General features: G+C 44.2%; 53 protein-coding genes and 2 tRNA genes (2 of these 55 running past the window's edge). 28 read left to right on the top strand and 27 right to left on the bottom strand.

Features of this window, described 5'->3' with window-relative positions; all coding sequences use genetic code 11:
• Positions 1–563, bottom strand: partial view of a CHAD domain-containing protein gene (locus KJB35_RS20085; RefSeq protein WP_285356485.1) — the 5' portion only. Its footprint begins 367 nt before the window's first position; the window shows 563 of its 930 coding nt (coding positions 1–563); the start codon lies at positions 561–563; its stop codon lies off the left edge, out of view.
• Between the two features lie 301 nt (positions 564–864).
• Between KJB35_RS20085 and KJB35_RS20080 the strand changes: the two genes are divergently transcribed.
• Positions 865–951 (top strand) — tRNA-Leu (locus KJB35_RS20080).
• Between the two features lie 36 nt (positions 952–987).
• Positions 988–1,061: transfer RNA gene (locus KJB35_RS20075), tRNA-Cys, on the top strand.
• A 5-nt stretch (positions 1,062–1,066) separates the two neighbouring features.
• Here the strand turns inward: KJB35_RS20075 and KJB35_RS20070 are convergent.
• The 5 genes from KJB35_RS20070 to rnk form a co-directional block, all read right to left on the bottom strand.
• On the bottom strand, positions 1,067–2,059 hold the full coding sequence (locus tag KJB35_RS20070; protein ID WP_005376038.1) for an LLM class flavin-dependent oxidoreductase: 993 nt from the start codon (positions 2,057–2,059) through the stop codon (positions 1,067–1,069).
• A gap of 235 nt (positions 2,060–2,294) precedes the next feature.
• Positions 2,295–3,500: a diguanylate cyclase domain-containing protein gene (locus KJB35_RS20065; protein WP_235213041.1), complete on the bottom strand. Its 1,206-nt coding sequence runs from the start codon at positions 3,498–3,500 to the stop codon at positions 2,295–2,297.
• A gap of 133 nt (positions 3,501–3,633) precedes the next feature.
• Positions 3,634–4,620 carry an ABC transporter substrate-binding protein gene (locus KJB35_RS20060; RefSeq protein WP_170890080.1) on the bottom strand — a complete coding sequence of 329 codons (987 nt, stop codon included), beginning with the start codon at positions 4,618–4,620 and terminating at the stop codon, positions 3,634–3,636.
• A gap of 227 nt (positions 4,621–4,847) precedes the next feature.
• Entirely contained in the window at positions 4,848–5,807 is a 960-nt protein-coding gene (locus KJB35_RS20055; protein WP_025767735.1) for a GGDEF domain-containing protein, read from the bottom strand.
• Between the two features lie 238 nt (positions 5,808–6,045).
• Positions 6,046–6,453 carry a nucleoside diphosphate kinase regulator gene (gene rnk / locus KJB35_RS20050; RefSeq protein WP_005376048.1) on the bottom strand — a complete coding sequence of 136 codons (408 nt, stop codon included), beginning with the start codon at positions 6,451–6,453 and terminating at the stop codon, positions 6,046–6,048.
• A 528-nt stretch (positions 6,454–6,981) separates the two neighbouring features.
• On the opposite strand from rnk, the gene nirB reads away from it, so the two are divergent.
• The 4 genes from nirB to cobA all read left to right on the top strand — a co-directional run bounded on the left by nirB (position 6,982) and on the right by cobA (position 11,874).
• A complete protein-coding gene (gene nirB, locus KJB35_RS20045) occupies positions 6,982–9,546 on the top strand; it encodes a nitrite reductase large subunit NirB (protein WP_285356492.1) in 2,565 nt (854 codons plus the stop codon).
• Positions 9,547–9,559: 13 nt separating this feature from the next.
• Positions 9,560–9,883, top strand: a complete 324-nt coding sequence (gene nirD, locus KJB35_RS20040) for a nitrite reductase small subunit NirD (protein WP_005387969.1) — start codon at positions 9,560–9,562, stop codon at positions 9,881–9,883.
• Between the two features lie 177 nt (positions 9,884–10,060).
• Positions 10,061–10,909: a formate/nitrite transporter family protein gene (locus KJB35_RS20035; RefSeq protein WP_005427050.1), complete on the top strand. Its 849-nt coding sequence runs from the start codon at positions 10,061–10,063 to the stop codon at positions 10,907–10,909.
• 206 nt (positions 10,910–11,115) lie between these two features.
• On the top strand, positions 11,116–11,874 hold the full coding sequence (gene cobA, locus KJB35_RS20030) for a uroporphyrinogen-III C-methyltransferase (RefSeq protein ID WP_213987611.1): 759 nt from the start codon (positions 11,116–11,118) through the stop codon (positions 11,872–11,874).
• Between the two features lie 16 nt (positions 11,875–11,890).
• On the opposite strand, the gene KJB35_RS20025 is transcribed toward cobA, so the two are convergent.
• Positions 11,891–12,331: a DUF4174 domain-containing protein gene (locus tag KJB35_RS20025; protein WP_017820187.1), complete on the bottom strand. Its 441-nt coding sequence runs from the start codon at positions 12,329–12,331 to the stop codon at positions 11,891–11,893.
• 119 nt (positions 12,332–12,450) lie between these two features.
• On the opposite strand from KJB35_RS20025, the gene KJB35_RS20020 reads away from it, so the two are divergent.
• The gene (locus KJB35_RS20020; RefSeq protein ID WP_005387978.1) at positions 12,451–12,939 is read left to right on the top strand and encodes an NYN domain-containing protein; all 489 of its coding nucleotides are present in this window, start codon (positions 12,451–12,453) and stop codon (positions 12,937–12,939) included.
• A gap of 86 nt (positions 12,940–13,025) precedes the next feature.
• Here KJB35_RS20020 and KJB35_RS20015 read toward each other — a convergent pair whose 3' ends face one another.
• Entirely contained in the window at positions 13,026–14,357 is a 1,332-nt protein-coding gene (locus KJB35_RS20015) for an anaerobic C4-dicarboxylate transporter (RefSeq protein ID WP_285356498.1), read from the bottom strand.
• A 419-nt stretch (positions 14,358–14,776) separates the two neighbouring features.
• Here KJB35_RS20015 and KJB35_RS20010 point away from each other — a divergent pair, with 419 nt between their 5' ends.
• Both KJB35_RS20010 and KJB35_RS20005 read left to right on the top strand, forming a co-directional pair.
• A complete protein-coding gene (locus KJB35_RS20010) occupies positions 14,777–15,514 on the top strand; it encodes a siderophore ferric iron reductase (protein ID WP_042520969.1) in 738 nt (245 codons plus the stop codon).
• Positions 15,515–15,603: 89 nt separating this feature from the next.
• Positions 15,604–17,775, top strand: a complete 2,172-nt coding sequence (locus KJB35_RS20005) for a TonB-dependent receptor (protein ID WP_285356502.1) — start codon at positions 15,604–15,606, stop codon at positions 17,773–17,775.
• Between the two features lie 49 nt (positions 17,776–17,824).
• Here the strand turns inward: KJB35_RS20005 and KJB35_RS20000 are convergent, their stop codons facing one another.
• Positions 17,825–18,016 carry a DUF2986 domain-containing protein gene (locus KJB35_RS20000; RefSeq protein WP_005376066.1) on the bottom strand — a complete coding sequence of 64 codons (192 nt, stop codon included), beginning with the start codon at positions 18,014–18,016 and terminating at the stop codon, positions 17,825–17,827.
• A gap of 136 nt (positions 18,017–18,152) precedes the next feature.
• On the opposite strand from KJB35_RS20000, the gene KJB35_RS19995 reads away from it, so the two are divergent.
• Together KJB35_RS19995 and KJB35_RS19990 are read left to right on the top strand one after the other, a co-directional pair.
• Positions 18,153–18,662, top strand: coding sequence for a GNAT family N-acetyltransferase (locus tag KJB35_RS19995; protein WP_005376068.1), 510 nt, complete (start codon positions 18,153–18,155; stop codon positions 18,660–18,662).
• A gap of 14 nt (positions 18,663–18,676) precedes the next feature.
• Positions 18,677–19,066 (top strand): nitrous oxide-stimulated promoter family protein, encoded by a 390-nt coding sequence (locus tag KJB35_RS19990; RefSeq protein ID WP_025767744.1) that lies wholly within the window; start codon positions 18,677–18,679, stop codon positions 19,064–19,066.
• Between the two features lie 49 nt (positions 19,067–19,115).
• Here the strand turns inward: KJB35_RS19990 and KJB35_RS19985 are convergent, their stop codons facing one another.
• Both KJB35_RS19985 and trxC read right to left on the bottom strand, forming a co-directional pair.
• Entirely contained in the window at positions 19,116–20,276 is a 1,161-nt protein-coding gene (locus KJB35_RS19985) for an MFS transporter (protein ID WP_017634647.1), read from the bottom strand.
• Positions 20,277–20,452: 176 nt separating this feature from the next.
• Positions 20,453–20,887 carry a thioredoxin TrxC gene (gene trxC / locus KJB35_RS19980; RefSeq protein WP_005387991.1) on the bottom strand — a complete coding sequence of 145 codons (435 nt, stop codon included), beginning with the start codon at positions 20,885–20,887 and terminating at the stop codon, positions 20,453–20,455.
• A gap of 162 nt (positions 20,888–21,049) precedes the next feature.
• Between trxC and KJB35_RS19975 the strand changes: the two genes are divergently transcribed.
• A complete protein-coding gene (locus tag KJB35_RS19975) occupies positions 21,050–22,144 on the top strand; it encodes a ketoacyl-ACP synthase III (protein WP_053349917.1) in 1,095 nt (364 codons plus the stop codon).
• Positions 22,145–22,230: 86 nt separating this feature from the next.
• On the opposite strand, the gene KJB35_RS19970 is transcribed toward KJB35_RS19975, so the two are convergent.
• The 10 genes from KJB35_RS19970 to KJB35_RS19925 all read right to left on the bottom strand — a co-directional run bounded on the left by KJB35_RS19970 (position 22,231) and on the right by KJB35_RS19925 (position 35,663).
• Positions 22,231–23,556, bottom strand: coding sequence for a DUF1501 domain-containing protein (locus tag KJB35_RS19970; RefSeq protein WP_025767746.1), 1,326 nt, complete (start codon positions 23,554–23,556; stop codon positions 22,231–22,233).
• Between the two features lie 9 nt (positions 23,557–23,565).
• A complete protein-coding gene (locus tag KJB35_RS19965) occupies positions 23,566–25,134 on the bottom strand; it encodes a DUF1800 family protein (RefSeq protein WP_176311571.1) in 1,569 nt (522 codons plus the stop codon).
• Positions 25,135–25,541: 407 nt separating this feature from the next.
• On the bottom strand, positions 25,542–26,804 hold the full coding sequence (locus KJB35_RS19960; protein WP_047101062.1) for a hydroxymethylglutaryl-CoA reductase: 1,263 nt from the start codon (positions 26,802–26,804) through the stop codon (positions 25,542–25,544).
• Between the two features lie 352 nt (positions 26,805–27,156).
• Positions 27,157–28,374, bottom strand: a complete 1,218-nt coding sequence (gene manA / locus KJB35_RS19955) for a mannose-6-phosphate isomerase, class I (RefSeq protein ID WP_176311570.1) — start codon at positions 28,372–28,374, stop codon at positions 27,157–27,159.
• A 124-nt stretch (positions 28,375–28,498) separates the two neighbouring features.
• Entirely contained in the window at positions 28,499–29,839 is a 1,341-nt protein-coding gene (locus tag KJB35_RS19950) for an MFS transporter (protein ID WP_005376086.1), read from the bottom strand.
• Positions 29,840–29,845: 6 nt separating this feature from the next.
• Entirely contained in the window at positions 29,846–31,348 is a 1,503-nt protein-coding gene (gene uhpB, locus KJB35_RS19945; RefSeq protein ID WP_213907653.1) for a signal transduction histidine-protein kinase/phosphatase UhpB, read from the bottom strand.
• Positions 31,348–31,956: a transcriptional regulator UhpA gene (gene uhpA, locus KJB35_RS19940; protein ID WP_213907654.1), complete on the bottom strand. Its 609-nt coding sequence runs from the start codon at positions 31,954–31,956 to the stop codon at positions 31,348–31,350. Before uhpA ends, uhpB begins: the two co-directional genes overlap by 1 nt.
• Before the next feature lie 138 nt (positions 31,957–32,094).
• Positions 32,095–33,489: a hexose-6-phosphate:phosphate antiporter gene (gene uhpT / locus KJB35_RS19935; protein ID WP_021707729.1), complete on the bottom strand. Its 1,395-nt coding sequence runs from the start codon at positions 33,487–33,489 to the stop codon at positions 32,095–32,097.
• A 405-nt stretch (positions 33,490–33,894) separates the two neighbouring features.
• Positions 33,895–34,725 carry a formate dehydrogenase accessory sulfurtransferase FdhD gene (gene fdhD, locus KJB35_RS19930; RefSeq protein ID WP_213907655.1) on the bottom strand — a complete coding sequence of 277 codons (831 nt, stop codon included), beginning with the start codon at positions 34,723–34,725 and terminating at the stop codon, positions 33,895–33,897.
• Positions 34,726–34,778: 53 nt separating this feature from the next.
• The gene (locus KJB35_RS19925; protein ID WP_005376096.1) at positions 34,779–35,663 is read right to left on the bottom strand and encodes a LysR family transcriptional regulator; all 885 of its coding nucleotides are present in this window, start codon (positions 35,661–35,663) and stop codon (positions 34,779–34,781) included.
• A 666-nt stretch (positions 35,664–36,329) separates the two neighbouring features.
• On the opposite strand from KJB35_RS19925, the gene KJB35_RS19920 reads away from it, so the two are divergent.
• Positions 36,330–38,654, top strand: coding sequence for an FdhF/YdeP family oxidoreductase (locus tag KJB35_RS19920; RefSeq protein WP_213907656.1), 2,325 nt, complete (start codon positions 36,330–36,332; stop codon positions 38,652–38,654).
• 195 nt (positions 38,655–38,849) lie between these two features.
• Positions 38,850–39,326 (top strand): DM13 domain-containing protein, encoded by a 477-nt coding sequence (locus KJB35_RS19915; RefSeq protein WP_005376099.1) that lies wholly within the window; start codon positions 38,850–38,852, stop codon positions 39,324–39,326.
• A gap of 198 nt (positions 39,327–39,524) precedes the next feature.
• Here KJB35_RS19915 and KJB35_RS19910 read toward each other — a convergent pair whose 3' ends face one another.
• Entirely contained in the window at positions 39,525–39,974 is a 450-nt protein-coding gene (locus tag KJB35_RS19910) for a YkgB family protein (protein WP_005376100.1), read from the bottom strand.
• Between the two features lie 146 nt (positions 39,975–40,120).
• On the opposite strand from KJB35_RS19910, the gene KJB35_RS19905 reads away from it, so the two are divergent.
• On the top strand, positions 40,121–40,921 hold the full coding sequence (locus KJB35_RS19905) for a PhzF family phenazine biosynthesis protein (RefSeq protein ID WP_176311567.1): 801 nt from the start codon (positions 40,121–40,123) through the stop codon (positions 40,919–40,921).
• A gap of 136 nt (positions 40,922–41,057) precedes the next feature.
• Entirely contained in the window at positions 41,058–41,756 is a 699-nt protein-coding gene (locus KJB35_RS19900; RefSeq protein WP_176311566.1) for an aspartate/glutamate racemase family protein, read from the top strand.
• Between the two features lie 67 nt (positions 41,757–41,823).
• Here the strand turns inward: KJB35_RS19900 and KJB35_RS19895 are convergent, their stop codons facing one another.
• Positions 41,824–43,527, bottom strand: a complete 1,704-nt coding sequence (locus KJB35_RS19895) for an FAD-dependent oxidoreductase (protein ID WP_104976080.1) — start codon at positions 43,525–43,527, stop codon at positions 41,824–41,826.
• Between the two features lie 151 nt (positions 43,528–43,678).
• On the opposite strand from KJB35_RS19895, the gene KJB35_RS19890 reads away from it, so the two are divergent.
• The 3 genes from KJB35_RS19890 to KJB35_RS19880 are packed head-to-tail and all read left to right on the top strand — an operon-like array spanning position 43,679 to position 44,843.
• Positions 43,679–43,969: a metalloregulator ArsR/SmtB family transcription factor gene (locus tag KJB35_RS19890; protein WP_005376206.1), complete on the top strand. Its 291-nt coding sequence runs from the start codon at positions 43,679–43,681 to the stop codon at positions 43,967–43,969.
• A gap of 5 nt (positions 43,970–43,974) precedes the next feature.
• Positions 43,975–44,388 (top strand): YeeE/YedE family protein, encoded by a 414-nt coding sequence (locus tag KJB35_RS19885; protein ID WP_254901900.1) that lies wholly within the window; start codon positions 43,975–43,977, stop codon positions 44,386–44,388.
• A gap of 14 nt (positions 44,389–44,402) precedes the next feature.
• Positions 44,403–44,843: a YeeE/YedE family protein gene (locus tag KJB35_RS19880; RefSeq protein WP_154204408.1), complete on the top strand. Its 441-nt coding sequence runs from the start codon at positions 44,403–44,405 to the stop codon at positions 44,841–44,843.
• Between the two features lie 36 nt (positions 44,844–44,879).
• Here the strand turns inward: KJB35_RS19880 and KJB35_RS19875 are convergent, their stop codons facing one another.
• Positions 44,880–45,743, bottom strand: a complete 864-nt coding sequence (locus KJB35_RS19875) for an endonuclease/exonuclease/phosphatase family protein (protein ID WP_025767757.1) — start codon at positions 45,741–45,743, stop codon at positions 44,880–44,882.
• Positions 45,744–46,052: 309 nt separating this feature from the next.
• On the opposite strand from KJB35_RS19875, the gene nrdD reads away from it, so the two are divergent.
• Positions 46,053–48,173 carry an anaerobic ribonucleoside-triphosphate reductase gene (gene nrdD / locus KJB35_RS19870; RefSeq protein ID WP_005388026.1) on the top strand — a complete coding sequence of 707 codons (2,121 nt, stop codon included), beginning with the start codon at positions 46,053–46,055 and terminating at the stop codon, positions 48,171–48,173.
• A gap of 83 nt (positions 48,174–48,256) precedes the next feature.
• Entirely contained in the window at positions 48,257–48,727 is a 471-nt protein-coding gene (gene nrdG / locus KJB35_RS19865; protein WP_213907657.1) for an anaerobic ribonucleoside-triphosphate reductase-activating protein, read from the top strand.
• Between the two features lie 84 nt (positions 48,728–48,811).
• Here nrdG and KJB35_RS19860 read toward each other — a convergent pair whose 3' ends face one another.
• The gene (locus KJB35_RS19860; RefSeq protein WP_054700902.1) at positions 48,812–50,197 is read right to left on the bottom strand and encodes an MATE family efflux transporter; all 1,386 of its coding nucleotides are present in this window, start codon (positions 50,195–50,197) and stop codon (positions 48,812–48,814) included.
• A 120-nt stretch (positions 50,198–50,317) separates the two neighbouring features.
• On the opposite strand from KJB35_RS19860, the gene KJB35_RS19855 reads away from it, so the two are divergent.
• The 3 genes from KJB35_RS19855 to KJB35_RS19845 all read left to right on the top strand — a co-directional run bounded on the left by KJB35_RS19855 (position 50,318) and on the right by KJB35_RS19845 (position 53,213).
• Entirely contained in the window at positions 50,318–51,175 is an 858-nt protein-coding gene (locus KJB35_RS19855; RefSeq protein ID WP_213907658.1) for an AraC family transcriptional regulator, read from the top strand.
• Positions 51,176–51,330: 155 nt separating this feature from the next.
• On the top strand, positions 51,331–52,518 hold the full coding sequence (locus KJB35_RS19850; protein WP_064376843.1) for an amino acid aminotransferase: 1,188 nt from the start codon (positions 51,331–51,333) through the stop codon (positions 52,516–52,518).
• 11 nt (positions 52,519–52,529) lie between these two features.
• Positions 52,530–53,213, top strand: a complete 684-nt coding sequence (locus KJB35_RS19845; RefSeq protein ID WP_005388032.1) for an ATP-dependent zinc protease — start codon at positions 52,530–52,532, stop codon at positions 53,211–53,213.
• A gap of 129 nt (positions 53,214–53,342) precedes the next feature.
• On the opposite strand, the gene KJB35_RS19840 is transcribed toward KJB35_RS19845, so the two are convergent.
• Both KJB35_RS19840 and KJB35_RS19835 read right to left on the bottom strand, forming a co-directional pair.
• Positions 53,343–53,879, bottom strand: coding sequence for a hypothetical protein (locus KJB35_RS19840; protein ID WP_017634623.1), 537 nt, complete (start codon positions 53,877–53,879; stop codon positions 53,343–53,345).
• 155 nt (positions 53,880–54,034) lie between these two features.
• Entirely contained in the window at positions 54,035–54,409 is a 375-nt protein-coding gene (locus tag KJB35_RS19835) for a YgiW/YdeI family stress tolerance OB fold protein (protein WP_005376220.1), read from the bottom strand.
• Between the two features lie 155 nt (positions 54,410–54,564).
• Here KJB35_RS19835 and KJB35_RS19830 point away from each other — a divergent pair, with 155 nt between their 5' ends.
• The 4 genes from KJB35_RS19830 to modC all read left to right on the top strand — a co-directional run.
• Positions 54,565–56,016: a cobyric acid synthase gene (locus KJB35_RS19830; protein ID WP_213907659.1), complete on the top strand. Its 1,452-nt coding sequence runs from the start codon at positions 54,565–54,567 to the stop codon at positions 56,014–56,016.
• Positions 56,017–56,085: 69 nt separating this feature from the next.
• Entirely contained in the window at positions 56,086–56,841 is a 756-nt protein-coding gene (modA, locus tag KJB35_RS19825; protein ID WP_064376842.1) for a molybdate ABC transporter substrate-binding protein, read from the top strand.
• A gap of 27 nt (positions 56,842–56,868) precedes the next feature.
• Positions 56,869–57,558 carry a molybdate ABC transporter permease subunit gene (gene modB / locus KJB35_RS19820; RefSeq protein ID WP_064376841.1) on the top strand — a complete coding sequence of 230 codons (690 nt, stop codon included), beginning with the start codon at positions 56,869–56,871 and terminating at the stop codon, positions 57,556–57,558.
• On the top strand, positions 57,555–57,671 hold the beginning of the coding sequence (modC, locus tag KJB35_RS19815) for a molybdenum ABC transporter ATP-binding protein ModC (protein WP_005388041.1). 990 nt of this gene lie beyond the right edge of the window; the window shows 117 of its 1,107 coding nt (coding positions 1–117); the start codon lies at positions 57,555–57,557; the stop codon falls past the right edge of the window. The genes modB and modC overlap by 4 nt, the downstream gene beginning before the upstream one ends.

The raw sequence follows: 57,671 nt of genomic DNA, 5'->3' as shown, positions 1-57,671 counted from the left end.
CGCCGTGCTTTATCAACTTCTTTAAATTGATCGTAGATTTTTTGGCTTGCGAAGAGTAACGCAGGTACGTTGCTATCCACTGGTTCGTGTTGCGTACTTCGCAGCAGACTATTCCTGACCAAAGTGCAGTGCGTTGTGTATTCTTCTGTAGCTAGCCAACGCGTAACTTTTGCCTGTTCGTAAGCACGTTCGGCTTCGATAAAGCCAAAAAGCTGCTCAAGAGACGATTTGTGGTTTGGGAGCATTTCAATGTATTGTTTTTTGCCCAAGATAAATACGTCCAAATCACGCAGCTTATTTGTTTTCTTCATCATTATTTTTAAATGAGGTTTCAAAATACGCTGTTCAAAAGGAGGGAGCAGTTCGCGAAGTAGTAAGCATAGTGAGCGTATGCGCCTCAGTGTGACGCGATATTGATGTGTAAATTCAGGATCTAAGTCTTCGATGACTCCCTGCTCCAGAGAGCGTGCATAATCAAATTCACTAAGGAAGAAGTGGGGCACTACGAAGTCGAGTTCGGAGTCGGCATGTAAGGGTAAGTGAAATGATGGTTTTCGAAACATGATGAGCGCTATTTTGTTCTCTGAAATACACGTTAAGTTTATACCCATACTGTTAACTTGCGCGATTTGTTGGCTCTTCATTGATATAAAATGAGAAGGTTAAAAGGCACGAAAGCAAAGCGTATTGATGATCAAATAAGCAAAATGATCGCCCTTTGTTCGTTAGAGTCGTCTTTTTAACCATTTGAATAAAAAAGACTAATTTTTTGTTGACCAGATAAATTAATCCGTTAAAGTACGCCTCGTTCTCACGGCAAAGGTCGCGAGATAGATGGTGTCTAACCCATCGCATGATTGCGTTGCCCTGGTGGTGGAATTGGTAGACACAAGGGATTTAAAATCCCTCGGCGTTCGCGCTGTGCCGGTTCAAGTCCGGCCCGGGGCACCATCAAAATCTTTGGTGACAGAGATACAAAATCAGAAAGGCGCCTTGGCAGAGTGGCTATGCAGCGGATTGCAAATCCGTGGACCTCGGTTCGACTCCGGGAGGCGCCTCCATTCTTTTACTTGTCCATGAGTTCCGATAGTAACCTGTAGGATCTCAACTTCTCAGATTGTTCAAACACCATCGTGTTTACCATAATTTCATCTGCCCCAGTGCGTTCCAAAAGTTTCTCAATTTTCTGTCTTACATATGTTTGATCACCATGGATAGATTCACGTAATTGAGTTTCAACGTGAAGCTTTTCCTGTGCTGACCATAGTGGTGCCATACTTTTCACTGGTGCGCGAAGTTTTTCGCGATTGCCGCGAATCATTTTTAAGAATTTTTGCTTCTCTGTTGTCGCGAGAAAATCTGCATGTGACTGAGTATCCGCTACGATAACGTTGGCACAAATCATCACATAGGGTTGAGCTAAATGCTCGGATGGGACAAACTCATCTCGATAAAAGTTTAGAGCACGAGACATTGCATCTGGAGCAAAGTGTGCAGCAAATGCGAAAGGTAAGCCTCTCTTAGCTGCTAAACGTGCGCTGTATGTACTCGACCCCAGAAGCCAAATCGGCAGAGATGTGTTGTTACCTGGATAAGCCGCGACTGGTTGATTTCGAGATACGGGACCAAGAAAGAAATTAAGTTCCTCCAACAGCTCTTCAAAGTCAGGATCCATATGCTCTGGTTCCCGCCTTAATGCATGCATTGTTTGGTAGTCGGTGCCTGGTGCGCGTCCTAATCCGAGGTCAATACGACCAGGGTATAATGCCTCTAACGTTCCGAATTGCTCTGCAATAACTAGTGGTGCATGGTTAGGTAACATGATTCCACCTGATCCTAAACGGATCGAGTTCGTGTGCGCTCCAATATGACTGAGTAATACACTGGTTGCGGCACTGGCGATGTCGGGCATGTTATGGTGTTCAGCCATCCAAAACCGATGATAGCCCCAGGACTCGATTGATTGAGCTAATTCAACGGAGCGTTCGAACGTTTCGGTGAAGTTTGTTCCGTCGGACACGGGTGCCAAATCCAGAACAGATAAACGAGGAAAAGACATAGGATAGTTATAGCCTGTTAATGAATCTTAACTATCATATGGTGGTGAAAGTTGACGTTTAAAAGGGGAGGATTAACCATTCACAATGGATTATTTTTCTTCAATGCCTGGAGAGCGTTTAGCTTACGAGTTTAGCTTTTGCTATGTGATAAAAGCGGCTTTATTACTGTAAGTGGCCACAGTGGTCGATGTCGTTGAATATTCGCATGTAGAACGTTTCCACAGCTACTTTAGATTAAAACATAGGCCTCTTTAACAGCGAACTGCTGTTGTCGACAATAGTGAACGAGCTAGCTTTAGAACGTTTTGACTGATACATAGACTTGTCTGCCGCTGTTAATAATTCATGTACATTCGACCCATGCTCAGGATAGAGTGCAATACCAATGCTAGCTCCGACGCATAACTCTTTACCTTTAAAATGAATTACTTTTTCTATTTCTTGGATATAGCGTAGTGCACATGCAGACAGAGACGTACCTGTTGTGTGTGAACGATGAATAATAATAAATTCATCTCCACCAAAGCGGCCTACCATGTCTGATTCGTCGATAATACTTGATAATCTACTAGCTACAGATTTTAACACTGCATCACCTGCCTCATGGCCATGGCTATCGTTAATATCCTTAAATAAATTTAAATCTATAAAAAACAAACTAAAACTATTCTCACTGCCTCTGAAATTACGCGTAAGCTGGATCAAATGTTTTTCTATTGCTCGACGATTGTAGATATTAGTTAAGGAGTCGTGCTCAGACAAAAATACCAAACTTTCTTTTTGACGATTTAGAACTGAAGTTTGATTCTCTACTTCTTCTTTAAGTTTTGATTTTGATATTGTTGTGTGGTTTAACAATGCCGCCATTTTATTGAAGTAACAAGACAGATTTTCAAATTCCGTGAATTGATTTTCTGAAGGGATTTTATAGTCAAAATTTGACCTGCTTAATTGTTTTATTCCATTTATAAACCTTTGAAAGCTTCTTTTGAACTTTATTTTTATATAAAAGCACAATAGCATAACAGCCAGAGAGATAAAAATAATACCTGCTTGAGTGTAATAATTTAAATTTTGTAGTTTTGTAGACTTATTATTAAGTATTTTTTTATAAATATATATTATTTCATTATTCATATCCTGGGATACAATGTTTATTCTGGATTGTATGGCAGGATTTGATTTATTATAATTTACGACTGAATCATAATGGCGATCTTTGTCTAGTAAATGATTATTTTCGTATTGAACTAAAAAATACAGTTCGAGATTCATTTTTTTTAGGTCTTTAGTAAGGAATGAAACATCTTCATTTTGAGATAATAATTCGTTTAATTTGTTATGAGAAATCATGAATTGTGTGAAATTGTTTTTTCCCCTATTTTGAGTGTAAGCCCAAAGATAACTACTTAATGACTCTAATGATATTTGTATGTCCATTATTTGGTTTAATTGTTTCTTAGCTTTATAATCTTCTATTTTTATGAAGCTTATGTATACTATAACGCTGATACATAGTATTACGCTTAGACTGAATAGTGATGCTAAATAGTGGTTTAACGAACGATGCATTTTAATCTAGACCATCAAAATATGAATTGATATAGTTTTCTTTAAATATTTTTCTGTAATTTGGAATCTGTCCTTCTACATAGTTTTGTTTTAATGCCCAATTAGCTTCTGATTGTAATGTAAATAATAAAGAATTCGTTAAATTTAATCGAAAATTATAATCATCCCAGCTCCAAGATATTTCTTCAACTGTTGTGTTAAGTTTTTGTGATAGTATTTTCATTGTTAAATGAGGGTTTTTATCCATCCAGTTAATTGAGTGATGAAGTGACTTTATTATTTTCATTACTTCTTGATCTGATTTTTCAATGTGTATTTCTTTTGATACAAGCAAAAAGTAAAGTTTATACACGCCAATAATTCCTATGTTCTTTACTTCTTCATTTATTCTATTCTTGGCCATAAATCCGTATGGCTCCCAAGTAGATATTGCATCGACGTTTCCTTGCATTAAATGATTTATAATAACCTGCGTTGTTGATGATATTTTTTCTACTTTTTCTAAATCAATGTCACTTACCTGTAGCAACAAGTCTAAGTAATATTCGCTAGCGCTCTTTTTTATTACACCAACCTTTTTTCCTGGTAATTTATCTATACTTTCTATGCCAGACCGCTTTTTAGTTAGCAGCTTAATATCATTCGTAGAAGATGCAAAAGAAGTGATTAATGCTAAATCTTTGTATTCAAAGCTTTTAAACATCAGTACGCTTTCAGAAAAAGTGGCGTAATTAACATGGTTTTCTAGAAGTAGGTTTGAACATTCGACCCCTCCAAAGCACATGATAAGTTCGACGTTTAAATCGTTTTCTTCAAACGCACCTATGTGCTCTGCAATGATAAAAGGGGCTGACAGAGGCGTCTTAGATATACCGATTGTTGTAGGTTTGTGGATAGCATTTGATACCGTTGTTAATTTTAAATAAGCAACTACTAATGCAGAAAGAACTAAAATTATGATAACTGTAGAAATCTGTTTTGTATCCATCAAAAACAACTCCCTTCATAATAGTAGTAATTAATCTATCAGTTAAATGAGTGTAGTTGCTTATTGGGTTGATGCTAGGAGAGGAGGGGATTTATTTGTATCGTGCCAAATTTATGAGTACCTAGGGGTAATTTCGGTAACTGGCTTAGATATAAAGAATTTATCTTGAGTTAGTTCAAGTTGTAGCAAATGACTGATTTCATAACATGATGATTTATGGAGAGATATCAACTTTTTAAGTTGAAAAATTGTACTCCATTTTTGCCATTTTTCTTTATCTCATACATCGCGTGATCGGCTTTTTGATACACTTCATTAAACGGTTGCTTTCCTTTGTTAAAGAGACAAACACCGATACTCATTCCTATCGTTACTTTATGTAAGTCTTGATTTATCGCTGGAATGATTGAATCTAAGAGTTGATTGCAAAGTTGGGATATTTCCTCTCGACTTGAATGCCAGTTTAAGATAACAAATTCATCGCCTCCTATGCGTCCAACTTGAGACTTGCTTGACGCAAGCTCTGTTAAGCTATTGGCGATATTGATGAGGAGGGTGTCGCCAGTATGATGGCCTAGCTGGTCGTTAACTGCTTTAAAATTATCTATATCAACAAACACTAAAGCAGACTGCTGAGACGGTTCGGTTTGAGGTTGATGATTAAAGTTTTCCTCAATTGCTTTTCTATTTAACAATCCAGTCAATGGATCACTCGAAGCCAACTTGGCCAGTTGCTGCTCATAACGCTTTTCTTTTGTAATATCGATATGAGTACCCATCATCCGTAGTGGTTCGCCATCAGAACCATACTCGACGATGCGCCCTCGATCGTAGACCCAGCTATCACTGCCGTCTTTATGAATCATGCGATGCACTACCTCATAAAGGTCGGTCTTGCCTGCTAGGTGATCTTCAAATGCACCCACCGCAAGATCATAATCTTCAGGGTGGAGATTGTTTTTCCACGTTTCAACCGTCGCGGTTAACTCATGGGGCTGATAACCTAGCATTTTTCCCCACTGCATATTGAATATCGTCAAAGTACCTGAAGGAATATGCTGCTCCCACAAACACAGTCCATTACTGTCGAGTGCAGCATTCAACTTTTCTTGTAGTCGCGCATTCTTCCGCTTCAGCTCTTCATTTTCTTTTTCTAAGCAGGCAATTCGAGTTAGATATTCTTCCATTTTGCGCATAATTTACGTCGTTTTCGGAGCGACAATATACGAAAAATACTTTGCAATTTCTATGATTGAGCTTGGAGATATAAATATTGAATATGCGGTAAATAATAAAGAATCGGTGATGTTACTTAAGAGCAGTAAAGTAAATGCTTGGAAAACAAAGAAGGAAATAGGGGGTAAGCGAGGGGCTCTCCTGGTGCAAAGTCTTAAATGGAGGTCTTTGCACCGGGACTACTGAGGGTTAGCGGTTTAGTGCACCACAACGCTCAGGTTGGTATGTGATATCGACAATTTCAATTGTCTTCACTTGATTATTTGGCATTGGCCATTCAAGTTTTTGGCCGACAGACAAACCGATCAGTGCGCTGCCTACGGGCGCAAAAATAGAGATATCATCACTGCTTTTCAGTTCAGAAGGGTAAACCAGTGTCTTTGTCATGGTTCTATCTTCACCTGAAAATTTAAACTCTACAGTCGAGTTCATCGTGACCACGTTATCTGGCATTTGTTCTGGCTCAAGAACTGTTGCTCGGTCGAGCTCTGCTTCTAATTCCACAAGCTCCGCTGCGATGTTTGGCATTTTATCCAACAAGGCTGTGATTCGGTTCATATCTAAGCTTGAGATGTAGATAGAATTGTTTTCTGACATTTTATGACTCCCAAATAAAAGGCCGCCTCACAAAAATGGGACGGCACTCTATATGTCAATTACGGTATCAATCATATGGACGCTATTCCATATGAACTAAACCTGATTTTAGTCTTTATAGTGCGACTTAGCTAGTAAAAAATTTTTGTTGTGAAGCTTGATTTTTCTAAATCTTTCAATCACTTCAGATATTGTTCTCTGATCACCTTGAAACGGTGAAGTCAAGTGAGTGCGTCGTTTAGAAGCAAAACAGGATTTATCGTAGGTGTGCTCGGTTTCGATGGTCAGCCTAACTTCATAAAAGCAAAACGGTATAGTCCGTTGCTAGCATGGCTTCGGTTATCTCAGTTTGTTAAAACTACCAATATCCGTTAATAAATTACTTTATTATTTCGCAATGGTCAGATAAATACGTTCATCTACCCCTTTAGGGTAGTTTGAAATTGTAATTGATTTACATCATGTATTAATTTTCTTTCACAATTAACAATGAGCTCAGTGATAAGAACCTAACCCTTAGGAATTATAATGAGCAAGTTGAAGCTAGTAGTCATCGGTAACGGTATGGTAGGGCACCGTTATATTGAAGACTTAGTCGAGAAAGCTGATATGTCTAATATAGACATTACGGTTTTCTGTGAAGAACCTCGTGTCGCATACGACCGTGTGCACCTTTCCTCTTACTTTTCTCACCATACTGCAGATGAACTTTCTTTAGTAAAAGAAGGCTTCTACGAGAAACACGGTATTAACATGCTGATCGGCGAACGCGCGATTAACATCAACCGTGAAAACCGCATTGTTTACTCAAGCACTGGCCGTGAAGTTCAATACGACAAGCTGATTCTTGCTACAGGCTCATTCCCATTTGTTCCACCTATCAAAGGTCACGAAAGCAAAGACTGTTTTGTTTACCGTACTATCGAAGATCTTAAAGCGATCGAAGCGTGTGCGAAGAAGAGCAAATCAGGCGTTGTTGTCGGTGGTGGTCTGCTAGGTCTTGAGGCAGCAGGCGCACTGAAAGCACTGGGTGTAGAAACGCACGTTGTTGAGTTCGCGCCTAAACTAATGGCAGAGCAACTTGACCTTGCTGGTGGTAACCAACTTCGTCAAAAGATCGAGCGTATGGGCGTGAACGTTCACACCAGCAAAAACACGCTTGAGATTGCGGCAGAAGGCACAAACGCACGCAACGTTATGCGTTTTGCTGACGGTTCAGAGCTAGAAACAGACTTCATCGTATTCTCTGCAGGTATTCGTCCACAAGACAAACTAGCACGCCAAATGGAGCTAGAAGTGGCACCTCGTGGCGGTGTTGCTATTAACGACCACTGTCAGACTTCTGATGAGAACATCTACGCTATCGGTGAATGTGCGTCTTGGAACGAAATGTTCTACGGCCTTGTTGCTCCTGGCTACAAGATGGCGACAGTTGCCGTTGATCACCTACTAGGTAACACAGAAAGCAAATTCGAAGGCGCTGATATGTCTGCGAAGCTGAAACTTCTGGGTGTAAAAGTAGGTTCAATCGGTGACGCGAACGGTCGTACTGAAGGCTGTAAGAGTTACGTTTACCAGAACGAAGAACAAGAAGTTTACAAACGTCTTATCGTTTCTAAAGACAACAAGAAACTGCTTGGCGCGGTTATGGTTGGCGATACGTCTGACTACGGCGACCTGCTTCAACTTATGTTGAACGAAATCGACCTACCAGAACACCCAGATGCGTTGATCCTTCCTGCACACGCAGGCGCTGAGAAACCAGCACTAGGTGCAGACGCTCTACCAGAAAGCGCAGTGATCTGTTCATGTTTCGACGTGACAAAAGGCAAGATCGCACAGGCGGTTGCTGATGGTCACCTCACATTGGGTGACATCAAAGCAGTGACTGGCGCAGGTACTGGTTGTGGTGGTTGTATTCCTCTAGTGACGTCTGTTCTAAATGCTGAGCTTGCTAAATCTGGTATCGAAGTGAAGAACGACGTGTGTGAGCACTTTGCATACTCACGCCAAGAGTTGTTCCACCTAATCCGTATCGAAGAGATCAAAACGTTTGATGAGCTGCTAGAGAAATACGGTAAAGGTTACGGTTGTGAAGTTTGTAAACCACTGGCTGGTTCTATCTTGGCTTCTTGCTGGGGTGAGCACATTCTTAAGCCACAACTGGTTAAGCTGCACGACACGAACGACAACTTCCTAGGTAACATCCAAAAAGACGGTACTTACTCTGTTATCCCACGTATGGCGGGTGGTGAAGTAACACCTCAAGCATTGGGTGCGCTAGCGAACGTTGCTGCAGAATACAACCTATACACCAAAGTAACCGGTGCTCAACGTATTGGTCTGTTCGGTGCTCAAAAAGACGATCTTCCAGAGATCTGGCGCAAGCTTATCGATGCAGGCTTCGAAACAGGTCAAGCGTACGCAAAAGCACTTCGTATGGCGAAGACATGTGTGGGCTCTACTTGGTGTCGTTACGGTGTTCAAGACTCTGTTGGTCTGGGTTCTTACATCGAGAACCGTTACAAAGGCATTCGTACACCTCATAAGATGAAGTTCGGTGTTTCTGGCTGTACTCGTGAGTGTGCGGAAGCACAAGGTAAAGACCTTGGCATTATCGCGACTGACGCAGGTTGGAACATGTACGTATGTGGTAACGGCGGTATGAAACCTCGTCACGCAGACCTACTTGCAAGTGACCTAGATAAAGAAACGCTAATCAAGTACATCGACCGCTTCATGATGTTCTACATCCGTACTGCTGCGCCACTACAACGCACATCAGTTTGGATGGAAAACATGGAAGGTGGCGTTGACTACCTACGCGAAGTGATTGTTAACGACAAACTTGGCATCAACGCTCAACTAGAAGCCGACGTAGCGAAGCTTGTAGACGAGTACGAGTGTGAATGGACTGCGACCATCAACGACGAATCACAACTGACTCGTTTCGCGCACTTCATCAACTCTGATAAGCGCGATGACAACGTTGTGTTTGTACAAGAGCGTGAGCAGCACCGCCCAGCAACCTTCACGGAAAAACACCCTGAAGCGAAAGGCGACATCCTACACGTAGCGATCACTGAAGCATAAGGGAAGGTTGATTATGTCATTTGAAAAGATTTGCCAAATCAGCGACATCGTACCGGGCACGGGTGTTTGTGCACTGGTTGATGGTCAGCAAGTTGCGGTATTCCGCCCAACGCAAGCAGAAGAAGTGCTAGCGATCAGCAACACTGACCCGTTCTTCCAATCAAACGTGCTTTCTCGCGGTTTGATTTGTGAGCACCAAGGCGAGCTTTGGGTGGCAAGCCCACTTAAGAAGCAACGCTTTAACCTGACAACAGGTGCGTGCATGGAAGACGAGCGTTTTAGCGTGAAAGCGTACAAAACGCGCGTAACCAACGGCGAAGTAGAAATTTCTGCATAAGCTTGGTTTCCATTCCCTCCTCTAAGGGGGAGGGAATGAACCGAAATCTAGATTTAATAGGTAAAGGCTTTCCGTGGTTCATCTGCGGGGACAGGGAAGCTAGGTGTTACTCAGCGGCAAGCCTTTCTCTATTCAATCTTTAATTTTTAACTTTCACTTTTGAATAAGGACACATTCATGTCTACTGATTATAAGCCTGCAGAATTCGTTCAAACCATGATCAACGTGGGTGAAGCGAAAACCAACACTAGCACTCGCGATTTGCTACTTCGCGGTACTATGGCGGGTATCATCCTATCGCTAGCCGTTGTCGTTGCTATTACCACTATGGTTCAAACCGGTATTGGCATCGTAGGTGCGCTTGTCTTCCCAGTTGGTTTCGTGATTCTAAGTGTGATGGGTTACGACCTAGTAACCGGTGTTTTTGGTCTAGCGCCTCTGGCTAAGTTTGCAAACCGTCCTGGTATCACTTGGGGTCGTATCTTCCGTTGTTGGGGTCTTGTAGGCTTGGGTAACCTTATCGGTTCTCTAATCGTTGCTTACCTAGTGGCTATCTCTCTGACAGGTAACTTCTCTCTAGAACTGAACGCAGTAGCGAAGAAATTTGTGGCTGTTTCTACCGCGCGTAGCCTTGGTTTTGAAAACATGGGTATGGACGGATGGATCACGTGTTTCGTGCGCGGCATCTTCTGTAACCTAATGGTATGTCTAGGCGTTATCGGTAACATGACAGCACGTTCAGTATCTGGTCGCGTAGCAATGATGTGGTTCCCAATCTTCATCTTCTTCGCTCTAGTATTCGAGCACACAGTAGTAAACATGTTCCTATTCCCACTAGGTATGATTCTAGGTGCGGATTTTGGTATCGCTACTTGGTTGAACTTCAACCTTATCCCAACCATCCTAGGTAACATTGTTGGTGGTCTAGTGATGACTTGTATTCCACTGTACCTAACTCACGCGAAAACTGCGCCTTCTATCAATGCTGAAGAAGAAGTAAAAGCACAACCTGCAATGGCTAAATAACCATTAACGGGTAATTCGCTTAATATGGTCCCGCTTCTGGATGGGCGGGACTATTCTCTAACTAGATTTCAATTTTTAACTTTCACTTTCGCGACATATTTTATTGATTTAGCTATAAAAAGTAATAACTCCTTAGAGTGGTTTTAGCCCTAAGTGCATAACGCGAGTGTTACTCTTTATATCTAAATTTTTCGATAGGCGTTGATATGACTACTGCTCACTCATCTTTAAACAGCGGCTTTGTTTCTCTTGTTGGTGCAGGTCCTGGTGATCCTGATTTGCTCACAGTAAAAGGCTTAAAAGCCATTCAAGCGGCTGAAGTTGTTGTATACGACCGTTTGGTGTCGAAAGACATTCTTGAATTGGCTCACGCATCAGCAGAGATGATTTACGTAGGAAAAAAATTGGACTTTCACTGCGTGCCTCAAGATCAAATCAACCAAATCTTGGTGCAGAAAGCGCAAGAAGGTAAGCGTGTTGTGCGTCTGAAGGGCGGTGATTCATTTATCTTTGGCCGTGGTGGTGAAGAGCTAGAAGAACTAGCGGAATTTGGTATCAAGTACGAAGTGGTTCCGGGCATCACCGCAGCAGCGGGTGCAACGGCTTACGCTGGTATTCCATTGACACACCGCGACCATGCGCAAAGCGTTCAATTTATCACTGGTCACGTACAAAAAGATGGTCGTGAGATTGAATGGCATTCACTAGCGCAATCCAACAACACACTTGTGTTCTATATGGGTTTGAAGCAAAGCGGCCATATTATGGATAAGCTGGTCACTCACGGGTTAGATCCTGAGATATCATGCGCCATTATTGAAAACGGTACGCGCCCAGAGCAGCGCGTGTTCCAAGGAAAGTTGAACGAGCTATCGATCATGGCAGAGCAAGCCGTGAGCCCAGCATTGATTGTGGTTGGCAGCGTGACTCAACTTCACAACAAATTGGATTGGTTCGCAAAGTAATACTGCTCAGAAGTGACTATATTTTACAGGGGCTTTGTTGCCTCTGCATTTCTTGCTTACGCATAGGCATTTGATCAATGAGGTTGTTGATAAACGGCCAGTCTGTTTCTGCGCCCCAGCGGTGCTTTTCTAGACCATCTTTACCAAGCAAAATAGCGGTATGAGAACCTTTTTCGACCGCATAAAGACGAGCTAGCATTTTTAGGTCGAACTCTTCTTTAAGCCAAGCAGGAAAAGTATAACCTTGTTCTGTAATGACCAGTGTGACGACATCTCTGTCTTCCAACTCACACTCATTCATAAGTGTTTCTAGCAAGAATTGTTTGACGTATTCATCATTTTCCGGCGCAAAGTAGAGCACACTTCTATGTGGCCAGTATTTGGAGTGCGCTGGATAACCAAATGCTGTCGATGACAAGATACAAGAAAGCAGTATCACTAGTAACTTTCCGCCCATGACAGTTCCCCTAGAAACCCAAATAACTTTTTATACGTTAAGTTTAGTGGAATTGGCTCATTGTGCTTTTTCCAAAACTGGCATAGGGTAGGCAGCAAATAAATTGAGCGTAGAAATAGATGAGTTCGGAAAGCAAACAAAAAATCGCCATTTTGGTTGATGTACAGAATGTGTATTACACCTGTCGCGAAGCGTATCGAAGCAATTTTGATTACAACCAGTTTTGGTATGTTGCCACACAAGGGAAAGAGGTGGTAAGTGCTCGTGCTTATGCCATCGCGAGTAACGATCCAAAACAACGTCAGTTTCATCACATTTTACGCGGTGTTGGGTTTGAGGTGATGCTTAAACCCTACATCCAGCGTCGTGATGGCAGCTCGAAAGGTGATTGGGATGTGGGTATTACTCTCGATGCAATTGAAATTGCTCCCGAAGTTGAGGAAGTGATTCTAGTTTCGGGAGATGGAGACTTTAGTCTGCTAGTAGAGAGAATTCAGCAGCGCTTCAATAAAACGGTGACCGTTTATGGTGTACCTAAACTTACATCTCAAACTCTGATTGATTGTGCCGACAATTTTGTCGCGATTGATGACGATTTCTTGCTGTAGTTAATAGTGCAATAAAGAAAGGCGAGTCACTCAGGCTGTACGAAACGTACAATGACTCGCCTCTAATTTATCGTTGATTTGGCTAGTTACAAAGGAATGATCATTTGCCCTAGCAAGTAACCCAAGCAACACGCACCAATCACGCCGATTAAGCCCACAGACATGAATGAGTGGTTGAAGTACCACTTACCAATCTTAGTTGTGCCCGAGGTATCGAAGTTCACAGTCGCGATATCTGAAGGGTAGTTGGGAATAAAGAAGTAGCCGTATACCGCTGGCATCAAGCCGATAAGCAGCGCAGGTTCCAAACCTAAGCCGAGACCAACAGGCAACATCATGCGAGCCGTTGCAGCTTGAGAGTTCACCACAACCGACACAATGAATAACGCAAGCGCGAATGTCCAAGGGTAGTTGGTTACCATCTCTACGATGCCGGATTTAAATTGAGGCATAGCGTACTGGAAGTAGGTATCTGACATCCATGCAATACCGAAGATAGCAATCGCCGCCACCATACCAGATTTAAATACCACCCCATTTGGTACGTCACGCGGGTCAGTTTTGGTCGCAAGCAAAATGATACCGCCGAAGCAGAGCATCATCATTTGAATCACAACTGCCATGCTGATTGGCTTCGAGCCATCTACGATGGTACGAATGTCTGGCCACATTGCGATAACGACGATAACCAAGATAGAAGCAATGAACAGCAATACAGAGTTATGAGCACTTGTTGGTAGTACTTCATCAAGAGACGTTGCAGTTGTGTTGAGGATTTTTTCTCTCCACACAGGATCTTTCAAACGCTCTTGGTATTCTTCATCGTCGTCTAGTTCTTTACCACGCTTTAGGCTGTAAAGTGACATCAACAACGTACCGAATAAGGTTGCAGGTACAGTAACGAGCAGAATTGAGAGCAGAGTGATCTCGTGTTGAATATCAGAGAGTTGCGCCAAGTAGTAAACTACGGCCGCTGAAATTGGTGATGCCGTGATTGCGATTTGAGAGGCGACAGAAGCGGCAGCCATGGGACGCTCAGGACGAATGCCGTTTTTAAGTGCAACGTCGCCAATGATTGGCATGATAGAGTAAACCGCGTGACCTGTACCAAGTAGGAAGGTCATAAAGTAAGTCACGAACGGAGCAATAAGGGTGACGCGTTTTGGGTTCTTACGAAGCACACGCTCGGCAACTTGCAGCATGTATTTCAAACCGCCAGCGGCTTCAAGAATGGAAGCACATGTTACCACCGCTAAAATGATCAACATGACGGTGACAGGAGGAGAGGTTGGCGGCATCTTAAAGATGAATACTTCAATCACCAAGCCAATTCCGGATACGACCCCAAGGCCTATACCACCATAACGTGAGCCGATATACAGCATCACGAGCAAAAATAGAAACTCAAGATACAACATGTGGATTTCCTTATTCAAAACAGAGGGCTACATAGCCAAATTACCTCTTTGTATTGTCTCGATATTCAGAAAGAAAATACTTCATGTTGTTCACAATCCGCTGGATAAGAAACAGCAATATTCAATTATTGGCAATAACTCACGCTACACAGGGAAACTGTTAACACAGTTTTATTAGGGTGTTTTTATGCTGTGTATTTTTGCGGTCATGTCAGCGCTAAATGCGAAGAGGTTTAAGAGTTTGTTGCTATTCATCGCATACTTAACCAGACCTTACAGCTTCACAGAGCTCGGAAATACAGTCATGACTAACCCTAAGAGTGTTTCTTTGTTATGAAAACGCAAAGGATAATAGTTTGCATTGCGATTGGTGCTTGGGTATAAAGGTGTCAGAATGACTACACCAACAATAAGCCATCATGTCTGAGCAATTTTTCCCGCAACTGTTTCAAACTTCGAGTGAGATTACACCTTACCTACACGGTGATATCGGCGAGATAGGGCAAGAAGCTATCCATATCGAGAATGATATCAACCCGATCATCCAAGGCCTTTACCAGCAAATCTCGGAGGCTCATCCGGAAGCGGGAAAAGCATATTGGTTGACAAGAACGTGGGATTTACTTTGTTGGCAGCCAGTTTATGTCGCATTCATCTCTATTTACGGTTACCACACGTTGCCAAACATTCGCGAGATAGCGCAGCACCTCAAACCTTGTTTTGTTTCTGGGTACCGATTCGCCGACGAAGCGCATATACATGGCGAGCCAGAAGCGTTGATAAAAGAGGCGGGGCGTCAAATCCGAGAACTGTTCGACTTCTATCAACAAGAGATGAGTCAATGGACACGCATTCGTCCTGGCTTCACTCATCAATTGATGTCGGACGGAATCATGGCTTGTTTAATTCGTCTCCAACAGCGCTTTCCGCAAATGACTAACTCGACACTTCAGGAGCATGCGGTCTTGTGGCTAAGCGCAATGGGTTTGGATGTTGATAATAGCCGCTCACTTCATGAGACGGAATCTGATCAGCCGCTAAAGTTAGTAAGAAAAAGTTGTTGTTTAGTCTATAAGTGTGAAGGCAGAAAGCTTTGTGCAGATTGTCCTCGTTTAGAGGAAAATCGACAGCTTATGAGCAAGAAGGTTCTTAATTAACATTTATTTAACTTGTGTAACAGTGCTCGATTTGAGAGTGAGAATAAGTATCATTGCATGCTCTTGTTGACAACAAAAAGATAAATACAATGATGAAAAGGACGTTTTCTTTCAATCTCATCGTACTTGCGATGAGCAGTGGATACGCAGTTAGCTCAATAGCAGCAGAAGATCTTCAACAAACATCGACTCCAAGCGATGAGCAATTGGTTGTTGTAGGCAGTGTGATGCCGAAATCGATCCCCGATATTCCAGGAACGGTTTGGTTTGTTGGCCAAGAAGAGATTGCTCAGCAATATCGTGCGGGCAAGACACTGGGTGATATTCTTTCTGCAACCATCCCTTCTTTAGACGTCGGCACCGGTGGTCGAACTAACTATGGTCAGAACCTTCGCGGTAGAGCAATGTTGGTAATGATTGATGGTGTCTCGTTACAGTCTTCTCGCCCGATTAGTCGTCAGTTAGACGCAATAGACCCATTCAACATCGAGCGAATTGAAGTACTATCTGGTGCAACCTCCATTTATGGTGCAGGCGCTACTGGTGGTGTTATTAACATTATCACCAAGAAAGCGTACTCGGATGACTTGTCGTTTGAATCCTACGTGAGTGGCACTACAGGCTTTAATAGCAGCGATGACTTTGATTACAAACTCGCTCAGTCTATCTCGGGTGGTAATGAGCGAATTACCGCTAGAGGTTCGGTTGTGTACACCGAGACACAAGGTGCATTTGACGCAAATGGCGACATTGTCACCCCAGACATTTCACAGGGCTCTTTGCAGTATAATTCAACGCTCGATGTTATGGGATCGACCGAGATTCAAATCTCCGATGCCAGCAAGTTAAACCTTGTCGCACAATACTATGACAGCCAGCAAGACTCGCCATACGGTTTGTACATTGTTAACAATAAATTTGTTGATGTACGAGAGGGGTTCGATTCCGACCGTGAACATGGTACAGAGCGAGTTCTCTTAAGTGCGAACTACGCTCACGACAGCGTATTCGGTCATCAACTGATAGGCGAGTTATCTTACCGTAGTGAAGACCAAACCTTTACTCCTTATTACCAAAGTGCCTCTCAACAAAAAACAGAAGTTTTTGCTGGGCGCTTAGCATTAGCTAAAAGCTGGGAGTCATTCAAACTTGTTTATGGTGTCGATGCGTACTTAGACCGTTTTGAAAGTAACCAGGCTCTGTTCGATTCAACCATTGCGAACAGCTCTGGGAACTTAATTAATCGAACCTATGCCGAAGTGGGGCGTTACCCAGATGTTGATGTGGCGTCTTACGCAATGTTTGTCCAAGGGGATTACCAAATCAATCAAGATTGGTCAGTACAAGCAGGCTACCGCTACCAATACATGGACAATAAGATTGATGATTTTGTTGCCTATAGTATACAAAAGAAGATCGCATCGGGTAATGGTGTATCAGCGGATGCGGTACCAGGTGGCAGCACTGACTACTCTGTGAGCTTATTTAATTTGGGCACCATTTATCAGCTTAACGATGAATCTCAGCTTTGGGCGAACTTCTCTCAAGGTTTCGAACTCGCTGATCCTGCAAAGTACTACGGCCAAGGTAGCTACGATGCCGCGGATGCAAATGGTCACTACGCGTTGAACAATAGCATTAATGTATCTGACTCAAAAATGTCGGGCATCAAAACGGACAGCTATGAAATTGGTTACCGATTAGATACGGATACTGTCGCACTGCAAGCGGCGGGTTACTATTCGGTTTCGGATAACTCAATCAAGTATGACAAGAAGACGCTCCTAATCACCAATGTTGATGACGAGCAACGTGTATACGGTGCCGAAGCAAACATTAACTACTGGGTAAACCGTGATATTTTGTTAGGTGCATCAGGTCACTATGTGGTTTCTGAGCTTAAAACCAACGGTAAGTGGGAAGATCTAAGCGCGGGTAAAGCAAGTACATCAAAAGCGAACGCGTGGGCGGCTTACTATCAGGATAGCTATTCAGTACGTTTACAAAGCCAGACGATGTTTGATTACGAAGATGACGCAAACAATAAACTAGATGGATACACTACGTTTGATCTTCTTGGTAACGTAACACTACCTATCGGGCAGTTAGGTTTTGGTATTCAAAACCTATTTGACGAAGACTACACAACCGCTTGGGGACAACGTGCGCAGATTCTTTATGCAGCACACTACGATGCTGCAGCGTACGACTACAAAGGAAGAGGTCGCACATTCACACTGAACTACAGTGTCGAATACTAAAGCTAACTATCTCCGAATATCAAAAAAGCCGCTTGAAGCGGCTTTTCTTTTAGGCTTGATCTGTCTGCGCTGTGTCTACAACGTTTTCCGTGTGTTCTGAAGCTTGGTTTTGTTCTTCAGCTTCCATTTTCGCGCGTTCAGCTTTGGAGATATAACGCGGCTTATTGCTCTTATGTAGCTTAGCGTTATGCTTCTTCTGCTTCGCTTTCAAGATCTGATTGATTTTCTTCTTGCGGTTCATGGTGGTGGTCCTTTAATTTAGCGAGGCAGGATAGTTACTTTTTTATCAAGTTACAACTAAATAAGCGCCGGTATCGGTCGCAAAATTCAAGTACGTTCCTATGTCCAATCATCTATCGCGTTTTAATGGAGCCCAAATGAAAACACTGTACACCGAACGTTTGATACTGCGTCTTGTGAGTGTAGATGATGCACCATTTATACTAAAACTTTATAACCACCCAGACTTCTACCGTTTTGTCGGAGACAAACAAATTCGTACCGAATATGAAGCGGCGCGTTACATAAAAGAAAACATGCTACGCATGCAACAAATTAAAGGCGTGAGTTTACTCGTTGTAGAGAAGAAAGAAGATGGACAACCCATCGGGATTTGTGGGTTGGTTAAACGTGACACATTACAACACTATGATCTCGGATATGGATTTTTACCTTCCGCTTATGGCTTCGGCTACGGAACGGAGTCTGCAACCGCAGTGCTGGAATACGCTAGAGAGGAAATGAAACTCGATAATTTGGTTGCCATCACCAACAATGACAATATTCGTAGTATAAGTTTGCTCAAAAAACTGGGCTTTGAGTTTGAACGAGTTGAGCAGCAATATGATAATGGCCGCACGTTAGAACTTTACACAATGATGTTGTGATTTTTGGATAGCGCATGAGCGATATTTTACTTGGCAAACTCGCCACTGAATTTAAGACAGTAAAAGCCATGGTAGAGGTTTACTGTCATGACCATCATGGAACAAAACGTGACTTATGCTCAGAATGTCATGAGCTGCTTGAATACGCAGAAGTGCGCCTCGACCGCTGTCCTTATGGAGAGAATAAACCGACGTGTAATAAATGTCCGATTCACTGCTACAAACCAGAGCCGAAAGAACAAATGCGTTTGGTCATGCGTTACTCTGGCCCCAGAATGTTACTGAAACATCCCATCTTGGCGGTTCGTCATTTGCTTCATGAAAAGCGAATGGTACCGGAAAAGCCTGCAGCGAACGCGTCAAACCGTCACAAGCGTTTATCTAAACAAAAATGCGAAGAATAAAAAAACGAGGGCGACATGCCCTCGTTTTCGTTGAGTAGAAGCGGCGTGGTTAGAGGCCAGCGGCCATACGCTGCTTGGTTTTGCTCGCAGCAAGTAGCATGTATACGCCAGTCGCAACCAAAGCGGCAAACAAGTAGCCTAGCAAGCCGTGTTCTTGGCCCATAAATTTATCAGCGACAACAGGACCAGCAACAGAGCCGATGCTGTAGCTAAACAGCATGACTTGTGTCGCAGAGACAATAAAGCGTTCATCAAGTCCTTCGCAACCTAAGTTGATTGCAATCGGGTACAAGGCAAAAGTAGCTGCACCTAAAAAGAATAATGCAGCAGCCAATACCACGGCTGACGAGGAAATAAACGTCATACCGATCGAAAAAATACCCAAAATACAGAAAAACGCCATTAGCACTGTGCGGCTCATGTATTTGTTTAACGCGGTCACCATTGGTTGGACTAGCATGCCACCTAGAATCACTAGCGCCATCAATGTACCAATGTCTTGATGGCTAATTTTACGGTTAGTTAACTCAACTGGCATTAATCCGTAGATCGCGCCTAAGGTCAAACCTGAAACAACACAACCAATAATTGCTGCATGGTTTAGTTTGGCAATTTGCTTAAATGATAAAGCGGTTGATTCATGGCTGTTTGGCTGCTCACACTCAATGAACATTAGCACCAGCATCGCCATTAAGATCAACGTCGTGATCGCAATAAACGGAACGCCGCCACTTACGCCAAGCACGCCAATACCAAACTGGCCTAATGCTGAACCACCATAAAGCGATAGCATGTACAAGCTCAAACGTCTCGCACGCGATGCTTCGTCTCCAGACATTAGCCAAGATTCAACAATGACAAAAACACCAGCAACCGCGATACCCGCAATAAAGCGAGCGGCAAGCCACATCAATCCGTTAGCAAACACGGGTAGTGTGACGATAGTTAGCGAAAATACGGCCAAGCAACCAATAAACGCGTTACGGTGACCAACTTGACGTACGATACGTTCAATAAAAATAGCACCGGTTAATAAGCCGCCATAAAACACACTCGCCAACCAACTCGCGTAATCTGCTGAGATGTTGTATTCACCGAGCATGAGAGGGATCAAGCTCATTAAATAGCCCGAAGCCACCGCATAAAGAGACAGTGCGACGACTGGAACTGTAACTCGTGGTGATGCTGCAGGAACGACTGTGTTTTCCACTGTTTTGCGCCTATAAGTTAAATGAAATCTAAGGGTTATTCGGCGCGAATATGAGGCTAATAGTTAGGCAAGTAAAATGATAAATTTAAGTCGTTTCGATAAATAATATTTGTTAACTAGATAGGTTGATAAGTTGCATAAAAACGCCAACCTACAAACAAGGTTGGCGTGGAAGATTATTTAGTAAGTGCTTGATTTAACCATTGATCGAATTGAGTTTTAGGTAACGCACCATTGATCATATCAACGCGTTGACCATTCTTGAAAACCATAATGGTAGGAATACTGCGAATACCAAATTGCGTCGCAAGTTGTTGTTGAGCTTCGGTATCAATCTTAACAAAACGAGCCGTTCCGGCTTGCTCATGAGCAACATCAGAGAAAACAGGAGCAAAACCAACGCACGGGTTGCACCATGGGGCCCAAAAATCTACTACAACAGGCATATCACTTTGTAATAGAGCAGAAAAGTTATCTTGTGTACCTTCGATAGGCGAGCCGTCTAAAAGTGCACTTTTACATTTACCGCAAGTTGCAGATTCGGCAACGCGCTCATTAGGGACACGATTTAGACCGCCGCACGAAGGGCAGCGAGTTTTAAACGATGACATGACTTCTTCCTTTATTACGTATTGATGAAAACATGACTTACCAGTCAGCCTCATTATTTGTATACTTATTTTTTAACCTGCCGAAATAACGCAGCGCAGGTTTGTATTTGAGCCTAAGGTTCTAAGAAATTTTATTAAAATACAACAATAAATAGGTCTGCGATGACAAATTACTACGCTGAAATTACAGGTTGGGGGAAATGTGTTCCGCCAGCCGTGCTCTCTAACGATGATCTTAGCACTTTCCTCGATACTTCCGATGAGTGGATTCGTACCCGCACTGGTATCGAAAACCGCCGTATTAGTCATGTAAACACGTCAGACATGGCGACCGTTGCTGCTAAACATGCATTAGCTCGAGCAGGCGTCGATGCAACAGACGTGGATTTAATCATTGTGGCGACTTGTTCACCAGATTCATTGATTCCAAATATCGCGTCTAAGGTACAGCAGAACCTAGGTATTCGTGCAGCCGCTGCCTTTGACTTAAATGCCGCATGTACGGGATTTGTCTATGGCTTAGAAACGGGCACACGTTTGATTCAATCAGGTAACTATCGTAACGCGATCATTATTGGTGCGGAAAGATTGTCTTTCTACATCGATTGGGCAATGCGAGATACCGCTGTTCTATTTGGTGATGGTGCGGGCGCCGTTGTGTTATCAAGAACGGAAAAAGAAACGGGTTTACTACAGTCTCAAATCGGTTGTGACGCAAAAGGCCGCGATATTCTGTCCGTACCAAAGTTTGGTACTTGTATGGATCGCTTTGCGGAAGACAACGGTTACTGGGATTTCAACTTTGTAGGACAAGAAATTTTCAAACGTGCAGTAAAAGGCATGGGGCTAGCTGCGAAAACCGTACTGAAAGCATCACAGTTAACGACGGAACAAATCGATGTTGTGATTCCGCATCAAGCGAATATTCGTATTATTCAAACCTTGTGTGACCTGTCTGGAATTCCACACGACAAAGCGTTTGTTAACATTCAAAACTATGGCAATACTTCAGCTGCGACGGTGCCAATTGCATTGTGTGAAGCGGTAGAGCAAGGTCGAGTTAACCCAGGTGATAATATGCTTCTTGCTGCATTTGGTGCAGGTTTGACATGGGGTGCGGCAGTATTGAAATGGGGTGACCGCGTAACGCCAGTTTCTGAAAGTGATGCGGTTCTGCCTGAATGTGAGCAATCCGCGTTAGAATTACTTGAGCGTGCCATTAAGCTGTGTAACGAACGCCGTCGCGACGAGGTGTAACGGACACTCTGCAAACATAAGATGAGTAAGGGAGCGCGAGGCTCCCTTATTTGATGATGCGTTCTACAGCTAACCTGAAAAATATCTTAAGCCATAAAACCCAGGTTTGAATGAGTAAAATTACGGATGTTCGGGAAGACGTATTCCAGTGCAGCGTTATCACTCACGCCCATCCACTGCGCTAGTGTTGAACCAACTTGATCAGCGGCAATTTTGGGTATGAGTCGGCCTTGAGAGTAATCATCGTTTCCGCCCAGTATTAGTTCCGGCCATGTACCGATAGGTTGTTTCCCATTTACCGCGCCTCCAATTAATAGTTGATGGCCACCCCAGCCATGATCGGTACCATTTCCGTTGCTCATCATCCGTCGACCGAAGTCAGACATAGTGAAAGAGGTGACTTGCTTGTTTAGCCCTAACCGTTCGACAGCACGATACATTGCTAAAAGGTTTGTCGCGAGATCCTCAAGTAACACTGGATGACGTGTCAGTTGCGAATCGTGCAGGTCATACCCAGAGTGTTTAACGAAAAAGACTTGTCGTTGCTGCTTCAGGACATCTTGGCTTGCTATCAATTTGTACACGGTTTGCATCTGCTTGCCGAGCGTCGATGACGTAAACAGCGGCTCGTCAGCAATGTGGTTGAGTTGCTCGCTCAGTACACTACTCATTACCATCGACTCATCAACCATCAAATTAAAATGACCATTAAATGGATTGTCAGTTTGATGAGAGAGAAGGCGATCATAGATCCCCTTGTATAGCGGGTTATCAATCGCGGTAAGCTGAACTGCGCGATCTTTTTTCAGGACGGTTTGGCGGTGTTCCATTGCCCGTAACCAAAGCGAGTTGCCATGCACACTGTATAGCGGTGTTATTTCTGATTCAGAGTTTAATACATCCAACATTCTGCCAGCCCAACCAAGATTTTTAGACTCGCTCATTCCACCAAGTAACCAAGCGTCTGTTTGAGAATTATGAGAAAACAGTTGCTCGGGAAGTGATGCTTCACCTTGCTCAATAGCTTGTTTGGTGACGGGATGGTTGAGAATGCCACTATTGAGCACGATGCTGGCATCGCCTTGTTCGAAAACGGAAGTTAACGCATTTAACTTTGGGTGTAAGCCGAGCTTCACTGGGTGATTTGAGCTATCGACAGCACTTAAATTGATAGGGAGTATGTCTTCTTTGGCGACAGAGAGTGGCCCTCTGACTTTGGAATATTGACGATAGTGCGCCTCCGATAATGGCAGTATGGTGTTGAATGCATCGTTTCCGCCTGCTAAATACACACATATTAATGCTCGAAAGTCATTGGATGGCGCTGCGAGAGAGTAACCTGGCAGACTAAGAGAGGCTAGTGCGCCCATCGATAGCGTGCTTTGTATAAAATGTCGTCGTGAAATATCCATAATTCACTCCTAATCCTGAATATAGAATTCGTCGCCAGAAATGGCGGTAAATATCACTAGAGCGAGTTTTGTTGTTGGCACATAGTCCCCACGATAATCATTCAGGGCGGTGAGCATGAGCTCTTTCAATTCAGCAGAAGCCGTTCCAGCAAAGAAACGCTCGTTAACCAATTCGACTAAGGCACGGTGATCGTCCAGAAGAAGATAAAACTCGTTAAGATCGAAGTGGTAGGAATCACCACCTCCTCTACGAGTGCTGGTTAACATATAGTTGACCAAATCGGTATAAACAGACCAATTGAGAAGTTCATACTCTGGAGAGTTAATACCAGACTCCGTAAACTCGTTAGACGGCTGATAGTCTGGAGAGTAAAAATTAAACACGGAAGGAGAACGAAGCGGCCCTTGATTAGCGATGTTCATCATCGTTGTTGCGTCTTCGTAACGTGATCCTTTAATCGTAAAACCTGATGCTCGATGAAAATTAGTCAGGACCAGTATCGGTTCTTTCACTTTTATAGGCGGGGTATCCGTCATCCCTAATGCTTCAGGGTCGAGCAATATGGCTCGAACAATGGCGGTTAGATCGCCTTTTTCTCCTTCCCCATTGTTGTTAAATATCGTAGCAACACGCGCGACGTACTCTGGGCTTGGATTTGAACTGACCAAACGTTGGATAAGTAACTTTGAAACAAATGGAGCAACATTTGGGTGAGACATCAACATATCAATCACTTTTGAAAGCTCTTCTTGTGCGGTTAGACCCGATGGGATCACGTTCCCTAGAAATCGCTTCTCGCCGGTGTCGTGTCTTTGACTGATAACTCGCATCGGTTTCACGAATGCGATGTCGGAATTTTTCCATCCAGTTAATGCTCGCGCGAGCTCTTGAATATCAGTTTGATTGTACGTGGGGATAGGTTTGCCTGTTGCGTGGTTTAGCTTTTTACTGCCATCTAAATTGAGTTCATACAAACCGATAGTGAATAACTGCATTAACTCTCGAGCAAAGTTCTCATCGGGAAGCGTTCCTGTCGCACTATTTTCTTTTGCACTACCGAGCATAGACAAATAGCTCCCCATGACTGGATGGATGGAAACGTCATACAACAGGTCTCGGTAGTTGCCAAACGCATGCTCAACCAACAGATCGTAGTAATTCACTAACCCTGTAGGTTTGCTGGAAAGAACGCCGCCATAACGAGAAACGACTACGATCTGACTCAATGCATAAGCCGTTCGCTGTCTGAGCTGATCTTCAGCAGTAACAACAATCTGATACCAAGCATTTTCTCGGTTTGACTGTAGGCCTTTAGAAAAAGGCGTTTGATAAAGTGGTTGATGGTAGGTTGCTGGCAGGTTGATTTGTTTCTGTATCCAGTCCTCTAACCCGTTTTCCCTAACCTCATTAATTAACGCAGGAGTTGGTCCAAAAGAGGTTTGATAGAGAAAACGCGCAACGGTTTGATCGGATGGGGATTGCTGTATTTGTGCTGATACATTAGGCACATGGCTCAGCAATAAGATAGCCAATCCTAGTACCCAAGCAGAGATTTTATTTAGCTTCTGACGTCTCATAGTTAACTCGCTTACCCGAAGTAACGATTTAAGTCCATTTAACGGGAGTTATTAAGCTCTTTTGAGCTGTTTAGTAAATTTATGAAAATCAAGCAGCTGCATAGGCGAGTATAGTAGCTATAAGTGGTGAACAAAAAACTCAAACGATGAATTTGGTACTATAGTGCTAGAAGTTTTTGATGCTATTTTTTCTAAGATGCTGATATTAAATATGGCCAATGAAGAGTAACAAGCAGAGATATCGCAATGGATATAGAAGGGGGACAGCTAAAGTACTGTTAACAAGAGATTGGTATGTTTGTTAAGGCTTAAGTTAGTTTCAAGAAATTATTGAGCCAATAAATAAAGTCCATTGGTTTGCACAAGAGAAAACCACACGGATGTTCTCTTGTACAAAGCAACAAAGGTTATTTTCGGGCAAGCTTATGGTGAGCACGAGAAAAGTGATCGGCACAAAATGCGCCCACGATCGAGAGTTCGCCAGCCAGACAAAGCGCAGCTGCGACTTCGGCTAACGCTTTCGCATTGCCGTTGCCGTGCAAACCCAAAATATCCAAACATGCTTTTTGTGTTGGAAGGCCAGTACCACCACCAACCGTCCCCACCATGATGTTTGGCAAGGTCACGCACGCGTACAAGTTGCCTTGAGCGTCCACATCCATACGAGTGATTCCAATGGCAGACTCTGCAACGCAAGCGGCATCTTGACCACAAGCAATGTACAGCGCGGCAAGCGCGTTTGCGTAATGCGCGTTGACGCCAATTGTCCCGCTAAGTAAACCGCCCACTGTAGTCATTTTGCCAAATTGAACCATAGACTCCGGCGTCGTATGCAGATATTTTTCCACCAACTCAGCAGGAATGGTCACTTCGGCGGATACTTTCTTACCGCGTACCGAGCGCAGTGTGTGCGCGTTTGGTTTTTTGTCGCCTGATAAGTTGCCATCCAAGAATGCTTGAGTTGGTTTGATTGGGCTGGTCGCCAAAATATGATGGAACACTTCGTTTGTTGCGATGGTCACCATGTTTTGTCCGGAAGCGTCACCAGTCACGTATTCAAAGACCAAATAAACGTGGTTTCCTTCGATATTTACATTGATGTCTTTGAGTTTGCCATGTGAGGTGGTGGATTCCGCAATTTGACGAAATGCGTCAAACTGGGTCACAACCCAACTGACGAACTGGCCAGCGTCGGCAAGGTTATTAAAGGCGAACACTGGCGTTCGGCTCACCCCTTCACTCAGCAACAATGCGCTCGCGCCACCAGCGGCGGTAATAAGATTTGCGCCACGGTTGTAGGAAGCGACTAACGCGGCTTCTGTCGTTGCGAGCGGAACCAAAAAGTCATCGTTCGCATACAAGCCGTTGACGCGCAAAGGGCCTGCAATGCCGACCGGCACATTAACAGTACCAATGAAGTGCTCGATGTTGTTGGAGTAAGCATCGCAATGTGACTGCGTGAAAGGATCAAGGAGATGATCTTTATTGGTCACGTGTTCCAATACTTGCCAACGGCGCGCCAAATGCTTATCCGACAGGCCAGGGCTTAAGCAGAGACGTTTCTCTGGCTTGTGAAACTTCGGTTCTAATGCCGATTGAATCTTACTGCTGGTTTCGATATCGGAAAGGGCGGAGCTTTGAACAGGGTTATCTTGGTTTAACTTCGGCATACAAACGTTAACTGAAAAATCGAACCAGAGATTGTAGTGATTGAGGTTTTGATTACAACGTTGATTATACGTTTTGCAACAAATACCACTGTGCAAGCGCCTTTATTATCCAAGTGATTTGATATTGGAGCGACGAATTTACCGGACATAAATGGGTTTTGACAATGAATGTTGCAGTAAATGGCAGATCCGGGAGGTTATGGCTTTTAGAGAAACTGGCCTGTAGGTGTTTGGATTCGGCAAGGTGTAAGCATGAGCGCCTTAAAAGCGGAATGGTTCAATCTATGAAAGGAATAAATTGTCTAACCCAGTCCCTTGGGTCAGACGTTAGTTTGAATCGGTTGTTCAAAAACTAGTTGAAGGCGCGAGCCACACGTCCCGCACTTTGAATACGGTAATGGCCAACGTAAGCAGGAACAAATACAGATTGCCCCTTCGCGGCGGTTAACGTCTCACCGTTATCACTGATGAGTGTCAGGTCGGCATCAATCGCCATCAAAATCTCTGCGCTATTGGCATCAACCACTTCATTGTTCGGTTGGTTAAGAATGCTGAAACTAAAGTCTGCCACTGGGACCGGATAAAGGCTTTGGCAACCATTGGCATTGGGTTTAAGAACAAGGCTGTTAAACGGCTTAGGCACAAAATCTGTGCATTTAACCAGTTCTTCAACATCCATATGTTTCGGCGTGAGTCCTGCACGCAAAACGTTATCTGAGTTCGCCATGATCTCTAATCCCGTACCTTTAATGTAAGCGTGTGGCGTTCTTGCGCTCAGGAACATCGCTTCGCCAGGTTGCAGCGTGATGACATTCAACAGTAATGGCGAAAACAAGCCGACATCGCCAGGGTATTGAGTGGATAGATCCAAGATGAGCTGGTAAACGTCGCTGTCAGTGCCTTGTTCCGATTGACGTGAAGCGTGGGCAAGAAGCTGTTTCAGTGCTCGCTCTTTTGTTTCTCCTTCCATGGTAAGAATGTGCACAAAGAAATCGCGTAAACCTTGTGAGTTGATTTCGCGTTTGAATGTGTCAAGAGGCGCGCGTAGCTCATCGATATCGCAAAGGCTAAATGCCTCAATAATCTCGGCATACGAGCGAAAACCGTTCATGGCTTGGTAACTTGTCAGCGCGTACACCAACTCAGGTTTGTGGTTTGGATCCTTGTAGTTACGATGGCTTGCGTTTAGTGGGATCCCGGCACTTTGTTCTTTTTCGAAGCCTATTTCGGCATCTTGTTTGCTTGGGTGAACTTGAATCGACAGTGCATGTTCGGCCGCTAAGATCTTAAACAGAAAGGGCAGGTCGCCAAATTTCGCTGCGGTTTCTGCTGATAAGTAAGCGGGTTGGTTTTGTTTGATCAGTTCAGACAAAGGCAGCGTGTTTTGCTCAATCTGAACTTCAGAGCAGCCGTTTGGGTGAGTACCCATCCATACTTCTGCTTGAGGCTCATTCGTTTCGTTAGAAAAGCCAAACAAATCGTGAATAGAAGAGGTGCTTCCCCAAGCGTAGTTTTGGATTTTGTTGTTCATTTGAAAGAAGCTATGCGATGAAATAGTGTTCAAATTCATGAATTTTTCCCATAGTTAACCCTCCGAACTGAATCGGAAGAAAAATTGAGCAGAGATACGTTAAATAAGGTGGGCGAGCGCGGTTAGGTCACTCGCCAATTTGCCCGAAGGGCGATAAGTCGATTTACAACCGAGGTTTTGGTTCGAGTGGTTTTCGTGATGGTTGCGCTTGCAAAAATGGCAGCAACAAAAGGCCAATGACGGCTGCACAAACTGAAATGGTGATGAAGAAACCCGTCCAATGATATTCTTCAAGAATTAACGCCAGTGGATAACCAGACAATGCTGCGCCCATGTAGGCGAACAAGCCCACGAATCCTGTTGCCGCGCCGGCAGAGTCTTTGTGAGAGCACTCCGCCGCCGCCATACCGATCAGCATTTGTGGTCCAAAGACAAAGAAGCCGATGGAGAACAATCCCGCTGCTTGGAATGCAAAGTTGGTCAGAGGCATTAGCCAAAGCGCGGAGACAGATAAGAAAATCCCAATCGCGAACAGCAAGTTCATTGGCCCACGGTTACCGCCAAAGAGTTTGTCTGAGCCCCAACCCGCAACCAATGAACCAACAAAACCGCCGATTTCAAACATAGACAGAGCAGCGTTGGCATTAATCAGGCTATAGTGATGCTGCTCGGTCAAGTACAGGTTTCCCCAGTCATTGATTGCGGTTCGGACGATGTAAACCAACACATAACTGAACGCGAGCAGCCAGATGTATTTGTTGTTAAATACGTACGATTTCAGAATTTCTCGGTAGGTGAGGCCACGTCCGTAATTTTCCTGCGCAAGTTCTAGTGCGTCGTTGCGCCATTGGCCGACACTTGGTAAACCCATTGTTGTGGGTTTGTCGCGCAATCGCCAACAAACGAATAGACCGAGTAATACGCCGATGATGCCGGGTAGAATAAAGCCTTCACGCCAGCTGTAGTGCAACGTTAAATAGCCCACCAAAATAGGGATCAGCGCGCCACCAACGTTGTGTGCGGTGTTCCAAATGGCCCATAAGAAGCCACGCTCGGAGCGTGAATACCAAGTGGTTAACAGCTTGGAGCATGAAGGCCAGCCCCAGCCTTGGAACCAGGCGTTTAAGATCCACAGAGTAATGAAAGCCGCGAGTGAGCTAGAAAAACCGAACGCGATATTGACCAGACCTGTCGCAATCAATCCTAATCCCATGAAATAACGAGGGTTAGAGCGATCCGAAATCGTGCCAGAAATAAACTTCGAACAGCCGTAAGTAATGTAGAAAAGTGTACCGATAAGACCCAAATCGCCTTTATCTAAGCCAAGATCGGTAATCATCGCTGGTGCGGCGTAGTTAAAGGTCTTACGGGTAAAGTAGAAACCTGCGTAGCCGATGTACATCCCCAACATAATGTGCAAACGCCAATGGTGGTAACGCTGGTCGATTTGCTCGTTGCTCAGGCTCGGTTGAGTAAATTTAGGTGAACGTAAAAATCCAAACATCTTGAGTTACACCTTAGGTAAAGTAATGCTGATTTGTGTGCCGATCACTTGATCGCTGGTGGAGTAGATAACCATTTTTCCACCTAACGCGTGCACACGTTCTTGCATGCCGCGAACGCCCATGCCTTTCATGCTGTCCTGAACTTTGAATCCGACACCATCATCGTGAATCATCAGTGACACCGCAGCTTCTCCAATTGTCAGTTCAATATTGATCAACTGCGCTTCTGCGTACTTGGCAGCGTTATTTAATGACTCTTGGCATAAACGGAATAGGGTTACTTTGAGTGTGTCACTCAGGCTGGTGTAATCGCCTTGCCAGTTCAGTTGAACAGTTGTTCCGTGATTGGCGAATTCCATCTCTCGCGTCAGTTGCTCGACGGATTCTTTTAAGTCCAAATCATCCAGCATTTTTGGTCTTAGCTTGCTTAACAGTCGCTTAGTGGTGTCGTACACGTTGAGGGAAAGCCCTTCGATCATGTCGGCGCAACCCACGCTTGTTTCGGCGTTATTTACCCGCTTAATGATGTTGGCTTGTGTGCGGATCGCCGTGATGTTCTGTCCAATTTCGTCATGTAGCTCGCGCGCAATATCGCGTCTTACCGATTCTTCCGCTTTGATAAGCTGGCGAGACAAATTCTGATTGCGTGCAAGTTCGCCGCGCAGTTTGTGATTGAGGTCTTTTTGTTTCTGAACCCCTAAGCCGAGCATAATGCCGGTGATGGTTTGCGCCGAGAGAGATAATAACAAATCGGTGATTTCTAGATTTGATACGCCGCTGCGAGCCGCAATCAGCGCAATGCTGTTGAGCATGGTGGCGAGTAGGGCACCTTGCCAGCCGTAACGCAGAGCAAGCACGATGATTGGAATCGCCATACAAAACGGCGCAAATCGTTTTAGCTCTTCAGGCAAACTGGTTTGCACCAAAATACTGCCGATCAAAAGCAGTGCATAAAGCACGATATGACGCACCTGAAATACAACGGCATTGCTAAGTAGGAGAGAGCTAAGCGGAGACCAACGACTTTGGAACAAATAACTCCATAACAAGTAGCACATAGGAACCACGAGCAAGCCTCCAGAAATGCTAGCCAGCCATACCATGTAAACCGAAGGAACGTGAAAACCAACGGCGATCACATTAATAAACGCGCTAATGATAATGACTGCGCTCATCACGGCTAAATGGCGGTTTTGGTCTCCGTAGTAGTATTTTTTCGCAATCAGAGTGACCGGGATACTGGCAATGCTCGCAATCAGCACGGTAAGCCACTGCGGTTGACCCAGTAAGATCGCAAGTGCGATGGAAAGTCCCCACTCCGAAAGGTAAATCGTCGGCCAATAAGCGGTGCGAGTGTGAAGGGCGACACCTAATCGTAAAGCGAAAGGAAACAATAAGATCGCCAGCTCGGGATCATTGACAAAGTAATAGGCAATCACCCATAAGCAGAACCAGGCGCAAGCCATAACAAAAAGTCCGCAAATGGTGGTAACAGCATAAGCTCGCATTAAAAGGACTCTTGAGAAAATAGTTTGGCGAGCTCAACGTTGTTTTTCACGCCGAGTTTGTCGATGGCATTCGCACGATGAACATGCACAGTCTTGTGGCTCAAGCCAAGCTCTGCCGCGACAGACTTTACATCCAACCCAGTGGCAAGTAGCTGACATACCTCGTTTTCACGTTTTGTCAGTTGGCATAGAGAGGTGGTGTTGTCGCTAGGCGTTGCAAGTTTAAGTGCAATATCTGATGTGAGGTAACAGCCGCCAGAAGCACTGGTTCTCACGGCTTGAATAAGTTCGTCTGGGCTACAGCGTTTACTAAGATAGCCTTTTGCACCTAACTTTAGTGATTTTTCCACCATCGCAGGGGAGTCATGCACGCTAAGCATCACGCAGGCAATGCCAGTTGGTATTTCGCTGAGAAAGTTTAAGCCGCTTTCATCTGGCATGGAAATATCTAGGATGACGACGTGTGGGTGTACCGCAGGCAACCCTTTTCGCGCTTCGGCGACAGAGCCGAACTCACCAACAACGGTAACATCACTTTCTAAATTTAATAATTGTGCGAAACCTGAACGCACGATGACGTGATCATCAACTAGAGCAACATGAATCATTATTACAACCAAATAGAGCAGACGACTAACAACAATAAGCTCCAACAGGAGCCAATAGAAAAACCTTTAATGATACTGAATTGAGCCATGCTTTTTAATGATCTTGCGCGCTTTACCGAAGTAAAGCGCGCAGAGAAGTTAGGCTTGGTTTTGTGCAAGTTGAAGCTTCTTCGCGTGTCGAATCTTCTTCTCTTCCGCGATAGCGACGAAAGCAAGCAAAACAATACAAATCATGGCGGAGGTATCTAGAGCTGCGAAGGTACCTTTCCAACCTGTTAAGCCGAAGATAGGTGTACCGTCTGCAATCATACCGAGACCAAGTTTCGCGAAGCTGTCACCGATTAGGTAAGCGAATGTACCTTTTACGCCGTCAGCCACACTGATTGCTTTTTTAGGGACAAAACCAACCGCGGCAACACCGATAAGAAGTTGCGGACCAAACACCAAGAAGCCCAATACAAATAGTGAGGCCAAGTACATGAACTCGCTAGTGGCGTGTTGGTAGAACTCAAGCGATACGATGATCAAACCAAGAGACACACAAGCAACCAATGCGCGGCGACCGTTTGCTAAGTCAGATAAGTAACCCCACATCAAAGTACCCACAAGCGCACCGACTTCGAATAGAGTAAAGCCAGAGATTGCCGTTTCTTTTGACAGACCAAGTTCTTGGTACGCGTATACCGTTGACCATTGGTCGATACCGATACGAACGATGTAAAGGAAGATGTTGGCAAAGCAAAGTAGCCAGATAACTTTGTTTTTAAGAACGTATTCAACAAAGATTTCTTTTTTGGTCATCTGGTTTTCTTCAGCGGCGGTGTCTTCTTCACTCACTGCTTCATCGAAAAGTTCTTCTACTTTACCTAGACCGTAAGCTTCTGGAGAGTCGCTACCAAAGCGCATACCGATGAAGCCAACGATGATCGCGATGATAGAAGGGAACACGAACATGCCGATTACGTGGCCGTCGAATAGGTAGTTGGCACCGAAAAGAGCAACACCCGCTGCGCCCGCACCACCAACGTTGTGTGACATGTTCCACAAGCCTAAGTAAGAGCCGCGTTTGTTACGAGGTGTCCATTTTGTAATGGTTGAGTAACTAGAAGGGCCACCAGTACTTTGGAAGAAACCACTTAGAGCGTAGAAAGCCACCATCAAGAACAGGCTTGCGCTACCGCCGCCCATGCTGAAGCTGAAACCAAGCATTGCAAGACCTGAAAGGATCAGCATAAAAGGGAGGAATTGCTTGGTGTTCTTACCGTCAGCGTAGTAAGACACAACGGTTTTACCGATGCCGTATGTGATGGAGAAGCCAAGGCCAATAAGACCTAGGTCTGTCATGCTCAAACCGTAAGTTGAGATCATGTCGTTTTGCGCGACATTGAAGTTCTTACGAATCAAGTACATGGTTAGGTAGCCGATAAATACGACCAAGTAAGATTGGATGAACGGTTTAAACCACATCTTTCTTCTAACTTCGACAGGAAGATCGAGGGTCGGCTTCCGCACCTGTTCGAGGAATTTTAACATGATGAACTCTCTTGTAATTGTTTTAGAAACACAACGGAGACCGTTATGCGCTCTTGTTACCTTTGACTGAGCGGAATTCTAGAGAGTGGTTTTGTGAGGCACATGAGATGGTTGCCTAGATCGGCTAGGAAAAATTCCTAGAAATGCCTAGGAAGGCGGAAAAGCGTGAAAAGAGTCACACAAAATCCTTACTAATTTATGGGTTTTTGACTGGTTTCTTATCGGATTGGAAAGCGTTCAAATGCAAGCAGGTTAATATGCGTAAGCTTAGTGCTGACAAGGGGTGAGTACGTTTGGTTGGAAGAATAGTGTCTCGTTGCTAGCTATCAATCGCGAATGAGAAACAAACAACAGAGACCCAGAGGTCTCTGTTAGAAATATTAGGAATTCGGCTAGGTTGACGTGTTAAGGCGCAGGGCTGTATAGACGCGGCGAGCCGTGTTTTGGTAAGTGAATTAGGTTCAAATGGTTTCTTCTTGCCCATTCGACGGTTAACGCTGTAGGTGCAGATAAGCAAACCAGAGTGGGGATACGCGCGCGAACGGCTTTGTGGATCAACTCCAAGCTGCAACGGCTTGTCATGATAGCGAAGCCACTTTGAGGTTCGATGTGATTGTTGGCAAATGCGCCAATCAACTTATCTAGCGCGTTGTGGCGGCCGATATCCTCTCGGCACAACTTGATGTTGCCTTGTAAATCTGCAAATAAGGCGGCGTGTAACGCGCCAGATTCACGTGCGGCTTCTTGATGCAGTGCGACTTTGTCTCGCAGCCCTTCAAATACATCGGAGCGCGGAGGAAGAGACGGTGTTAGCGGTGCTAAATCAGGCAAAGCTTGTTCCAGAGCCTCGACACCACAAATGCCGCATCCGGTTGTGCCGGCAAGATTCCGGCGTTGTGTTTTTAAAGCCCAGAAAGCGCGGTTGCTGATTTCCACTTCCGCATAGTGAGATTCGTGATCGCCACCAACTTCAATGTCTTTGATCTCTTTGAAGTCGTGGACGATGCCTGTGCTTAGGCTAAATCCTTTCACGAAGTCTTCCAGATGGCCTGGCGTCACCATCATGACCGCTTGGCTAATGCCGTTGTAGCTGATAGCTAAGGCGGATTCACTCGCCAGCGACATTTGTTGCACTGGGCGGCCATCAATCAATTCTCGGTAATTGAACGCACTTGGTTGAGGTGGTGCTTGATTGAAATCGGACAGTTCAAAATAAGATTGAGTAGTACATCTCATGAAATCACCTCATAAGCCGTTATGTATGCCAAAAATTGACGTGTGGGTTGTTGTTATCGATTGAATATGTTTTTCGCTTCTGCGAAGCACTGATCGGTTAGCGCGGAGAAGGGTTCTTGTTTTCGCTTTAACAAACCTAGCGGGGCGTGAACGGCGGCTTCTTCGATAGGGATAATGCGAAGCGTATCGTTCAACTCTTCCAATCCACAGTTTAGCGGCATAATAGCGCAACAAAGGCCACTGGTTACTGCTTGGATCAAGTGAAAGGTGGAGTTACTTTCAATGACGGTTTGCGGAACCAGCCCTTTACTCACAAAGCTAAGATCAATTGAGTGGCGATAGTGCATACCCTTCGAAAGCAGCCCTAGCGGAATGTTATTGAGTGACTCCCACAACACTTCAGATTCGGCAAAATCGAAATGACGCTCATCGAATAATACGCCAAGTTTTGTCGAGTCGAGCTCGATAACATCGAAGTAAGCGGTGTTAACTTGATCGACATAACACATCCCCAAATCTAGTTGATTGCGATTGAGTTGGTCTATGATCTGTTCGGTCGTCATGGAGAGTATTTGAAAGCGTAACTCAGGGAACTGGTGAGCTAATGGTTTGAGCAATTGCATCGGGTTTTGGCTGGCGAGTGGCACCATTCCAAGCCGAAGAGAGCCGACCAACTGACCACGGCAGTTGGCGGCTTCAGCTTGCAATCCATCATGAGCTGCTAAGACGGTTTTTGCCCAAGCTAAAATGCGTTCTCCTGCTTCAGTAAACCCTTCAAATCGTTGACTTCTTTGGATTAATTCGAGATCGAGTTCTTCCTCTAAGCTTCGGATTCTCATGGACAAGGTAGGCTGCGTAATGTGGCACAATGCGGCGGCTTGACCAAAGTGTTTGGTCTGTTCAAGTGCGATGAGATATTTAAGTTGTTTGATATCCATAATGGCTTGTTAACCTTGCGTTGTGAGTCACATGTACGGGAGAACTCCCTAAAAAGGGCACAGCACTACCGTACTTTTTAAGCGCTGGAGCGTTTTAACTGGGGAATGGAAAACCAAAACCAAGTCAAGAATAAAACCACACTCAAAATTGATCTGAATCAAGGCTATTCCTGATATTAATTAGGGTCAAATTTAAAGTATCTATAGTGTGATAGATATTATCTATTATCAAGAGTGCCGATTTTATTGAGTTTGTTAAGCGAGCTAGGTGGAATCGGATGGGAAAACGATTAACCTCATAAATTGTATTGATTAAAAATGTGATGACCGTCAGTGGAAAAATTCGTCATAGATTTTGTTTATCACTCGGTCAGGATTATCAATTGGACGCATATTGAATAACGACTTAATCTTTGATTTAGATCAAGACGCAACAATGCGAATTGAATCTACCAGTCTTAGAAACAGTAGGCGGGTATCCGATATCAAGAATCTAGATAAGTAAACGCTCGGACAAGCGAGAGCATGTTGAGTGGTTACTTATTTGGATTAAAAAATACATGGATTAGAAACTAAGCCCTTCAATACTTCCGCATTATCTCAATAAATAACGCGCTTGTTTTCACGGGCACCCTGCTTGCTGGTATATCTGCGAGGAGTAAAGTCGTGAGCCAAAAAGAACAAATAAAAACATACAAAGGTCCAGCTGGTGGTTGGGGTGCACTGAAAGCCGTAACCAGAAGTTGGTGGGGCAGTGAAAATGCAGTTAAAAACATTCGCACTATGCTCAAAACCAACCAAAATGGCGGTTTCGACTGCCCGGGATGTGCATGGGGTGAGTCGCCAGATAGCGGTAAAGTCAATTTCTGTGAGAATGGCGCGAAAGCGGTAAACTGGGAGGCGACCAATCGTCTGGTTGATCCTGAGTTTTTTGCCAATCACAGCGTTTCTTCTCTCTCAACGCAAACCGATTACTGGTTGGAATACCAAGGCCGTATCACGCACCCAATGCGATACGATGCCGAGTCCGACCACTATGTGCCTGTCTCTTGGGATGAGGCTTTTGCACTTGTCGCGAAACATCTCAATCAATTGGATTCACCACACCAAGCTGAGTTTTATACCTCTGGTCGTGCAAGCAACGAAGCGGCGTTTTTGTATCAGCTATTTGTGCGCGCATTCGGTACCAATAACTTTCCAGATTGTTCCAACATGTGTCACGAAGCCAGTGCAATAGGGATGAAAGACACCATTGGCGTTGGTAAAGGCACAGTGATCTTTGATGATTTTGAAGAAGCTGATGCGATTTTCGTGATTGGTCAAAACCCGGGTACGAACCACCCACGAATGCTTGAACCTCTGCGTGAAGCGGTAAAACGTGGTGCACAGGTTATCTGTCTAAACCCGCTCAAAGAGCGCGGATTAGAGCGTTTCCAAAACCCACAAATGCCGATTGAGATGTTGAGTAACGGCTCAGAGCCTACAAACACGGCGTACCTGCGTCCTGCTTTGGGCGGAGACATGGCTGTATTTCGTGGCATCGCGAAATTCTTGTTGCAATGGGAACGCGAGGCATTGCAAAACGGTGGCAAAGCGGTATTTGATCGTGAATTCATCAAGCAACACACAACAGGTATTGATGAGTATTTGGCTGAAGTGGACGCAACCTCTTGGGAACACATCGCGGAACAATCGGGTCTTGATTTAAGTGAAATCGAGATGGTGGCGAGCATGTATCGACGTGCAGAACGTGTGATCATGTGTTGGGCGATGGGGTTGACTCAGCATCGTCACTCTGTGCCAACCATTAAAGAAGTCGCAAACGTGCAAATGTTACGAGGTAACGTTGGTAAGTCGGGAGCGGGGCTTTCACCAGTGCGTGGTCACAGTAACGTTCAGGGCGACCGTACGATGGGCATTGATGAAAAACCTTCAGATCTGTTGTTGGATCGCATTGAAAGTCGATTTAACTTTGCCGTCCCGCGTGGTGAAGGCCACAACACTGTGCAAGCCATTAAAGCGATGGAAGAAGGGCAAGCGAAAGTATTTATCGGTTTGGGCGGTAACTTTGCACAAGCAACGCCAGACACAGAACGTACGCACAACGCGATGCGAAACTGTAATTTAACCGTACACATTTCGACGAAGTTAAATCGTTCTCACCTTGTCACAGGTAAAGATGCGCTTATTCTTCCATGCTTAGGCCGTACTGAGATTGATCAGCAAGCGACTGGCCCACAAGGCGTGACGGTTGAAGATACCTTCAGCATGGTACATATCTCATTTGGTCAGCTAAAACCGCGTTCGGAGCATTTGCGTTCAGAACCAGCGATTATTGCCGGTATTGCCAATGCTACACTCGGGGCAAAACCAATTGATTGGTTGTGGGCGATTGAAGATTACGACCGTATTCGCGATTTGATTGCCGACACGATTCCGGGCTTTACCGACTTTAACCATAAGCTTAAACACCCGGGTGGATTCCACTTGGTAAACCCAGCTGCCGAGCGTCGATGGAATACACCAAGCGGCAAAGCACAGTTCAGCTCTAGCGAGTTGCCGAAGCAGTTGATCAGCGAAGCGATACTCGAAAAAGGCCAAAAGCCAGATTTGATCTTGCAAACCATGCGCTCACACGACCAATACAATACGACACTTTACGGCTTGAATGACCGTTATCGTGGAGTATTTGGTATGCGCGAAGTGCTGTTTATCAATGAAGAGGATATTCGTAAACTCGGTTTTGAACCGGGAGACAAAGTGGACATGGTGTCATTGTGGGAAGATGGCGTTGAGCGCCGTGTGAGCGGATTTACGCTTGTTGCCTATGATGTACCAGCAGGTCAGGCGGCGGCTTACTATCCAGAAACAAACCCATTAGTTCCTTTGGACAGTTATGGGGATAGAACGTTTACGCCAACCTCTAAGTTTATTGCGATAAAATTGGAAAAATCGATATCCGATAAGATCGCTTTGGTGGAAGCGGAATAGTGACCAAACCGGCACAACGACATTTCCGATAAGCAAACGGCTGATATTAATTATCAGCCGTTTTTAATTGCGCTCAGTCTGCATTTAGTGCGCATAGCTTGTGTATAATGTTAATGACATTATGCTGCTCGATAATAGACAGATAAGGCCGATTTGAATCTAAATTCAAGTAGTAAAACTAATAAGAAGATGCTTATGACCTTGAAAAATATAATTAAATTAACAATCAGTCACTTAGTGGCAGTTTCTATTGGCATTGCGATAGGTATCTATACTTTACCGATCCTTATTGCACCACCTGCGCCGACCGATGAGCAAGTTGCTAAGAGTAAGCAAGGTGCAGAATACAGCGCAGTGTTTAAGAGGGAACTCAAAGGTAGCGATGCTTTTCATTGGGGAGAGGGAGAGATTCATTTGAGTTCTGAAGTCATTACGTTGGTAGGAAAACTCGCTCCCGGACCAGACTATAAACTCTATCTATCTCCTAAGTTTGTCGAAACGGAACAAGAGTTTAATGACCTTAAATCTGAGATGAGCTTAATTGGTGATGTCAAAACGTTCGATAACTTCGTTGTTGAGGTTCCTCAAAGCACTTCAATTTCTGAATACAATACGGTTGTTGTATGGTGCGAGACATTCGGTGAGTTCATTACTTCGGCAAAGTATCAATAAACCTTAGCAGTAGAGTGAAAGGCTTTTCTTTTCACTTTACGCTAGGATGTTGTTTCGCATAATTAAGAGGCAAAGACTCTTAAACATTCTAAATTTAAGAGCCTTTATTTAGAGTTATTGACAGAACCATTCGACTTGTAAGTCGTTTGCACCTTTCAGGCTACGTTCTGGAAAAACAAGATTTCGAACTATTTAGAGTTATTCTCTGTTTGGCTTGTTTCGTTCGATGACGCTAATCGCAATGGCTAAAAATAGAATATCTTTTACTAAAAAGAAGTTTGTCACCAAAACCCCATCAGACACTTTCCATGTATTCGGTGTCGTAATTAGAAAGCTGAGTGTCGCAAGAAAAATAATTGCGGCGGCTATGCCAGAAAAATAAGCGACTCGTGTGTTTTTAAGGCCAACGATTAATCCAATAGCGACAATGATTTCTGTTGCGCCAATGATGTTTGATACGGCTTGAACTGACATCACATCATACAACCAACTCATCAGAAAATGATTTTCAACGAGCGGTTGTATAAGCTTGGCCTCTGTAGGTGTGAATTTATAAATACCAATCCATATTAGAACTAAAGAAACGCCGAAAACTCCGATAAGATATCCAATTGAGTCACATTGATGATGGCTTTTTACGTTTTGCATAATTAACTACATTCTCCTGTTTGTTAGCGCTTCCAACAAGACCTATAAGGTTGGTAGAAAATTTCATAGGTTTTTTCGCTCAAACAACAGATATTAAAAATCACGTGATACAGAATTACGTGTTTGATAGAACTTAAGGATATTTCGTGGAAGTTAAAATTTTTCAGGTTGACTCGTTTACATCAGAGGTTTTCAAAGGTAATCCCGCGGGTGTTTGTATCACAGAGTCAAGCCTTGATGAGGAAACGATGTTGGCCATCGCGGCCGAGATGTCGTTATCTGAAACTGCATTTCTGTCACTCAGTACAATGCAACTTCGTTGGTTTACACCGAGGACGGAAGTTGCTTTGTGTGGACACGGCACACTTGCAACGGCGCACGTTCTGAAAGAGCAGGGGTTATATAATACTGGAGATACGATTGAGTTCGTTACGCTATCTGGGGTTTTAACCGCACAACTCGATCATGAAGAAATTCATTTGGTGTTTCCTGCTCCAACTTTAGATATGCGAGCGAGTATTAACAAAGACTTACTTCATGGTTTGGGGCTAGATGCCGCCAATGTAGTCGCCTACGGTCAGTTTGATAATAAGCAGTTGATCGTCATTAATGATGAATTTGTGCTTGAACAGCTCGACCCTGATTTTGGTGTGCTGCTTAAACAAAAAGGTCGTGGTGTCGTCATCACTGCTCAATCAAGCACTGACGCCGATTTTGTCTCTCGATACTTAGCGCCTTGGGTGGGTGTTAACGAGGACCCAGTTACAGGCTCTGCACATTGCGCTTTATGTGTTTACTGGGCTAAAAAGCTCAACAAAAAGCAACTGAAAGGCTTCCAAGCCTCTAAGAGAAGTGGGGTCGTTCATACAGAGTTGTTAAGCACTGAGCACGTTAAACTTTCTGGAAGTGCGGTAACGATATTGCGAGGATATATGAGAATCGCGTAGCGGTCCCTGTGGGAATGATTTTATTTTCGTGTTACCCAATGCTCAATAGTGAATACGCTTGAATGCTTCTTATTTAAGTGGTTAATTTTGTTTGTAACCCCCCTGACACGGTGGTGTATAACGATTGGAGAGTTATATGAAAACTATCGGCCTTCTAGGTGGTATGAGCTGGGAGTCGACGCTTAGCTATTACAAATTGATCAACGAAGGAGTAAAAGAGGCGTTAGGCGGCCTAAATTCTGCAAAAATTTGTATGTATAGCGTGAATTTTTCAGAGATAGAGAAGCTTCAACATCAAGGTAAATGGGAAGAAACGGCAAGCATTCTATCTGATGCTGCATCTTCAATAGAAAAAGGGGGCGCTGACTTCATTCTTATTTGTACTAACACAATGCACAAAGTTGCGCCTCAAATTGAAGCCAGTATTAATATCCCCATACTACATATCGCAGACGCGACTGCTGAGTTACTTCGTGAGAAAGGGGTTCAAAAGGTCGGACTCCTTGGTACTCAATTCACAATGGAGCAAGACTTTTATAAAGGAAGGCTTTCAGACCTCTATGGGCTTGATGTCATCATTCCCGATCAAGACGACCGCTCTAAAGTACATAACATTATTTATAAAGAGTTATGCCAAGGTGAAATCAAAGAGGAGTCAAGGACGATATACTTGCAAATTATTGAAAAACTAAAAGAGCAGGGAGCTGAAGCTGTGATTCTCGGGTGTACTGAAATTGCCTTACTTGTAAACCAAAGTCACACCGATGTTACACTACTCGATACCACTTCTATCCATGCTCAAGCAGCAGTCCGTTTGGCAATTGAAGGTGAATGATCTACGCTTTCTTTCCTGCAAAAAAAGAGAAAACCAAGCACGTGGTTTTCTCTTTTTTATTATCAAGTTATAAGCGAGCAAATTTGAGAGTTCTGTATCCACCAATCAAGTTGCGGGCTTTGTAACCATTGTTGACCAGCTGACGGTATGCTACGTTACCGCGTAACCCAACTTGACAGTAAATCACGATCTCTTTGTCTTTAGGAAGTTCGTGCATGCGACGACGTAGTTGATCGACAGGAATATTAATTGCACCTTCAAGATAACCAACGGACTCCAATTCACCAGGATTACGAACATCAAGTAACAGTTGGTCTTCTGTCAGTGAATCCATTTCATCATAATGAATTGCGGTCGCATCGCCTTTGATGATGTTATTTGCCACAAACGCCGCTTGGTTAATTACATCTTTAGCAGAGCCATAAGGTGGCGCGTAAGTTAGCTCGAGGTGTTGCAGTTGCTCTACCGTCATACCAGCACGCTGAGCAACTGCCATTACGTCGATACGTTTATCAACACCGTCTTTACCTACTGCTTGCGCACCTAATATTTTACCTGTTACTGGATCAAACAGCATTTTGAATGACACGGTTTCTGCACCTGGGTAGTAACTCGCGTGACTTGCTGTATGCACATACACTTTTTCATAAGCGATGTTTTCACGTTTCAGCTGTTTCTCGTTTTTACCAGTAGAAGCGACGGCTAAATCAAAAATCTTACAGATCGCCGTGCCTTGCGTACCTTGGTAAGTTTCTTGGCGGCCAAGCATGTTGTCTGCTGCCATTCGGCCTTGACGGTTTGCCGGGCCCGCAAGTGGCACTAGAGTTTGCTCGCCAGTCACAAAGTCTTTCTCTTCTACCGCGTCGCCGACAGCGTAGATCGAAGGATCGCTGGTTTGCATGTATTCATTGGTATAAATACCACCAAGAGCGCCGATTTCTAAGCCAGCTTCTTTCGCTAATTTGGTCTCGGGGCGAACACCAATTGCCATAATCAAAATATCGGTGGTGAGTCTTTCACCGTTGTTTAGTGTTAATTCCAATTCACCTTCTAGATGTTGGTGTTTTTCGCTCTCACCAGAGTCGAAACTTGCCACGTGCTCGTTAGGTACGAATTTCACCGACTCAAGTGCGACGCCAAGTTTAAGGTCGATGCCTTTCTCACGAATTTCAGCATGTGCGAAGCCAGCCATTTCACGGTCAACGGGCGTCATCACTTGATCCGCCATTTCAACTAATGTGGTTTTTATGCCTAGCTGGTGGAAGGCTTCCATCATTTCCAAACCGATAAAACCACCACCAACGACCGTAGCGTGTTCAACTTTGTTGGTTTCGATCGTTTTAATGATGCGATCCATATCTGGAATATTGCGCAGCGAGTGCGTTAACGGGTTATCAATACCCGGAATAGGCGGCACAACTGGACCTGCGCCAGGGCTGAGTAGAAGAAAGTCGTAGCTCTCTTGGTATTCCGAGCCATCAAGCAAATTCTTAACCGTAACCGTTTTGTCTTGACGGTTAATAGAAACCACTTCGTTCATCACACGGACATCAACATTGAAACGCGCTAAAAAGCTCTCAGGCGTTTGAAGAAGCAGTTTGCTGCGCTCTTGGATATCACCACCAATGTGATAGGGTAAGCCACAGTTTGCAAATGACACAAATGGACCGCGTTCAAACATAATGATTTCTGCATCTTCACTTAAACGACGAGCGCGAGCTGCTGCAGATGCACCTCCAGCAACCCCACCAATAATCACGATTTTGCTCATGGATTTCTCCTGCTGAATGATCGAAAACGCCTACACCTTACTTAAATAAATTAGCTGAGTCTAATGTTATTTAATCTACATTAGCATTGACTTAATAATATTAATTAGTAATATCTAATGAAATGTAATGTAGTAATGAAGAGGCATAAGAATGGGCGACAGTATGCTACAAAGTGCGACCGAAGCGAGTGAGCTGCTTAAAATTATGGCTCATCCAGAGCGCCTAATCGTGATGTGTAAGCTGATTGAAGGCGAGAAAGGGGTCGGTGAACTGTTTGAAGGTTCATCATTAAGCCAATCTGCTTTTTCACAACATCTCACCGTATTGAGAAAGCACGACATCATTAAAGCTAGGAAGGTTTCTCAGCAGGTATTTTATTCAATTTCTGATGAAAGAGTTGGTCCGCTGGTTGAAGCGTTTAAGCAAGTTTTCTGTAAGTAATTAGTTTGGCGGATGCTATGTTTGAAGTTCCTTGGATGTCGCTTTTGGGCGGCATAATAGTTGGCGTATCAGCGATAACACTGATGCTATTTACTGGCAAGACTGCTGGGATCAGTGGGATCTTAAACGGTGCCGTTGAGAGCGCAGACCGCGTTTGGCGAATTGTTTTTTTAATTGCGATGGTATTAGGTGGCTTGTTTGCTGTTTATGTTCTTGGCGGGCATGTACCAGATCAGTACAGCGGTTCTCTTATTTTAGTTATCGTTGCTGGCTTGTTAGTCGGTGTTGGTACGCGTATCGGCAATGGTTGTACTAGTGGCCATGGTATTTGTGGGATAGGGCGTTTCTCAATCCGTTCTGTGGTCGCGACGTGTACTTTTATGGCCACAGCCATGTTAACCGTCTTGCTAGTATCGTGAGGAATAGTGCCGTTATGAAAACTCATGTAATGAAAAGTATTAAGCAAATGTCCGTTGTTGCATTTTCTGGTGTGCTCTTTGGTATTGGTATGGTGGTCTCTGGTATGGCTGAACCGGCAAAAGTGATTGGCTTTCTCGATATTACTGGAGCATGGGATCCAAGCTTAGCCTTTGTAATGGGCGGAGCACTTGTTGTGTTCGTTCCTGCTTATCTTTTATTAATAAAGCCAAGAAGCGAATCTGTGTTTGGTGATGAGGTTGTCTGTCCGACTTCTAAAACGATAGACAAAAAGTTAGTCGGTGGTGCAGCACTGTTTGGTATTGGTTGGGGCTTACTGGGTGTGTGTCCTGGTCCTGCGGTTGCCAGCCTTTTTACTGGCAACACACAAGTTCTGCTCTTTATAGCGGCAATGTTGGTTGGGTCATTCACCGCTAAAAGAGTGGTTCGTCAATAAAGAAAGTACTTCAACGTTAAAAAGAGTACTTAAACGCTAAAAAGTGAGTGTCGTAGAAACCGGGCAATGGTCACTCAGTTTATAGTCGAGTACATCTTGTGTTTTGAAAACGGTTTGAACACCAGACGACGCCTTTAAATCACCACTCGCAATGATGTGGTCTATCACCGAGCGGAATTGGTGGGTTTTATTCGGATTACGATTAGAGCGCACTTTACATTCCGCTTTAGTGTCTTTAGTCACTAGCTTTGCACTAGTATTGTCCGATATCACGTCCCACAACCAATCTCCTTGATAACCCAAGTTGTGGTTAAAGTCGCCAAGCACGACATAATGTTGTTTGTTGTCCTCGCGCGCCTTTATCCACTTAGCTAGTGCCTGTCCTTGTTGTTTCACTATCTTACAATCGCGGTTATTACGATACGCGCCACTGCAACCCGCTTTCAGATGTACAGAGAGTAGGTGAGTCTCGTTTTCTTGGTTTGGATTTAAAACAAGGTAGCTCGCGAAGCGAAGCTTGCTGTTGCCTCGTGTGATAGAGAAGTCTGGCTTGTCTAATACGCTTACGCCATTGCGCACGGCAAAGCCTGTGTATTGGTTGGTGTCGTTAAACTGAAGGTGTCGGTTGGAGGCGTTTGAACGATCGGAAAGATAAATAGTGAAGTCATTGCCAACGGCTTTTTGGATGGCAGCAGCACTTTCGACTTCTTGAAAAGCAAAAATGTCGGCTTGTGTTTTATCCACATAGTGGGTCAGCTTTTCAAAATCTTGTGGTGTTCTCGACACTTTTCCACCATCTATAGATAACCATTCTATGTTCCAACTGGTTAGATTGATGGAGTTTTGAGCAAATGAAAGAGAACTAAAAAGTAATATTAACGTAACAAAAAGTGATCGCATTTTGGCCTGTTGCACTCCTATCTTTTAGCGTATTCCTTTCCATCCTTTATCCTACAAGACCTCCAAAAATAGCAAGTAGATTTAGTACCAATTTTGCAATTTTCATGGTTTTCTTCGCAACTGAGATCAACGCCAATAAGATCGATTTCTTCTTGTTCGCTAGCCAATCTTTATTGATCAAAATCAATGTTTTCGAGTGGTGCTTCTCGTTAAATACGCCACAATATATTGTGTTGCCAGAATAACAAATAACCCCATATAGTGTGTTTGTGGATAACTCTGTGAGTATGCTCGGGTAAGGAGAACAAAGTGAAACCAATCGTAATCAAACGCGACGGATCAAGAGCTCCGTTCAACAGGGATCGTATCCAAGCAGCAGTTGAAGCAGCAGCGGAAAACAAAGATAAGGATGTCGCTATTTATGCTCTTAATGTGGCTCTTGCTGTCGAGTTACAGTTAAGAGAACACGATGAAGTTCACATCCATGAGATTCAAGACTTAGTCGAAAATGAACTCATGCAAGGTCCTTACAAAGCCCTAGCGCGTTCTTACATTGAATATCGCCACGATCGCGACATCGCTCGTGAGAAGCAAAGTGCACTAACTCGCGAAATCGAAGGTTTGATTGAAGAAAGTAATCTGGATCTAATCAACGAGAACGCGAACAAAGACGGCAAAGTAATTCCGACTCAACGTGACTTGTTGGCTGGTATCGTAGCGAAACACTACGCGAAGACGCACATCCTTCCTCGCGATGTGGTTCAAGCGCACGAAGTGGGTGACATTCACTACCACGATTTAGACTACGCACCGTTCTTCCCAATGTTTAACTGTATGCTTATCGATCTTAAAGGCATGCTGACGCATGGTTTTAAAATGGGTAACGCTGAGATTGATACGCCAAAATCAATTTCGACTGCAACAGCGGTAACAGCACAAATCATTGCTCAAGTCGCGAGCCACATTTACGGCGGTACAACCATCAACCGTATTGATGAAGTTCTAGAGCCGTACGTAATCACAAGCTACGAGAAACACCTAGAGATTGCAAAAGAGTGGAACATTGCTGAGCCAGAAGAGTTCGCAAAAGCGCGCACTGAGAAAGAGTGTTACGACGCATTTCAATCTCTAGAATACGAAGTAAACACGCTGCATACAGCGAACGGTCAGACCCCATTCGTTACGTTCGGTTTTGGTCTTGGTACAAGCTGGGCATCCCGCCTGATCCAGAAATCGATTCTGAAGAATCGAATTGCAGGTCTAGGTAAGAACCGTAAAACAGCGGTATTCCCTAAACTGGTATTCGGCATCAAAGATGGCTTGAACCACAAATCAGAAGATCCAAACTACGACATCAAGCAACTTGCGCTTGAGTGTGCGTCTAAGCGTATGTACCCAGACATTCTTAACTACGACAAAGTAGTGGAAGTAACGGGTTCATTCAAAACCCCAATGGGTTGCCGTAGCTTCCTTGGTACTTACGAAGAAAACGGTGAGCTGATTCACGAAGGTCGTAACAACCTTGGCGTCGTGAGCTTGAACCTTCCTCGTATCGCTATCCGTGCAAACGGAAGCGAAGAGAAATTCTACGAGCTTCTAAATGACCGCCTACGTCTTGCTCGTAAAGCACTAGAGACACGTATCTCTCGCCTTGAAAACGTGAAAGCACGTGTGGCCCCAATCCTATACATGGAAGGCGCATGTGGTGTTCGCTTGAAAGCAGACGACTCAATCGCAGATATCTTCAAGAACGGTCGTGCGTCTATTTCTCTTGGTTACATCGGTGTACACGAGACAATTAACGCGCTATTCGGTACAGAAGCGCACGTTTATGATGACGCTGTTTTGCGTGAAAAAGCGGTCGCGATCATCAAGCATCTAAAAGATGCTGTGAATCAATGGGCTGACGAAACAGGTTATGGTTTCAGCTTATATGCAACGCCAAGTGAAAACCTATGTAGCCGTTTCTGCCGCATCGATGCGAAAGAGTTCGGCGTAATTGAAGGCGTAACAGACAAAGGTTACTACACCAACAGCTTCCACCTAGATGTTGAGAAGAAGGTGAACCCATACGACAAGATCGACTTTGAGATGCCTTACCCAGAAATCTCAAGCGGCGGCTTTATCTGTTACGGCGAGTTCCCGAACATGCAACGTAACGTTGAAGCACTAGAAAACGTATGGGACTACAGTTACACCCGAGTGCCTTACTACGGAACTAACACGCCAATTGATGAGTGTTACGAGTGTGGTTACAACGGTGAGTTTGACTGTACAAGTAAAGGCTTCACTTGCCCAAGCTGTGGCAACCATGATTCAACCAAAGTGTCAGTGACACGTCGTGTTTGTGGCTACCTAGGCAGCCCAGATGCACGCCCGTTTAACTTCGGTAAGCAAGAAGAAGTGAAGCGCCGAGTTAAACACCTGTAAGGTTAACTACCACTCGTTTTACACTTTGAAAATCAACTTTAAACAGGTTGATTTTCTCTTTCGCGATAACACAGAGACGCATTATGAATTACCACCAATACTATCCAATTGACGTTGTTAACGGACCGGGTACGCGCTGTACGCTGTTTGTGTCGGGTTGTGTGCATCAGTGCCGTGGCTGTTATAACCAGTCGACGCAACGTTTGGATTCTGGTGTACTTTTCACGCAAGAAGCGGAAGACAAAATCATCGCTGACTTAAACGACACGCGTATCAAACGCCGTGGCTTGTCGTTGTCGGGTGGAGATCCGCTTCACCCTGCTAATGTGCCTCATATTTTGAAGATAGTGAAAAGGGTGAGAGAGGCGTGCCCAGGTAAAGACATTTGGGTTTGGACTGGCTACACGCTGACGGAACTGAATGACGCGCAAAGGGAAGTGGTGCAATACATCGATGTTTTGATTGATGGTAAGTTTGAACAAGACAAGAAAGACCTCAATCTCGAATGGCGTGGCAGTTCAAACCAAATCATTCATCGATTTACGGACATCTAATCAAGCATTCTCCGCACATAAAAAGAGCTCACGCGTGCAGAACGGGTGAGCCCTTTTGGTGTGAGTTCGTTAATGTCTTTTTGGTTACGCTGTCACCGATTGGTCATCTTCAACCATATTATTTATCCAACGTTTAGATTGAATACGGTAAGTCGTCAGTACGCCTTTCACTAACTCTTCCGCGAGCAGAGACATCAAGACAAAATGCAAAGGCAGCCCTAACACCATGCCTGTGTAATAAGTAAGGGGGATGCCAATAGCCCACTGACCGAACGTGTCGATGAAAATGCTATAGCGAATATCAGCGCCACTCTTTAGTACGCCGCCAATCCCAACCATGTTAAACACCCTCAAAATCATACCTAGCGCCATGACTAAACATACGTTAAGTGCCATGTCTGCATCGGTTAACGGGCTCAGTACCAATAGGTGATGAATCATGGGCGAGCTCAACCACACTAGGAAAAACAGCAAGGTGGCTAAGATTGCGCTGGTTAACACATACCACCACGCCGTTTTCTCGACTCGGTCATAATGTTTTGCACCAATATCATTCCCAAGAAGAACGGATGCAGCGACCGCAAATCCCATAAAGGTTGAAATCAGTACCCCTTCAATCGGTGATAAGAATGAGATGATCGCCAGTTCTGAAACGCCCAATTGACCATAGATGATGCTGTAAACGATCAATCCACCAGTCCAAAGCGCATCGTGGACCAACATGGGTAAAGAAACCTTAAAGTACTTTTTTCGATACTGTTTTAAGCGGCCTTGTACCCAATCGAACTTAGTCGGAATTAGGTAAGCATATCGTTTGTAGAAAAAATGAATCAAGACGGCGGTTTGGAAAAATCGAGAAACAAAACTACCTACGGCTGCACCAAATACGCCCCATTGAGGGAAACCAAATAAACCAAAAATCAAAACATAATTAAGCGCGACGTTAACGACAATGGCGGAGATACTAACGTTGGTTGCCAGTTTGGTTTGGCCCACGGAGCGCAATACCGCTTCAATCGGTACTACTATCGCCGTAGCAATGAGGCTAAAGCCCGTAACCACAAGATAATCACGTGCATAAGTGACGTATTCAGGATCGTCTGACATAAAAGAGACGATCTCTTCATCAAAAATCGCATAAAGAGCGATAAACGGCAGCGTCACCAAAATGGAAATAAACCACGATTGCGCCAACGTTCTGCGAATTCCGGCTAGGTTTCCTGAGCCGTAGTATTGAGAAGCAAGTACGGTAACTGCACCGCATAGGCCAAAGACAACCGCTAGGTTGAAGAAAAAGATACGATTTCCAACTCCAACTGCTGCCGTTGCAGATTCACCGAGTAGGCTTACCATGAAAATATCCACGACGCCGAGCAAAGCAAAAAGCATGGACTGAAGTGAAACAGGTAGGCCAATCGTAATCAGTTTTTGCCAAAATACTTTATCGATGTATTCGCGTGTTAAGAGCATCGCATTTCTCCTTAAAGATTAATGCGAGTAGTTTATCCTCATGATTTGGCGGTGTATTTTTCAAAGGAATCCAAAACCTTTGTAAAACTCTCTACTAACGCACATGTGAGCCAATAAATCATGGAAGATAAACAAGAACGCTACGCGATTTCTGAAAAAACTTATCAAGAGTTTATTGATCACAGTCGAGTATTAGCACTTGAGGAGAGAGGCATTGTGCAGTGCGGCATTGCCACTTGTCGTGACTTCTTCTCTGTTTATCGTAAAAACCAAAAGAAACACATGCTGCTCTATACGGTGCGTGGTAAAGGGTGGCTAGAGAGTGGGGCTTGTCGATACGATTTGGAACCGGGCTCGTTGATTACAGTACCCGCAGGTGTTGAAAACGGTTTTGGTATAGAAGAAGAACCTTGGCAGATCGCGTGGCTTTTTCTTGCTCCTGATAGAGAGTGGCCGATATTAGAATGTGATGTTCGCTATCAGCTTTCATCTACACCTGAAGTGATGTATGCATGTATCCAAACACTACTACGCAGCATTCACCTTCCAATCGATTATGGTGGTGCGGTAGGTGAGCATAGTGTGGCTCAGTTAGAGCTGATGTTAAACATGCCGCCCTCAGAGTCGATATCACGCAGCCAATTGAGGCTTCGGCGTGTATTTGACCTTGTCCAACGTCAGCTCCATAAGGATTGGAGCGTTGAGCAGGTAGCGGCTCTATATCCATGTTCGGAGCCTCATTTGCATCGACTGACTCAAAAGCAGTTTGGTCGAAGCCCAATGGCACATTTAACGCGTATGCGCATGGAATATGCTGCTAGGTTACTTCGTTCAACAGAATGGCCAATTCAGCATATTGGAGAAATAGTCGGATATCCGACCAGCGCTAACTTTAGTACACGTTTTAAAGCGTGGTCGACCATGACACCAAGAGAGTTTAGAAAAAACGGTAGAGTGGATTGGTACGACGAGGAGTGAATCGTTCTTTTTCTGAACGATAGAGCGCACAAAACTCACCGCAATCCAGAATTTTGTTCTCTAATTGATGAAATAAGTGAAAAATCATTTCGTCATTTTTTGCGATGGTGTTAACGTGAGGTTCGGTACTTGAATTTCAAAGGGTTATGACTTTCATGTTTTCTAATCTCCCAACTCCCGTATTAGATCCTATTTTATCTCTATCCGTTGCATACCGTAACGATGAACGTCCAAACAAGGTTGACCTTGGCATTGGCGTATACAAAAACAGCGCAGGCGAAACGCCGATCATGAAAGCCATTCAAATGGCGCAGGATGTCGTTGTTGAAACTCAAAAAACCAAATCTTACGTTGGTCTTGCGGGTTGCGAAGAATTTAATAAAAGCATGATCGATTTGCTACTGACGGGAACGTCAGCAATGGATCGTGTTGCTGCCATTCAAACGCCAGGTGCAAGTGGTGCGCTGCGTATGTTAGGTGACCTAATGAAGGTCGCACAGCCAGATACGACGGTTTGGATTTCAAACCCTAGCTACGTAAACCATAAACCAGTGATGGAAGCGGCAGGTCTTAAAGTTAAGTTCTACCATTACTTTTCTCCAGAAACGAAACAAGTAGACACCGCAAAAATGATGGATGATCTTGCGAAAGCTGGGCCTTCAGATGTGGTACTTCTTCATGGTTGTTGCCACAACCCAACTGGTGCAGATATTGACTTCTCTGCTTGGCAAGCCATTACAGAATTGTCGCAGAAGAACGGTTTCATCCCATTTGTGGACATTGCTTACCAAGGCTTCGGTGATGGCCTAGAAGAAGACGCAAAAGGTCTTCGTTTTATGGCAGATAACGTTGAAGAGATGTTGATTACTACTTCATGTTCGAAGAACTTTGGTCTGTACCGTGAACGAACTGGTGCAGCGATTGTGGTTGGTAAGAACATGCATGATGTAACCAATGCAAAAGGTAAACTCCTCACTCTAGCTCGCTCGACTTACACGATGCCACCCGACCATGGTGCAGCTTTAGTTAAGACCATTCTGCAAGATGACAATCTCACTTCCGTTTGGAAGCAAGAATTGAGTGAAATGCAACATCGTTTGGTTAGTCTTCGTCAAAGTTTGTGTAACGAGTTGAGAAACAACCATAATACAGATCAATTTGATTTCATTGAGGGTCACAAAGGCATGTTTACTGTGCTAGGCTTTAGTGGAAACCAAATGGCGCAACTGCGTGAAGATTATGGCATTTATGGTGTTGGCGATGGTCGAATTAACATTGCCGGACTTACCGAAACTCATATTCCATACGTAGCGGACGCAATTAAGAAAGTATCTCAAGCTTAATTGGAGTGTGGATGAAAAACTGGAAACTGATTCTGCCGCTTATGATGAGCGGCAGTTTAATTGCTTGTACGTCAACTCAAACGACGCAGGAACCTGTTGAGCCAGAGTCGCCAAAGGTCGAAGAGCCCGTTAAAGTCGAGCCAGAAGTGAAACCTGATGTAGATCCAAAGCCAGAGGTGGAGCCCAAACCAGAAGCGAAACCTGAGAAAAAGCCGGAACCAAAGCCTAAGAAGCCAGTCAAGGTCACAAAAACACCCGATGGCATGTTAATTCTTGGTTCTGAAGAATGGGTTTATGTTCCTGAAATTGACCAGACTTTCAAGGCTAGAGTCGATACAGGTGCGACAACATCATCAATTAGTGCGACTGACATTGTTCCGTTTGAGCGTGATGGTAAAGACTGGGTTAAATTTAAGATAGATTTAGGTGACAAAGACACCAAAGAATTTAAAGTACCCGTTGAGCGCTGGGCTAAAGTTAAGCAGTCTTCGTCAGAAGAGGTGGATAAACGAGCGGTGGTAAAAGCCTACATTACCGTTGGGGATCACAAAGAAAAGACAGAGTTTACGTTAGCGGATCGCGGACATATGACGTTTCCAATTTTGCTTGGTCGAAGCTTTTTTAGAGATATCGCCGTTGTAGATGTATCGAAAAAATATGTGCAAGATAAACCTAAAAAAACCGCTAAAAACTGATGTATTACAGCTAGTTTCTGCTACAAGCTAATAATTCGTGATTAACAAAAAATGGCCTCCAAAATTGGAGGCCATTTTTATTGAATCATATGCTTGCTTGTGATGCCCTGGTAGTCATAGTCATGTCCACTAAAATGCAAAACGAGCAGACATTACAATTTGCTGGCCATAGACACCATTATTTTTGAAATCTGCACCAAGCGATAGTTGCTGAGTAGAGTGGAATCGTGCGCCCAGATTGTAAATGGTGTTCGAATCGTCATTATCTATGATTTGGCCGATACGGCCATGTAGCTCAACATTTTGCATAAACCAAATACGAGTGCCAATATTCACTTCCGTGCGCCACTCGTCACCCACTTTATCACTGCCGTTCTCTTTAATGTTGTGTACCAACATTTGGCCATAAATATCTGCAAATTGGCCTGCTGGCCCATTAAAGCCTATACCACCAGCAATGTCCCAGTCTCCGCTAAACTCACTGTCTGCGCGAGCAATGAAATGGGTATTCTCTGTAAAGTAGGTATTGAACTCGCCACCAAATGTACCAGGGCTAGTGCCCATGCGAAATTCCATCGTGTTGTAGTTGAAATTATTTGCATGTGCGGAAAGTGGCAAAATAGCACACAAACCAAAGGCTGCAACCTTTAGAGCTTTACCTAGCATGGTGTCTCCGGGCAAGATGATTAAAATGAACAAAAAAATGGTCTGCAAAAAGCAGACCAAGATTGATAAAGCTATCATTTTAAGTGCTTGCCGTCACTATTTAGCTGTAATCGTCACTACATCATGTTGATATGCACAGCAATCGGGGTTTTGTTTTACATGACCACGAGTTGTTCGACTTCAATCTCTGGTTTGTTCCCGCCTTCAAATTCGCCAAACAGGCGGACTTTAGTCGTGTGATCAATCGGAGTATTTAGCTGAATATCGTCATCGAGTTCGACCATCACTTCACCGGAACCATCGCTAAAGACAAACTTATCCGCGCGAACTTGACGCAATAAGTTACCTTCAACGACCACATCTTTTTCAGTAAACATATTGGAGTCGTTTAGCAACGCATCCAATTTTTCCACAGTGACAGGACCGTTAAACTGCAAGTTTGATTGGTTTTGAGCGTTATCTTTCGCGAACGCGATAGAAGGAGCAATAGCTAAGGCGGCGATTGTTGCGATAATTGTATTCTTTTTCATGTTACATCCTCATCGGTTTGTTTTGATGGGTTCATTAAAACAGGGCTTGTTTGAACCAATGATGATTTCAACATTCATATTCTATTCATTTGCTTGAGTAAGTGGGGACGATGACGTTATGATTGTTCATCTTCCTCTATTCCTTACAAATGTTCATGAAATCAGCGATCTCATCTTTAATGGTTCAAGGCACCACTTCGGATGCCGGAAAAAGTGTCCTTGTGGCAGGTTTATGCCGTGTATTAGCAAGAAAAGGGATAAATGTTGCCCCATTTAAGCCACAAAACATGGCACTAAATAGTGCGGTAACCAAAGATGGCGGTGAAATAGGTCGAGCACAGGCCGTTCAGGCACAGGCGTGTAATATTGAGCCAACCGTACATATGAATCCGGTTTTAATTAAACCTAACAGTGATACAGGTGCTCAGATCATTTTGCAGGGTAAGGCGATTTCCAATATGGATGCGGCTGGCTTTCATGATTACAAGAAAGTGGCGATGGACACGGTGTTAGATTCCTTCTCTCGTCTGACTCAAGAATTTGATTCGATCATTATCGAGGGCGCGGGGAGTCCTGCTGAAATCAATTTACGAGAAGGCGATATTGCAAACATGGGTTTTGCTGAGGCCGCTGATGTACCAGTGATCATTGTTGCTGATATTGATCGTGGTGGAGTGTTTGCACATTTGTACGGAACACTTGCGTTACTTTCTGAATCTGAACAAGCGCGAGTAAAAGGATTTGTTATCAACCGTTTTCGAGGTGATATTCGTTTATTGCAATCGGGCCTCGATTGGCTAGAAGAAAAAACAGGTAAACCTGTACTTGGTGTACTTCCTTTTCTTCATGGTTTGAATTTAGAAGCAGAAGACGCGATCACTGCACAGCAAGAGTTGCACTCTGAGGTAAAACTGAATGTTGTTGTGCCTGTTTTAACCCGGATTAGTAATCATACTGATTTTGATGTGCTGCGATTGAATCCAGACATCAATCTACGTTATGTAGGTAAAGGCGAAAAAATAGATAAAGCCGACCTGGTTATTTTGCCTGGGACCAAATCGGTCAGAGACGATCTGGATTATCTAAGAAGCCAGGGGTGGGATAAAGATATCTTTCGTCATATTCGTCTTGGTGGAAAAGTGATTGGTATCTGTGGCGGCTACCAGATGCTTGGAAACTTGATTGATGATCCAAACGGCGTCGAAGGCCAACCAGGTCAAAGCGAAGGACTTGGCTTGCTTGATATCACTACGACGCTAACTAACAGCAAACAGCTTACAAACACACAAGCACAGCTTTCTCTTAACGGCAAAACAGCCAATGTAAAGGGTTATGAAATCCACGTAGGGCGAAGTGAAGTACGGGGCCTGCAACCTCTTACATTCAGTTCCGGTGAAGCGGAGGGGGCGATCAGCGAGTGTGGCCAAATCATGGGAACCTACCTTCACGGGTTCTTTGACGAGGCAGATGTCTTAAGCCTGGTATCAGAATGGGTAAACGGCACCCAAATCAAACAACAAGACTTTGAAGAGTTAAAGGAGCAAGGCATTAATCGCATCGCAGATGCGATAGAACAACATATGCGCCTTGATTTTTTGTTTAAATAGCACATTAACTGATTGAACTTTATATTCAAATAACCTGTTCTTTCGCTTGCCTTGTATTGGAGTATCTCTATGAAAGCATGGAAACAGCATGCTTGCCTTGCGGCAGTATTAAGCATTTCATTTTCAGCAAACGCAGCAACGAACCTAAAAGTGTATGCAGCCTCTTCTATGACGAATGCGATTAACGAGATCGCGCAAAACTTTGAAGAAAAGTATGACGTTTCTATCACTCCCGTTTATGGTGGTTCTTCTTCTATCGCTCGACAAATTATCAATGGCGCACCAGCGGATGTATTCATTTCTGCGAACACGAAATGGATGGATTATTTGGTCGATAAAGACGTCATTTTTCGTGACAATGTCACAAATCTAGTGCGCAATAGCTTAGTGTTGATTGCTCCCCAGTCTTCAGAATTAACCTCATTTAACTTTTCTGATTCAAAGGCATGGGAGAAGGCATTGCATGGAAATCGTCTTGCTTTAGGCAATCCGACGTCAGTACCTGCTGGTATGTACGCGAAAGAGTCATTGACTACACTGGGTGTATGGAAAGCGGTTCAAACTCACGTCGCACCAGCAAAGAATGTGCGCTTAGCTTTGGCGTTGGTTGAACGTGGAGAAGCGCCTTTAGGTGTGGTCTACAAAACCGATGCTCAGTTAACTGATAAAGTCAAAATTCTCGGCGAATTTGCGAGTGATACGCATGCGGCTATTGTTTACCCGGCTGCAATTGTGAATGATTCTACTGAGTCGGAGCAGTTCTTCCAGTACCTAAAATCGGACGAAGCCGCACGCGTTTTTGCTCAATATGGCTTTCAGCAATAGACCGGCCTTCAATTATAGGAACGAAGCGTGACAGAACTGGAATACCAAGCCTTAATGTTAAGCCTCAAAGTAGGCGCGTACGCAGTACTTTGGCTGATTCCTCTCGGCGTTTTTCTTGCTTGGCTACTTTCTCGAAAAACGTTCTTTGGTAAATCGATTCTCGATAGCTTAATTCATTTACCACTGGTATTGCCGCCAGTGGTAATCGGCTATTTATTGTTGATTTCTTTAGGACGACAAGGGTTCCTTGGAAAGTGGCTCTATGAAAACTTAGGGGTAGTATTTAGCTTTAATTGGAAAGGGGCAGTAGTCGCTTGTATTGTCGTGGCTTTGCCTTTGATGGTTCGTTCAGTACGCTTAAGCTTAGATAGCGTCGACCCTAAATTGGAGCACGCAGCCTCTACGTTAGGCGCTTCTCCTTTAAAAGTGTTTCTCACCGTCACGTTACCACTGACCATTCCCGGAATTATTACGGGCACGATGCTGTCATTTGCTCGTAGTCTTGGCGAATTCGGGGCGACGATCAGTTTCGTCTCTAATATTCCGGGTGAGACCCAAACGATTCCGCTGGCAATGTACAACTTTATTGAAACGCCAGGTGCAGAAATGCAGGCGGCTCGTCTGTGTATCATTTCTATCGCGTTAGCCTTGTCTACATTAATGATCTCTGAATGGCTAAATCGTAAAGCGGCAAGCAGATTGGGTGCGAAGCAATGACGATTAAAGTCCAATTTAAACAAATGCTTGGTGAGACTGACTTCGACATCAAACTTAAGTTACCCTGTAACGGAATTAGTGCCTTGTTTGGACGATCTGGTGCAGGTAAAACG

It is taken from the genome of Vibrio sp. D431a, assembly GCF_030248655.1.
Lineage (GTDB): Bacteria > Pseudomonadota > Gammaproteobacteria > Enterobacterales > Vibrionaceae > Vibrio > Vibrio alginolyticus.
This window is presented reverse-complemented; position numbering and strand designations above follow the sequence as displayed.

What these genes read in the sequence shown, in the direction of transcription:
- KJB35_RS20070 (WP_005376038.1), bottom strand. Translation starts at nt 2,059, where the DNA reads ATGTCTTTTCCTCGTTTATCTGTTCTGGATTTGGCACCCGTGTCCGAC.
- KJB35_RS20065 (WP_235213041.1), bottom strand. Translation starts at nt 3,500, where the DNA reads ATGGACATACAAATATCATTAGAGTCATTAAGTAGTTATCTTTGGGCT.
- KJB35_RS20060 (WP_170890080.1), bottom strand. Translation starts at nt 4,620, where the DNA reads ATGGATACAAAACAGATTTCTACAGTTATCATAATTTTAGTTCTTTCT.
- KJB35_RS20055 (WP_025767735.1), bottom strand. Translation starts at nt 5,807, where the DNA reads ATGGAAGAATATCTAACTCGAATTGCCTGCTTAGAAAAAGAAAATGAA.
- rnk (WP_005376048.1), bottom strand. Translation starts at nt 6,453, where the DNA reads ATGTCAGAAAACAATTCTATCTACATCTCAAGCTTAGATATGAACCGA.
- nirB (WP_285356492.1), top strand. Translation starts at nt 6,982, where the DNA reads ATGAGCAAGTTGAAGCTAGTAGTCATCGGTAACGGTATGGTAGGGCAC.
- nirD (WP_005387969.1), top strand. Translation starts at nt 9,560, where the DNA reads ATGTCATTTGAAAAGATTTGCCAAATCAGCGACATCGTACCGGGCACG.
- KJB35_RS20035 (WP_005427050.1), top strand. Translation starts at nt 10,061, where the DNA reads ATGTCTACTGATTATAAGCCTGCAGAATTCGTTCAAACCATGATCAAC.
- cobA (WP_213987611.1), top strand. Translation starts at nt 11,116, where the DNA reads ATGACTACTGCTCACTCATCTTTAAACAGCGGCTTTGTTTCTCTTGTT.
- KJB35_RS20025 (WP_017820187.1), bottom strand. Translation starts at nt 12,331, where the DNA reads ATGGGCGGAAAGTTACTAGTGATACTGCTTTCTTGTATCTTGTCATCG.
- KJB35_RS20020 (WP_005387978.1), top strand. Translation starts at nt 12,451, where the DNA reads ATGAGTTCGGAAAGCAAACAAAAAATCGCCATTTTGGTTGATGTACAG.
- KJB35_RS20015 (WP_285356498.1), bottom strand. Translation starts at nt 14,357, where the DNA reads ATGTTGTATCTTGAGTTTCTATTTTTGCTCGTGATGCTGTATATCGGC.
- KJB35_RS20010 (WP_042520969.1), top strand. Translation starts at nt 14,777, where the DNA reads ATGTCTGAGCAATTTTTCCCGCAACTGTTTCAAACTTCGAGTGAGATT.
- KJB35_RS20005 (WP_285356502.1), top strand. Translation starts at nt 15,604, where the DNA reads ATGATGAAAAGGACGTTTTCTTTCAATCTCATCGTACTTGCGATGAGC.
- KJB35_RS20000 (WP_005376066.1), bottom strand. Translation starts at nt 18,016, where the DNA reads ATGAACCGCAAGAAGAAAATCAATCAGATCTTGAAAGCGAAGCAGAAG.
- KJB35_RS19995 (WP_005376068.1), top strand. Translation starts at nt 18,153, where the DNA reads ATGAAAACACTGTACACCGAACGTTTGATACTGCGTCTTGTGAGTGTA.
- KJB35_RS19990 (WP_025767744.1), top strand. Translation starts at nt 18,677, where the DNA reads ATGAGCGATATTTTACTTGGCAAACTCGCCACTGAATTTAAGACAGTA.
- trxC (WP_005387991.1), bottom strand. Translation starts at nt 20,887, where the DNA reads ATGTCATCGTTTAAAACTCGCTGCCCTTCGTGCGGCGGTCTAAATCGT.
- KJB35_RS19975 (WP_053349917.1), top strand. Translation starts at nt 21,050, where the DNA reads ATGACAAATTACTACGCTGAAATTACAGGTTGGGGGAAATGTGTTCCG.
- KJB35_RS19970 (WP_025767746.1), bottom strand. Translation starts at nt 23,556, where the DNA reads ATGGATATTTCACGACGACATTTTATACAAAGCACGCTATCGATGGGC.
- KJB35_RS19965 (WP_176311571.1), bottom strand. Translation starts at nt 25,134, where the DNA reads ATGAGACGTCAGAAGCTAAATAAAATCTCTGCTTGGGTACTAGGATTG.
- KJB35_RS19960 (WP_047101062.1), bottom strand. Translation starts at nt 26,804, where the DNA reads ATGCCGAAGTTAAACCAAGATAACCCTGTTCAAAGCTCCGCCCTTTCC.
- manA (WP_176311570.1), bottom strand. Translation starts at nt 28,374, where the DNA reads ATGAATTTGAACACTATTTCATCGCATAGCTTCTTTCAAATGAACAAC.
- KJB35_RS19950 (WP_005376086.1), bottom strand. Translation starts at nt 29,839, where the DNA reads ATGTTTGGATTTTTACGTTCACCTAAATTTACTCAACCGAGCCTGAGC.
- uhpB (WP_213907653.1), bottom strand. Translation starts at nt 31,348, where the DNA reads ATGCGAGCTTATGCTGTTACCACCATTTGCGGACTTTTTGTTATGGCT.
- uhpA (WP_213907654.1), bottom strand. Translation starts at nt 31,956, where the DNA reads ATGATTCATGTTGCTCTAGTTGATGATCACGTCATCGTGCGTTCAGGT.
- uhpT (WP_021707729.1), bottom strand. Translation starts at nt 33,489, where the DNA reads ATGTTAAAATTCCTCGAACAGGTGCGGAAGCCGACCCTCGATCTTCCT.
- fdhD (WP_213907655.1), bottom strand. Translation starts at nt 34,725, where the DNA reads ATGAGATGTACTACTCAATCTTATTTTGAACTGTCCGATTTCAATCAA.
- KJB35_RS19925 (WP_005376096.1), bottom strand. Translation starts at nt 35,663, where the DNA reads ATGGATATCAAACAACTTAAATATCTCATCGCACTTGAACAGACCAAA.
- KJB35_RS19915 (WP_005376099.1), top strand. Translation starts at nt 38,850, where the DNA reads ATGACCTTGAAAAATATAATTAAATTAACAATCAGTCACTTAGTGGCA.
- KJB35_RS19910 (WP_005376100.1), bottom strand. Translation starts at nt 39,974, where the DNA reads ATGCAAAACGTAAAAAGCCATCATCAATGTGACTCAATTGGATATCTT.
- KJB35_RS19900 (WP_176311566.1), top strand. Translation starts at nt 41,058, where the DNA reads ATGAAAACTATCGGCCTTCTAGGTGGTATGAGCTGGGAGTCGACGCTT.
- KJB35_RS19895 (WP_104976080.1), bottom strand. Translation starts at nt 43,527, where the DNA reads ATGAGCAAAATCGTGATTATTGGTGGGGTTGCTGGAGGTGCATCTGCA.
- KJB35_RS19890 (WP_005376206.1), top strand. Translation starts at nt 43,679, where the DNA reads ATGGGCGACAGTATGCTACAAAGTGCGACCGAAGCGAGTGAGCTGCTT.
- KJB35_RS19880 (WP_154204408.1), top strand. Translation starts at nt 44,403, where the DNA reads ATGAAAACTCATGTAATGAAAAGTATTAAGCAAATGTCCGTTGTTGCA.
- KJB35_RS19875 (WP_025767757.1), bottom strand. Translation starts at nt 45,743, where the DNA reads ATGCGATCACTTTTTGTTACGTTAATATTACTTTTTAGTTCTCTTTCA.
- nrdG (WP_213907657.1), top strand. Translation starts at nt 48,257, where the DNA reads ATGAATTACCACCAATACTATCCAATTGACGTTGTTAACGGACCGGGT.
- KJB35_RS19860 (WP_054700902.1), bottom strand. Translation starts at nt 50,197, where the DNA reads ATGCTCTTAACACGCGAATACATCGATAAAGTATTTTGGCAAAAACTG.
- KJB35_RS19855 (WP_213907658.1), top strand. Translation starts at nt 50,318, where the DNA reads ATGGAAGATAAACAAGAACGCTACGCGATTTCTGAAAAAACTTATCAA.
- KJB35_RS19850 (WP_064376843.1), top strand. Translation starts at nt 51,331, where the DNA reads ATGTTTTCTAATCTCCCAACTCCCGTATTAGATCCTATTTTATCTCTA.
- KJB35_RS19845 (WP_005388032.1), top strand. Translation starts at nt 52,530, where the DNA reads ATGAAAAACTGGAAACTGATTCTGCCGCTTATGATGAGCGGCAGTTTA.
- KJB35_RS19840 (WP_017634623.1), bottom strand. Translation starts at nt 53,879, where the DNA reads ATGCTAGGTAAAGCTCTAAAGGTTGCAGCCTTTGGTTTGTGTGCTATT.
- KJB35_RS19835 (WP_005376220.1), bottom strand. Translation starts at nt 54,409, where the DNA reads ATGAAAAAGAATACAATTATCGCAACAATCGCCGCCTTAGCTATTGCT.
- KJB35_RS19830 (WP_213907659.1), top strand. Translation starts at nt 54,565, where the DNA reads ATGAAATCAGCGATCTCATCTTTAATGGTTCAAGGCACCACTTCGGAT.
- modA (WP_064376842.1), top strand. Translation starts at nt 56,086, where the DNA reads ATGAAAGCATGGAAACAGCATGCTTGCCTTGCGGCAGTATTAAGCATT.